The sequence below is a fragment of the Bradyrhizobium sp. AUGA SZCCT0160 genome, assembly GCF_018130105.1.
Classification (GTDB): domain Bacteria; phylum Pseudomonadota; class Alphaproteobacteria; order Rhizobiales; family Xanthobacteraceae; genus Bradyrhizobium.
The window spans coordinates 1-55,962 of the sequence record NZ_JAFCMD010000017.1 but is presented as its reverse complement, the minus strand read 5'-3'; the positions used below and the strand labels follow the sequence as shown (position 1 = coordinate 55,962).

The 55,962-nt window shown below is 59.5% G+C and carries 57 protein-coding genes and 1 pseudogene (1 of these 58 only partly in view); 22 read left to right on the top strand and 36 right to left on the bottom strand.

Features of this window, described 5'->3' with window-relative positions:
* On the bottom strand, positions 1–344 hold the 5' portion of the coding sequence (locus JQ558_RS24865) for an Hsp20 family protein (protein WP_212208408.1). Its footprint begins 109 nt before the window's first position; the window shows 344 of its 453 coding nt (coding positions 1–344); its start codon is at positions 342–344; its stop codon lies off the left edge, out of view.
* Between the two features lie 1,846 nt (positions 345–2,190).
* Between JQ558_RS24865 and JQ558_RS24860 the strand changes: the two genes are divergently transcribed.
* The 4 genes from JQ558_RS24860 to gntH all read left to right on the top strand — a co-directional run bounded on the left by JQ558_RS24860 (position 2,191) and on the right by gntH (position 5,773).
* Positions 2,191–2,448, top strand: coding sequence for a hypothetical protein (locus tag JQ558_RS24860; protein ID WP_212208410.1), 258 nt, complete (start codon positions 2,191–2,193; stop codon positions 2,446–2,448).
* Between the two features lie 242 nt (positions 2,449–2,690).
* The gene (gene hspD / locus JQ558_RS24855; RefSeq protein WP_212208411.1) at positions 2,691–3,146 is read left to right on the top strand and encodes a small heat shock protein HspD; all 456 of its coding nucleotides are present in this window, start codon (positions 2,691–2,693) and stop codon (positions 3,144–3,146) included.
* Positions 3,147–3,218: 72 nt separating this feature from the next.
* The gene (locus JQ558_RS24850; RefSeq protein ID WP_212208412.1) at positions 3,219–3,539 is read left to right on the top strand and encodes a hypothetical protein; all 321 of its coding nucleotides are present in this window, start codon (positions 3,219–3,221) and stop codon (positions 3,537–3,539) included.
* A 947-nt stretch (positions 3,540–4,486) separates the two neighbouring features.
* Positions 4,487–5,773: a guanitoxin biosynthesis MBL fold metallo-hydrolase GntH gene (gene gntH, locus JQ558_RS24845; RefSeq protein ID WP_212295482.1), complete on the top strand. Its 1,287-nt coding sequence runs from the start codon at positions 4,487–4,489 to the stop codon at positions 5,771–5,773.
* A 296-nt stretch (positions 5,774–6,069) separates the two neighbouring features.
* Here gntH and JQ558_RS24840 read toward each other — a convergent pair whose 3' ends face one another.
* Genes JQ558_RS24840 through JQ558_RS24810 form a run of 7 tightly spaced genes read right to left on the bottom strand, consistent with a single transcriptional unit; the run spans position 6,070 to position 13,776 of the window.
* Entirely contained in the window at positions 6,070–7,047 is a 978-nt protein-coding gene (locus JQ558_RS24840; RefSeq protein WP_409363553.1) for a formylglycine-generating enzyme family protein, read from the bottom strand.
* A 54-nt stretch (positions 7,048–7,101) separates the two neighbouring features.
* Entirely contained in the window at positions 7,102–8,742 is a 1,641-nt protein-coding gene (locus JQ558_RS24835) for an arylsulfatase (RefSeq protein WP_212214849.1), read from the bottom strand.
* 39 nt (positions 8,743–8,781) lie between these two features.
* Positions 8,782–9,561, bottom strand: a complete 780-nt coding sequence (locus JQ558_RS24830; protein WP_212214851.1) for a GntR family transcriptional regulator — start codon at positions 9,559–9,561, stop codon at positions 8,782–8,784.
* 1 nt (position 9,562) lies between these two features.
* Complete coding sequence (locus JQ558_RS24825) at positions 9,563–10,615, bottom strand: ABC transporter ATP-binding protein (RefSeq protein ID WP_212214853.1); 1,053 nt, start codon at positions 10,613–10,615, stop codon at positions 9,563–9,565.
* Positions 10,612–11,451: a carbohydrate ABC transporter permease gene (locus JQ558_RS24820; protein WP_212214854.1), complete on the bottom strand. Its 840-nt coding sequence runs from the start codon at positions 11,449–11,451 to the stop codon at positions 10,612–10,614. The genes JQ558_RS24825 and JQ558_RS24820 overlap by 4 nt, the downstream gene beginning before the upstream one ends.
* Positions 11,448–12,380, bottom strand: a complete 933-nt coding sequence (locus tag JQ558_RS37420) for a carbohydrate ABC transporter permease (protein WP_212039158.1) — start codon at positions 12,378–12,380, stop codon at positions 11,448–11,450. Before JQ558_RS37420 ends, JQ558_RS24820 begins: the two co-directional genes overlap by 4 nt.
* 4 nt (positions 12,381–12,384) lie before the next feature.
* Entirely contained in the window at positions 12,385–13,776 is a 1,392-nt protein-coding gene (locus JQ558_RS24810) for a sugar ABC transporter substrate-binding protein (RefSeq protein WP_212214855.1), read from the bottom strand.
* Between the two features lie 128 nt (positions 13,777–13,904).
* Here JQ558_RS24810 and JQ558_RS24805 point away from each other — a divergent pair, with 128 nt between their 5' ends.
* Positions 13,905–14,042 carry a hypothetical protein gene (locus JQ558_RS24805; protein WP_212214856.1) on the top strand — a complete coding sequence of 46 codons (138 nt, stop codon included), beginning with the start codon at positions 13,905–13,907 and terminating at the stop codon, positions 14,040–14,042.
* 1,363 nt (positions 14,043–15,405) lie between these two features.
* Here JQ558_RS24805 and JQ558_RS24800 read toward each other — a convergent pair.
* The 4 genes from JQ558_RS24800 to JQ558_RS24785 form a co-directional block, all read right to left on the bottom strand.
* Positions 15,406–17,148, bottom strand: coding sequence for a methyl-accepting chemotaxis protein (locus tag JQ558_RS24800; protein ID WP_212214866.1), 1,743 nt, complete (start codon positions 17,146–17,148; stop codon positions 15,406–15,408).
* Between the two features lie 477 nt (positions 17,149–17,625).
* The gene (locus tag JQ558_RS24795) at positions 17,626–18,624 is read right to left on the bottom strand and encodes an SIS domain-containing protein (protein ID WP_212214912.1); all 999 of its coding nucleotides are present in this window, start codon (positions 18,622–18,624) and stop codon (positions 17,626–17,628) included.
* An 11-nt stretch (positions 18,625–18,635) separates the two neighbouring features.
* Complete coding sequence (locus JQ558_RS24790) at positions 18,636–19,580, bottom strand: N-acetylmuramic acid 6-phosphate etherase (protein WP_212214914.1); 945 nt, start codon at positions 19,578–19,580, stop codon at positions 18,636–18,638.
* Positions 19,581–19,599: 19 nt separating this feature from the next.
* Positions 19,600–20,523, bottom strand: coding sequence for a BadF/BadG/BcrA/BcrD ATPase family protein (locus JQ558_RS24785; RefSeq protein ID WP_212214868.1), 924 nt, complete (start codon positions 20,521–20,523; stop codon positions 19,600–19,602).
* 112 nt (positions 20,524–20,635) lie between these two features.
* Between JQ558_RS24785 and nagA the strand changes: the two genes are divergently transcribed.
* Positions 20,636–21,817 (top strand): N-acetylglucosamine-6-phosphate deacetylase, encoded by a 1,182-nt coding sequence (gene nagA / locus JQ558_RS24780; protein ID WP_212214873.1) that lies wholly within the window; start codon positions 20,636–20,638, stop codon positions 21,815–21,817.
* Complete coding sequence (locus JQ558_RS24775) at positions 21,818–23,020, top strand: aspartate kinase (protein ID WP_212214876.1); 1,203 nt, start codon at positions 21,818–21,820, stop codon at positions 23,018–23,020.
* A 1,971-nt stretch (positions 23,021–24,991) separates the two neighbouring features.
* Here JQ558_RS24775 and JQ558_RS24770 read toward each other — a convergent pair.
* From JQ558_RS24770 to JQ558_RS24760, 3 genes are all read right to left on the bottom strand, one after another.
* Positions 24,992–25,162: a hypothetical protein gene (locus tag JQ558_RS24770; protein WP_212214879.1), complete on the bottom strand. Its 171-nt coding sequence runs from the start codon at positions 25,160–25,162 to the stop codon at positions 24,992–24,994.
* Between the two features lie 1,637 nt (positions 25,163–26,799).
* The gene (locus tag JQ558_RS24765; RefSeq protein ID WP_212214882.1) at positions 26,800–27,309 is read right to left on the bottom strand and encodes a hypothetical protein; all 510 of its coding nucleotides are present in this window, start codon (positions 27,307–27,309) and stop codon (positions 26,800–26,802) included.
* Between the two features lie 317 nt (positions 27,310–27,626).
* Positions 27,627–27,779 carry a hypothetical protein gene (locus tag JQ558_RS24760; RefSeq protein ID WP_212214885.1) on the bottom strand — a complete coding sequence of 51 codons (153 nt, stop codon included), beginning with the start codon at positions 27,777–27,779 and terminating at the stop codon, positions 27,627–27,629.
* Between the two features lie 223 nt (positions 27,780–28,002).
* On the opposite strand from JQ558_RS24760, the gene JQ558_RS24755 reads away from it, so the two are divergent.
* The 4 genes from JQ558_RS24755 (at position 28,003) to JQ558_RS24740 (ending at position 32,202) form a co-directional block, all read left to right on the top strand.
* The gene (locus JQ558_RS24755) at positions 28,003–28,338 is read left to right on the top strand and encodes a DUF1236 domain-containing protein (protein WP_212214916.1); all 336 of its coding nucleotides are present in this window, start codon (positions 28,003–28,005) and stop codon (positions 28,336–28,338) included.
* Between the two features lie 320 nt (positions 28,339–28,658).
* Positions 28,659–29,003: a hypothetical protein gene (locus tag JQ558_RS24750; protein ID WP_312014599.1), complete on the top strand. Its 345-nt coding sequence runs from the start codon at positions 28,659–28,661 to the stop codon at positions 29,001–29,003.
* A gap of 277 nt (positions 29,004–29,280) precedes the next feature.
* Complete coding sequence (locus JQ558_RS24745) at positions 29,281–30,918, top strand: peptidoglycan-binding protein (RefSeq protein WP_212214888.1); 1,638 nt, start codon at positions 29,281–29,283, stop codon at positions 30,916–30,918.
* Between the two features lie 363 nt (positions 30,919–31,281).
* Positions 31,282–32,202: an NAD(P)/FAD-dependent oxidoreductase gene (locus JQ558_RS24740; protein ID WP_212214890.1), complete on the top strand. Its 921-nt coding sequence runs from the start codon at positions 31,282–31,284 to the stop codon at positions 32,200–32,202.
* Positions 32,203–32,208: 6 nt separating this feature from the next.
* Here the strand turns inward: JQ558_RS24740 and JQ558_RS24735 are convergent, their stop codons facing one another.
* From JQ558_RS24735 to JQ558_RS24725, 3 genes and pseudogenes are all read right to left on the bottom strand, one after another.
* Positions 32,209–32,466 (bottom strand): hypothetical protein, encoded by a 258-nt coding sequence (locus tag JQ558_RS24735; RefSeq protein WP_212214893.1) that lies wholly within the window; start codon positions 32,464–32,466, stop codon positions 32,209–32,211.
* Positions 32,466–32,786, bottom strand: coding sequence for a hypothetical protein (locus tag JQ558_RS24730; protein WP_212214896.1), 321 nt, complete (start codon positions 32,784–32,786; stop codon positions 32,466–32,468). The genes JQ558_RS24735 and JQ558_RS24730 overlap by 1 nt, the downstream gene beginning before the upstream one ends.
* Positions 32,783–33,420 (bottom strand): annotated as a pseudogene (locus JQ558_RS24725) (cysteine hydrolase family protein). Before JQ558_RS24725 ends, JQ558_RS24730 begins: the two are co-directional and overlap by 4 nt.
* Between JQ558_RS24725 and JQ558_RS24720 the strand changes: the two are divergent.
* From JQ558_RS24720 to JQ558_RS24700, 6 genes are all read left to right on the top strand, one after another.
* Positions 33,419–33,745: a hypothetical protein gene (locus JQ558_RS24720; RefSeq protein WP_212214899.1), complete on the top strand. Its 327-nt coding sequence runs from the start codon at positions 33,419–33,421 to the stop codon at positions 33,743–33,745. The pseudogene JQ558_RS24725 and the gene JQ558_RS24720 sit on opposite strands and share 2 nt — an antisense overlap.
* Positions 33,675–33,878, top strand: coding sequence for a hypothetical protein (locus JQ558_RS37415; RefSeq protein ID WP_249142626.1), 204 nt, complete (start codon positions 33,675–33,677; stop codon positions 33,876–33,878). The genes JQ558_RS24720 and JQ558_RS37415 overlap by 71 nt, the downstream gene beginning before the upstream one ends.
* A complete protein-coding gene (locus tag JQ558_RS24715; protein ID WP_312014598.1) occupies positions 33,865–34,467 on the top strand; it encodes an alpha-ketoglutarate-dependent dioxygenase AlkB in 603 nt (200 codons plus the stop codon). Before JQ558_RS37415 ends, JQ558_RS24715 begins: the two co-directional genes overlap by 14 nt.
* Complete coding sequence (gene ligD, locus JQ558_RS24710) at positions 34,464–35,468, top strand: non-homologous end-joining DNA ligase (RefSeq protein ID WP_212295480.1); 1,005 nt, start codon at positions 34,464–34,466, stop codon at positions 35,466–35,468. The genes JQ558_RS24715 and ligD overlap by 4 nt, the downstream gene beginning before the upstream one ends.
* Entirely contained in the window at positions 35,458–35,829 is a 372-nt protein-coding gene (locus JQ558_RS24705; protein WP_212214909.1) for a hypothetical protein, read from the top strand. The genes ligD and JQ558_RS24705 overlap by 11 nt, the downstream gene beginning before the upstream one ends.
* A 173-nt stretch (positions 35,830–36,002) precedes the next feature.
* The gene (locus JQ558_RS24700) at positions 36,003–36,392 is read left to right on the top strand and encodes a hypothetical protein (RefSeq protein ID WP_212214910.1); all 390 of its coding nucleotides are present in this window, start codon (positions 36,003–36,005) and stop codon (positions 36,390–36,392) included.
* A 1,672-nt stretch (positions 36,393–38,064) separates the two neighbouring features.
* On the opposite strand, the gene JQ558_RS24695 is transcribed toward JQ558_RS24700, so the two are convergent.
* From JQ558_RS24695 to JQ558_RS24665, 7 genes are all read right to left on the bottom strand, one after another.
* A complete protein-coding gene (locus tag JQ558_RS24695) occupies positions 38,065–38,328 on the bottom strand; it encodes a hypothetical protein (protein WP_212295479.1) in 264 nt (87 codons plus the stop codon).
* The gene (locus JQ558_RS24690; protein WP_212215180.1) at positions 38,325–38,555 is read right to left on the bottom strand and encodes a hypothetical protein; all 231 of its coding nucleotides are present in this window, start codon (positions 38,553–38,555) and stop codon (positions 38,325–38,327) included. Before JQ558_RS24690 ends, JQ558_RS24695 begins: the two co-directional genes overlap by 4 nt.
* A gap of 33 nt (positions 38,556–38,588) precedes the next feature.
* The gene (locus JQ558_RS24685) at positions 38,589–38,825 is read right to left on the bottom strand and encodes a hypothetical protein (protein ID WP_212215179.1); all 237 of its coding nucleotides are present in this window, start codon (positions 38,823–38,825) and stop codon (positions 38,589–38,591) included.
* Between the two features lie 330 nt (positions 38,826–39,155).
* Positions 39,156–39,476 carry a VanZ family protein gene (locus JQ558_RS24680; RefSeq protein ID WP_212215177.1) on the bottom strand — a complete coding sequence of 107 codons (321 nt, stop codon included), beginning with the start codon at positions 39,474–39,476 and terminating at the stop codon, positions 39,156–39,158.
* A 726-nt stretch (positions 39,477–40,202) separates the two neighbouring features.
* Positions 40,203–40,754, bottom strand: a complete 552-nt coding sequence (locus JQ558_RS24675) for a hypothetical protein (RefSeq protein ID WP_312014597.1) — start codon at positions 40,752–40,754, stop codon at positions 40,203–40,205.
* 156 nt (positions 40,755–40,910) lie between these two features.
* Entirely contained in the window at positions 40,911–41,759 is an 849-nt protein-coding gene (locus JQ558_RS24670) for a Ku protein (RefSeq protein ID WP_212215175.1), read from the bottom strand.
* Positions 41,760–41,831: 72 nt separating this feature from the next.
* On the bottom strand, positions 41,832–42,104 hold the full coding sequence (locus JQ558_RS24665) for a hypothetical protein (RefSeq protein ID WP_212215170.1): 273 nt from the start codon (positions 42,102–42,104) through the stop codon (positions 41,832–41,834).
* A 460-nt stretch (positions 42,105–42,564) separates the two neighbouring features.
* On the opposite strand from JQ558_RS24665, the gene JQ558_RS24660 reads away from it, so the two are divergent.
* Entirely contained in the window at positions 42,565–42,843 is a 279-nt protein-coding gene (locus JQ558_RS24660) for a hypothetical protein (protein WP_212215169.1), read from the top strand.
* Between the two features lie 306 nt (positions 42,844–43,149).
* On the opposite strand, the gene JQ558_RS24655 is transcribed toward JQ558_RS24660, so the two are convergent.
* Complete coding sequence (locus JQ558_RS24655) at positions 43,150–44,142, bottom strand: GlxA family transcriptional regulator (protein WP_212215168.1); 993 nt, start codon at positions 44,140–44,142, stop codon at positions 43,150–43,152.
* Between the two features lie 199 nt (positions 44,143–44,341).
* On the opposite strand from JQ558_RS24655, the gene JQ558_RS24650 reads away from it, so the two are divergent.
* Positions 44,342–45,091: a DUF899 family protein gene (locus JQ558_RS24650; RefSeq protein ID WP_312014596.1), complete on the top strand. Its 750-nt coding sequence runs from the start codon at positions 44,342–44,344 to the stop codon at positions 45,089–45,091.
* Between the two features lie 73 nt (positions 45,092–45,164).
* Complete coding sequence (locus JQ558_RS24645) at positions 45,165–45,896, top strand: DUF899 domain-containing protein (RefSeq protein ID WP_212215167.1); 732 nt, start codon at positions 45,165–45,167, stop codon at positions 45,894–45,896.
* A gap of 144 nt (positions 45,897–46,040) precedes the next feature.
* Here the strand turns inward: JQ558_RS24645 and JQ558_RS24635 are convergent, their stop codons facing one another.
* The 7 genes from JQ558_RS24635 to JQ558_RS37395 all read right to left on the bottom strand — a co-directional run bounded on the left by JQ558_RS24635 (position 46,041) and on the right by JQ558_RS37395 (position 51,828).
* Positions 46,041–46,220: a hypothetical protein gene (locus JQ558_RS24635; protein WP_212215165.1), complete on the bottom strand. Its 180-nt coding sequence runs from the start codon at positions 46,218–46,220 to the stop codon at positions 46,041–46,043.
* 7 nt (positions 46,221–46,227) lie between these two features.
* Positions 46,228–46,572 (bottom strand): hypothetical protein, encoded by a 345-nt coding sequence (locus JQ558_RS24630; RefSeq protein WP_212215163.1) that lies wholly within the window; start codon positions 46,570–46,572, stop codon positions 46,228–46,230.
* 2,415 nt (positions 46,573–48,987) lie between these two features.
* Complete coding sequence (locus JQ558_RS24625) at positions 48,988–49,194, bottom strand: hypothetical protein (RefSeq protein WP_212215161.1); 207 nt, start codon at positions 49,192–49,194, stop codon at positions 48,988–48,990.
* 255 nt (positions 49,195–49,449) lie between these two features.
* Positions 49,450–49,686, bottom strand: a complete 237-nt coding sequence (locus tag JQ558_RS24620) for a hypothetical protein (RefSeq protein WP_212215159.1) — start codon at positions 49,684–49,686, stop codon at positions 49,450–49,452.
* 905 nt (positions 49,687–50,591) lie between these two features.
* Positions 50,592–50,717: a hypothetical protein gene (locus JQ558_RS38385; RefSeq protein ID WP_409363452.1), complete on the bottom strand. Its 126-nt coding sequence runs from the start codon at positions 50,715–50,717 to the stop codon at positions 50,592–50,594.
* A 620-nt stretch (positions 50,718–51,337) separates the two neighbouring features.
* A complete protein-coding gene (locus JQ558_RS37400) occupies positions 51,338–51,598 on the bottom strand; it encodes a hypothetical protein (protein ID WP_249118995.1) in 261 nt (86 codons plus the stop codon).
* A gap of 56 nt (positions 51,599–51,654) precedes the next feature.
* Complete coding sequence (locus tag JQ558_RS37395; protein ID WP_249118994.1) at positions 51,655–51,828, bottom strand: hypothetical protein; 174 nt, start codon at positions 51,826–51,828, stop codon at positions 51,655–51,657.
* A gap of 138 nt (positions 51,829–51,966) precedes the next feature.
* On the opposite strand from JQ558_RS37395, the gene JQ558_RS24605 reads away from it, so the two are divergent.
* Positions 51,967–52,182 carry a hypothetical protein gene (locus JQ558_RS24605; protein WP_212215157.1) on the top strand — a complete coding sequence of 72 codons (216 nt, stop codon included), beginning with the start codon at positions 51,967–51,969 and terminating at the stop codon, positions 52,180–52,182.
* A gap of 339 nt (positions 52,183–52,521) precedes the next feature.
* On the opposite strand, the gene JQ558_RS24600 is transcribed toward JQ558_RS24605, so the two are convergent.
* On the bottom strand, positions 52,522–52,836 hold the full coding sequence (locus JQ558_RS24600) for a hypothetical protein (protein ID WP_212215156.1): 315 nt from the start codon (positions 52,834–52,836) through the stop codon (positions 52,522–52,524).
* Positions 52,837–53,163: 327 nt separating this feature from the next.
* The gene (locus JQ558_RS24595; RefSeq protein ID WP_212215155.1) at positions 53,164–53,712 is read right to left on the bottom strand and encodes a hypothetical protein; all 549 of its coding nucleotides are present in this window, start codon (positions 53,710–53,712) and stop codon (positions 53,164–53,166) included.
* Between the two features lie 739 nt (positions 53,713–54,451).
* On the opposite strand from JQ558_RS24595, the gene JQ558_RS24590 reads away from it, so the two are divergent.
* Positions 54,452–54,736 carry a hypothetical protein gene (locus JQ558_RS24590; protein WP_212215154.1) on the top strand — a complete coding sequence of 95 codons (285 nt, stop codon included), beginning with the start codon at positions 54,452–54,454 and terminating at the stop codon, positions 54,734–54,736.
* 631 nt (positions 54,737–55,367) lie between these two features.
* On the opposite strand, the gene JQ558_RS24585 is transcribed toward JQ558_RS24590, so the two are convergent.
* A complete protein-coding gene (locus JQ558_RS24585; protein WP_212215153.1) occupies positions 55,368–55,631 on the bottom strand; it encodes a hypothetical protein in 264 nt (87 codons plus the stop codon).
* Between the last annotated feature and the right edge of the window lie 331 nt (positions 55,632–55,962).

Sequence of the window (55,962 nt, the reverse complement as noted above, 5' to 3'; positions counted from 1 at the left end):
AGCAGGCCATTGTCGAACGTCGCGTCCTTCACCTTCATGTGCTCGGACAGATTGAAGACGCGGCAAAACGGCCGCATGCTGATTCCCTGGTGCAGGTAGTCGCCGTCTTCTTTCTCGGCCTTGCCGCCTTCGACCGTGAGCGCGGATTGCTCCGCGGTAATGGCGATCTCTTGCGGCGTGAAGCCGGGCAGTGCCAGCGAGATCCGGTACTGGTTTTCCCCGGTGCGCAGGACATCGAACGGCGGGTAGTTGTCGTCGCCGACGGTCGCGTCATTCACCAGGTTCAAGAGGTGCTCAAACCCGACAGTCGAGCGCCTAAGTGTTGGCAGATCATACGTTCTCATCACCACATCCTCCTTTGAGCAACATGGGTAGGAGCATCACCGGGATGCCCCGATGGCCTTTGCCGGACCCTGCTTTGGCATCCGGCGCCACCTTGGGTGGCTACTAAAAAACTAGGAAGCTGTGAATTGGTTTCAAGAGGGAGAATATCCGCTCGCCGATCGGTGCGGCGGAACGACGCCGTTGGCCGGTCTTGATGCTGGACTAGCTGCGGACTTGGAGTGGCTTCTTGCGCCAGCTGCCGCGCGGCTATCGTCATTCTGATCGTACTGCTGCCGTCATGCTCAGACGGCCCTACCCACCATGATGTTCGCCGCGATGAGCGCAAACGGACAACCTGCCAGCGACTGTCCGATCGGCTTGAGACCGTCGGCGCTGGAAGGGAGATCGAGCCTTCAGTTCACCGTTCGTCGGGGCGCTCCAACTGGAAGCATGCCCAATTGCTAAAAAAGCCGAACGAAGGAACTGGTGAGGCCGATTGCGGTTTCTGAGCCAATCCCAACAAACCAGGTGTGAGATGAACTTCAGCTCGTCCATGCTCTCCCGGCTTGGCCTAGCGCTCGTCGGCTCGCTGGGGATCGGCATAAGCAGCGCATCCGCGCAGAGCTATCTCGAAACTTATGCGGAGCCCCTTCCTATCGTCGAGCCCTACCAGGTCGTGATGGCGCCCAGATACGTCGTACGACCGGCCGTCGTCGCGCCACCCGTCGTGCGTGAACGCACCATCGTGGTGAGCCGCCCAGGCTATGTGTCGACGCGCCTGGTGGGACCGCCAATGCCGCCGTCTTATGTAGTGGCCGACTGGTAACCCGGCCCGGAGCCCAACGCCCGACGCGCATTGGGTTTTGAATAGCGTTTTTGACAAGCGTTATCGTGTCGATCACGATCGCGCGGAGAAGAAGTCGGCTCGCCGGCTTTCCAAAGAAAGGAAGAAACGAACAACGGAGCCGTGAAATGCGACAACTAGTTGCAATTCTCATCTTCGTTGTGGCGGCGACTGTGGCGCAGGCCAAGCAGGACGGGGACGCTCGATCGACAGTCCGGGCCAAAGATCCGCCCAAGGCGTCCGTAACAACTCCCGACCGATTGCTTCGGCCTCAAGACGCTCGCGGCAAGACCGTCGAGTCATACCCGACATTTGCACCCGCTGGTGAGGTGGCGCTTCAAGCAGGATCGAAGGGGTGCTCAAATCCGCTCCGCAGAGAAGCGTGAAGTAACGAGGGTACAAGATTGCCGCCCACTGCAAAGCAACAACATCAGCCCCGCAAGGGGGACGGAGCACGACCCGATCGAATCGCGCTGCGTTTCTACGAGTGCTGTTCAGCCGAGGAGGTGACGACGGGGCGAGGCTCTGAGTTTATTTCCGAAGGATACGGCCGCGTTACCAGATAGATCTCGCCCGCTACCAGCATCACGACGGCGACCGCACAGCACCAGATCGTGTAGGTCGTCCATCGCCTTCGAATTTGGCTCGCTCAGGATGGAGCCATCGCCTTTGGCTATCCGCGCGAGCGCTAGTTGAGAATAACAGCGGGTCGAAAGACCTTTGGCTATCCGCGACAGGCGCCGTTGTGAACGGCGGGCGATGGCTCCGCCTCATCAAACGTCGCTCGTAAAAATTCGTTCCCTATTGTTGCTGTCGTCACCAAGGCCGTCCGTAATGCAGTGCATTCTCTGGAGACTGGTCGCTTGAATACGTTCGTTATGGCTTGAGCGTGGTTGCGATAGTCAAAGCGGAGGAGCTACAAGGGCGCAGCTTTAACAATTGTTCATCAAAATTAAATGTTAGATATTTCGCAACTCCCACCGCCGATTTCGGTTTTTTGGGTCCCAAAAAAGGAGGGACACATGAAACCAAAATCTGCTCTTGTTGGCTTACTCTCGCTCGCCGCTATTGGATTGGCGCCGCAATCGGCATCGGCCATGCCGAACGGGTTGCCGCATGCCAACCACATCTCGAAAGTCGAGCAAGTGCGCTGGGTCTGCAACCCGTGGGGCCGCTGCTGGTGGCGGCCGAACTACTATCGCTCCTACGGCTTCTACCCCGTGCCACGCTTCGGTCATCGACATTGGGGTTGGCACCATCGCGGCTGGCGCCGGTGGTAACCTTCTGGGGGCTTCGCCCCCTTTATCTTTGGCAGTGCAGCGAAGAGAGGTGGTCCCTCCGAATCAGTTTCCCTCCTAGCGCCAATTTTTTTTACCGACCCTTGAAACCAAATCCGGTTTTCATAATTCTCCAATCGCCACCGCAGGGTGGTCCGGGCGCCTTAGGGCCCGGAAAAGCAGATACGGCCACCGGTCGTGTCCGGTGCCGCTTGTAACCATTTTGCTCTTTGGAGGATCTGGCCATGCGCACTTACGACTTCTCTCCCCTTTGGCGTTCGACCATCGGCTTTGACCGCCTGTTCGACCTCGCGGAATCCGCCCAGCGGGCGACCGAGGACAATTATCCGCCCTACAACATCGAACGGCTCAGCGAGGACAGCTATCAGATATCGCTCGCGGTGGCCGGCTTCTCGCCCGACGAAATCTCGATCACCGCCGAGCAGAACGTCGTGACGATCGAAGGCAACAAACCCGAAAAGGCCGAACGTCAATTCTTGTACAGGGGTATTTCGACCCGCCACTTCAAACGCCAGTTCAACCTGGCCGATTACGTCCAGGTCAAGAACGCGTCGTTCGATAACGGTCTCCTCAAGATCGAACTGGTCCGCGAGATACCCGAGGCCATGAAGCCGCGGCGGATCGCCATCAACGGTTCCGCGCAGGCCAACGTTCACCAGCTCGACTCAAAGGCGGCCTGAGCGAGCGTCCTGCGGCGGCCCGGCTTCGTTGTCTCGGGCCGCCGCCAACTCGTCTTTTCAATGGAGGACAACATGCGGCCGACGACCGCTACCGACAACGTCTTCGACTTCCAAGCGCTCTTGCATCCTGGCACGGTCTTCGAGCATCCCAAGGACGTGGTGACTCACCCGTCGCTTACGCTGGCCGAGAAGCGGGCGATCCTAGCTGCCTGGGCTTCCGACGCTTCGGCAATCGCTTCCTGTCCCGCGCTACGTGCGCCCGAGGGACTGAAAGGGCCTGTCAGCATCGATGCTATCTTGGAGGCGCTATGCGAACTGGATGGCGGCCCTCGCAATCCGCCCGGCGGCAAGCCGAACCGCCGCTTCTCCACGTCGCGGGTGCTGGCGGCCTGAGGAGAACCCATGGAAGATATTCGCCTACCCAGGCACGTGATTGATTGTATAGAGCATCGCTGGACGAGCCGACTGCAACAGGCCGCGAAGGCCCGGAACATCGACCGAAGGAGATCCATGCAGGCGCGCCACGTGCAGAGATCGACGGATCGCCGGTGAGCGAGCCTAGAAATCCGGCGGGGCGGGGCGGCTCCCCCAATTTGCGTCAGTTGCGCGGACCGCCAGGTTGTCCGCCCCCGGCAATTGTGCTCCGCTGATTTTGGCCCGGCATCCTTTGCGATCTCGTTCCACGAAAGCTCAGCGCGCAGATCATTCGGCATGTCGCCGAACTTGCAGATCACGGTGGCGTCCCCGAAGTCGCTCATCGTGGGATCTCTGCTGAGGCTGAAGGCGATGGCCCACGACGCCGTGTCACAGCGGTGTTCGGATTGAAGCCCTCCACCGCTTCGCCGGCGACGATGCCGTCGTCGGCGGCCACGAAGGTAAGGCGACGTAAGTAGGTGACGCCGGATATCTCTCAGTCGTACCAGTCCTTTCGATCGCGCTGGACGTCGAACCGGCCGCGTGCGTCGCCGGCAGAAGCCGAATCCCGAACCCTCGATCAGCGACTTGAAAGCAGTTCGCCACGATCAGCGCCTTGACGGCTTCCCATGCATCGCTGCCGCAGGCCGAGATGGCTTGTGCAAGGCGTCGCCTGGCCAGAAGGAAATGCTGATGTCGCTCGAGGACAAGAAGCCCAAGGATACAGCCGCCAAGAAGCCGGCGCCCAGACCACAGCGGAAGGATGGAGCTGATCAGTTATTGAAATAAGGCCCTACACTAAGTCACCCAGCGTACGTAACCGCCATCAAATCGGTGTTAAAAGATACCCATTGTCGACCACAATTGACGGGCGTCGGCAACTTAAAGTTCGAGAGCTCCCGCCTGCAGCCAAGGGAGCATGCTCGATGCTTCAGTCCAATGCCATTCTGGCTTCGCTTTCAGCAGGCGACGCGTCTGCACTTGCTCCTCACCTCGACGGCATCGCACCGATGCCGTGGCTGAAGAGCGCTGCCAACTGGACCCCCGGCACGGAAGAGGTGCAGCCGGAAGAAATCCGCGTGACCTTCATGGGGAGTTCGCCCTTGCCACGACCGGGCCAAATGGGCACGTCGATCTATGTCGAGCTAGGCAATGGCGACCGCTTCATCTTCGATTTTGGCCCCGGCTCCATCGCCAACTATTTGGCCTCCCGCGTACCTCTGAACCAGATCAACGACATCTTCATCACCCACCTGCATTGGGATCATTTCGCTTCAGTGCCGTATGCCTTCGTGTTTGGCGCCTGGGGTGGCCGCTGGCACGAAACCTTCCGGATCAATGGCCCCTCCGGACGGACTCCGAAACACGGCATCAATCATATGGTGTATCATATGAAGGAGATGTTGTTTTGGCACATGGAGAACTTCAGTGCCGGTAGCCCGATCGGCAAAGGCTATGACATCGAAGTCAACGAATTTGACTACAAGAATGACGGCGGCGTGGCCTACGAAAAGAACGGTGTAAGGATCACCCACTGGCAACAATCCCATGGCAGCGATGGCGCCTCGGCCTATCGTCTTGATTGGAACGGCATGTGTGTCGCGTTCACCGGAGACGGTCGTCCCAATTCGCTGACAATAACGTACGCCAAGGGTTGCGACCTGCTGATCACCGAGATTCAGCCGGAGACGGTGGCCATCAGCTCTTCGGTGTCAGGCACCATGCCCCTGACTTCGCGCACTACCATTGATGGCTGGCATAATCCCGCCTACGCCGCTGGGTACCTCTACAATGAAGTGAAGCCGCGCCTCGCGATGGCAACTCACGTATCTTACGACGAGTACGTGATGCCGGAACTCGTGGCAGAAGTGCGCCACCATTGGAAGGGTCCGTTCCAGTTTGGTGCGCCGGATATGGTAGTTGTGAACATGACCAAGGACAAAATCTGGGTACGGGATGGCGTAGTGCCCAAGTATCCAAACATGGCGCCGCCCCAGTTCGGCGTCTCGACATCAGGCGGGCTGATCATGCCGCTGCCGCCAACAACGCGCCGAGACGTACAGTCACAGTTCATTCGTGACGCGGAAATCTCCCCTCAGAAATACTATCCGGAAGGCTATCATCCCCAGCTGATGCCCTGGTGGCCATCCGACAAGCCGATCTTTCTTCCCGAGGCGCTTGTGCCGGAGCAGATGAAGAAAAGGCCGAAGTAAGCATGCATGCTTTCGCTGATGAGCTAATCGAATAGGTCGGTAGCTTGTAACGGCACTTCTCGAACATGGCTAATCAGGGCGGGCGATGGCCGCTTCTGAGTGAAAAGCAGACTCGTTATTATTCGATTTGCGACTGGCCGCTCATGACGGATTGCGAGCGCCTGGCCGCCGACAGTGCTTACGGCTCAGCCGAGATGCTGGGGTGGCTGGTCAACGAGCGCGCGATCGAGCCGCACATTCCGGTGTTCGACAAGTCGGCCCGCGTTGGGTTCAACCGATCGCGGCGACACGCGTCATCATTTCCGCTGCTCGCTCCGAAGCTTAACGACCCGAAAACCGACATTGCTGGACGAACTTTCTGACGTGTTGGAACTGCGCGCCGCGACGCGATAGCGATTGCAATATGATTCGTGGCAAAGAAATGAGCCACCACGCAGTGAGCGATTGAGCGATGGATCACTCTGTAACGGATCGCGCGCCGCAGTGATGCGGTGATATCGGGGCGAGAAGTAATCCGCGCACCATTCCCAGACGTTTCCAGCCGCGTTGTGCAGGCCGTAGCCATTGGCAGCAAAAGCGTGGACGGGTGCGGTTCCGGCGTAACCATCGCCGGCAGTGTTGTGATTGGGAAAGTCGCCTTGCCAGATGTTGCAGCGGTGTTCGCCTGCAGGTGTCACCTCGTCGCCCCAGGGATAAGTCGACTGCTTCAGGCCGCCGCGCGCGGCCATTTCCCATTCGGCTTCGGTCGGCAGGCGCGTCCCCGACCATTGACAGTAGGCGATGGCGTCGTTCCAAGAGGCGTGCACCACCGGATGATCGAGACGATCTAGGACCGTGCTCGGCGGTCCCTCGGGCTGCGCCCAATAAGCGTGCGGCACCGGGATCCACCATGGCGTATCGGCGACCCGGCTACCGATCTGTCGCTTGAAATTCTCAGGCAGAAAGCCAGCGAAGACAAAGCTCCAGCCATACCGTTCCGCGTCCGTTGTGTATCCGGTGGCGCGGACGAAATCACCGAACTGCAGATTGCTGACCGCAAAGCACGCAATCTCAAATTCGCTGACGGTGACCTGCCGGACCGGACCTTCGCCGTCATCAGGAAACCGACTGTCTTCCGATCCCATCAGGAAGGTGCCACCGATTGGAGGGCTCCAGCGGCGAGGGACGACGGTTCGGCTCGGCTCAATCCGAGATGTTGGCGCAACAGAGCCTGTCGCTGCCGACGGATCGTCGGCAGGGCCCTGCGTGCAGCAACCAGGATTATGCTTATCCATTTCGGAATTCAGCGATGGGTATCGCGCTCCGCAGCTCGGGTTGCCAGTTACACGTTACTTCTGCTTCTCTTCTTCCCAGAAGGCGGTCCCGCCTTCCGCCTTCATCAATTCCAGAATCTTTTCGCGCGGGATGACGCCGCAACGTTTGGCCCAGGCATGATACTGCTCAGTCATGTCGCGGACACGATCCGGATGTTGCGCGGCGAGGTCGCGCATCTCGGTGCGGTCGGTCTCCATATCATAGAGTTCCCACGGCCCCGGATATTTTCGTACCAGCTTCCATTTTCCAATACGGACCGCGGCGTTGCCCTCGTGCTCCCAGAACAGCGGACCGCGACCGCCATAGGCGGAAGCAAACGATGGCACCAGGCTTTCGCCTTCGCAGGGCAGGATGGTGTTGCCGTTGTATTCCCTGGGGTAGGTCGAGCCGGTCACGTCGACGATGGTCGCCATGATATCGGGCAGTTGGCTCGGATTGTGGCGCAAGCCGCCTTTCTCCTTGATGCCGCGTGGCCAGTGCACGATGAAGGGCGTCGCAATGCCGCCTTCATGGATCCAGTGCTTGTAGAGCCGGAATGGCGTATTCGACAAATTGGCCCAAGCGGTTCCGTAACTCTGATAGGTATCCTCGGCGCCCGGCATCAGCGAAGGGTCGTTGCCGAGGCGAACCGGCTCGCCCTTGCGGGTTTTGGCCTTGGCGATCATCAACTGATCGACCAGTTCACGCGCGGTGACGCCCTGCGGAATATCTTCGGCGCAGGCGCCGTTGTCCGACAGGAAGATCAGCAGGGTGTTGTCGAGCTGACTGGTCTCTTCCAGGGCAGCAATGATGCGGCCGATGCCCTGGTCCATGCGGTCGATTTGTGCGGCATATACCTCCATGCAGCGCAAAGTCCATTCGCGGTGCTCGGCCTTGGTCCACGGTGGCTGGGTTGGATCGCGATCGGTCAATTGCCAGTTCGGATGAATGATGCCGTCATCGACCAGGCGCTTCAGCCGTTGCTCGCGCAGTTCGTCCCAGCCCGCATCGAACCTGCCTTTGTATTTGGCGATGTCCTCGTCATGGGCATGCAGCGGCCAGTGCGGCGCCGTGTAGGCGACATATTGGAAGAAAGGCGTGCCTGGGCTCGTCTGCCTATGTTGCCTGATATAGGCGACAGCCTGATCGCTAATGGCATCGGTATAGAAGAACGAAGGATCGTTCTCGGCCTCGTGCTCGATATTGTCGTTGCCGCGGGTCAGCGTATTCGGATGGTAAAAGCTACCGGCGCCGATAATGGTGCCGAAGAAATAGTCAAAGCCGCGCTGCAACGGCCATGCATCGGTCGGCTCGGTCAGGCTGGACGAAATGTGCCACTTGCCGCTGAGATAGGTCATGTAGTTGTTCTGCTTCAGAACCTCGGCAACGGTGACGCAACTCTTGTTCAGATTGCCGGCATAGCCCTCCGGTCCGTTGCTGTAGGTCAGGATGCCGATCCCGGTCTGATGCGGATGAAGCCCGGTCAGCAGCGAGGCACGCGACGGGCTGCAGCGGGCGGTGTTGTAAAACTGCGAATAGCGCAGGCCATTGGCCGCCAGCCGGTCCAGGTTGGGAGTCTGGATTTCGCCGCCGTAACAGCCGATATCGGAAAATCCCATGTCATCATTGAGAATGATCAGGATGTTGGGGCTGTCTGATGTTTTACCATTTGCCATGGTTATTGGTCCTTCGTGCAAAGTGGCGGGAGAGGGTGGTTAGGCATGACGCCTCGTCAGGTTGATGCTGAGGCGGAAATAGTCGGGCAGATAGACCGAGCGCAGCAGTTCGAGCGGACGCTCGTCCTTGCTCAGGGTCAGGCGTTCCATCGACAGCAGCGGGCTGCCGACCTTGACGCCCAGCAGCTTGGCGCTGGTCGTGTCGGCAAGCGACGCGCCGATCGTCTGGTTGGCTTCCTTGATGGCGTGTCCGAGTTCGTCCTCGAAAACGCTGTACATGATGATCGAAGTCAGGTCGCGCTTCTCGAGTTCCAGGCCGATATCCGGCGGATAGAAGGCGTGCTCGATGGCAATCGGGATATCGTCGGCGAGACGCAGGCGCTTGAGTTGCCAGACCGCGCGTTCCTTCAATTGGTCGCGGACGCCGGCATCGTGGCGATTGGTCATACCCTGTTGCAGGACCTTCGCGCCGGCCTGATAGCCGGCGTCGCGGATGGTCTCCGAAAAGCCCATCAACTTTCCGACCCAGTTTTCCGGCTGGTTGGAGCGCAGGAAGGTGCCGCGGCCCCGGGCGCGGGCGAACATGCCTTCGTTCACCAGCGGCGAGATGGCGTTGCGAATAGTGATGCGGCTGACGCCAAAATGCCGGCCGAGCTCGGCTTCGGTCATCAGGCGGCCGGTCTTGTCGATCAGTTCGCCATCCCTGACCTGGCGGCGAATGGTCTCGCGAACCTGAATGTGCAGCGGCAGGGAAGTGGCCGCAGCCGAGGACGCGGCATCGTGGATGGTCTCGGCCTTTTTGCGGATGCGCGCGGGCATTTTACAGTCGCCTTCTCGTGGCCGGGTCGAACAGATGAATGTCTTGCGGGCGGGCGGCGATCGAAATCACCGCGCCTTCGGGCGGGACGCTTTCGTCGCCGACGCGAATCCGCATCGCGGTTCCCGCGCAATCGAGGTCGAGCACCTTGGTATCGCCGAGATCTTCGATCAGCTCGACCCGGGCTTTGAGTCCGTCCGGCGCGATCCGCAGCGCGCCGGGACGAATGCCGACGACGACGTCGCGCTCGCCGGCGGCCTGCATCGCGGTCTTCAGGCGGTGACCGGCGATGATGACGTCGCCATCGGCAAGGCGGGCCGGCAACAGGTTCATCGGCGGGCTGCCGATGAAGGCGGCGACATCGATCGAATTGGGTTTTGCGAAGATTTCGGCCGGGCGGCCGACCTGTTGGATTTCGCCGGCCATGAACACCGCCATGCGGTCGGCCAGCGTCATGGCCTCTTCCTGATCATGGGTCACGTACACAGCCGTGACGCCGAGCGAGCGTTGCAATTTCTTCAGCTCGGCGCGGGTTTCCATGCGCAATTTGGCGTCGAGGTTGGAGAGGGGTTCATCGAGCAGGAACAGGCGTGCCTTGCGAACGATGGCACGCGCCAGCGCACAGCGCTGCTGCTGGCCGCCCGACAACTGGCCGGGTTTGCGATCGAGCAGATGCTCGATCTTGACCTTACGCGCGGCATCCTTCACCGCAACGTCGATCTCGGCCACCGGAAGCTTGGCCATTTCCAGCGGAAAGGCGATGTTTTCGTACACGCTCATGTGCGGGTACAGCGCGTAGCTCTGAAACACCATGGCAATGTCGCGGTCGCGCGCATCCGTGGCCGTGATGTCCCGCCCGTCGATGAAGACGCGGCCCGAGGTCGGCGCATCCAGGCCGGCCAGAATCCGCAGCGTCGTGCTCTTGCCCGAGCCGGATGGGCCGAGCAGCGCAAAGAATTCGCCGGGCTCGATGTCGAACGACACGCCCTTCAATGCGCTGAACTCGCCGTGCATCTTGACGATGTCTTCGAAACGTACCTGACCTCGACCGGTCATCGGCGGCCTCCGCCCTTGACGGCGCCAACCGTGAGGCCCTTGACGATATTCTTCTGGGCGATGATGCCGAGGATGACCACGGGCAGCATCGCCAGCACCGAGACCGCCGCGAGCTTGGCCCACAGGGTCTGTTCGACCGACACGAAATTGAACATCGCGACGGTGACTGGCCGCACGGTGTTGCCGCTCAGGACGACCGCGAACAGAAATTCGTTCCAGGCATTGAGGAATACGAATACGATGGTGACCGCGATGCCGCCGCGCACCTGCGGAATGATGATCCGCCACAGCGTCCGCATCCGGCTGGCGCCGTCGAGATAGGCGGCTTCCTCCATCTCGAAGGGAATGTCCTCGAAATAGGACACGAGCAGCCATATCGCGAACGGCAGCGAGAATGACAAATAGATCAGGATGATGCCCTGGTAGGTGTCGATCCAACCGATATTCCGCAGGATCAGGAAGTAAGGAATAATGATGCCGACCGGCGGCAGCATCTGGGTGGCGAGCACATAGAAGCCGGCGAATTTCTTGCCGCGAAAGCGCAGGCGCGCCAGCGCATAGGCGGCCGGCACCGCCATCAGCATGGTGATGACGGTAGTTCCGATCGAGATGACGAAGCTGGAGATCAGGTTCGGCAGGATCGATCCCGAGCCGAACAACACGTCGCGATAGGCTTCAAGCGTCGGCTGGAAGATCAGCTTCGGCGGATAGGCCAATACATCCTGATCGGTCTTGAGCGAGTTCAGCACGCTCCAGACGATGGGGAACACCCACGCCAGCAGGAAGATCAGCGTGATGATCATGGTCGCGACGAAGCGGAAGCGTTTCGCCGTCATTTTGCTCTCCGCAGTGCGAACAGAACGCCGGAGATCAGCAGGGTCACGATTAGCAGCGCGACGGCAAGCGCGGAGCCGTAACCGATCGACAATTCGGTAAAGGACTTCCGGTAGGCGTAGAGGTTCAGAATTTCCGTTGCGGTGCCCGGACCACCGCCTGTCACGGTGAAGATCGCGGCGAACGCTGTCAGGGCGACCATGGTCCGCATGATCACGACCATGACGATAGCAGGGCGGAGCAGGGGTAGCGTAATGCGCCGGAAGCGCTGCCATGCGCTGGCGCGGTCGAGCCGTGCGGCTTCGTAGATGTCTTCCGGGAGCGAAGCGAGGCTGGCCAGCAGCACCATGAACGCAAAGGGCGTCCACTGCCAGGTGTGGATCACGATCACCGAGATCATCGCGAGCAGGGGATCGCCGAGCCAGTTCTTGCTGCCAAGACCGGCATTGATGGCGAGGTAGTCGACGATGCCGAATTCAGGCGCCAGCATGAAGGTACGCCAGATCATGCCGACCACCGCCGGGGAAAGAACGACCGGCAGAATGGCGACGACGCGAAACCAGCCCTGGCCGCGCTTCATGTCCATCACCAGCAGCGCCAGCGCCAATCCCAGCGCGACCTGCAGCACGACGGTGGCGCCGGTATAGACCAGACTGACCAGCAGCGACGACCAGAACCGATCGTCGGTCAGCAGCGTGCGATAGTTTTCCAGTCCGACAAAGCCATCGGCGAATGGCATAGCTAGGTCCATCCGGAACGCGCTGGTTCCGATCAGGAACAGAAGCGGAAATGTCGTGGTTGCCAGCAACGCCATGAAGGCCGGCGCCAGCAATGCGGCCGCGAACCGGCGCTCACGCTGCGCCAGCACGCGGCCGAGATCGCTTGCGGCGGTCCCGGTCGCGATGCCTGCCGTCGCGGTTGCCGGCTTCACCCGGTCAGCCCCGCATCATTGGTTCGACGCGGCGCTGGGCGTCGTCGAGCGCCGCCTTGACGGTGGCCTGTCCCGACAGCGCCGACTGGATGGCGGTCGCCATGGTGTCGCCGATCGCCGGCCATTGCGGCACCCGCGGACGCCAGTCGACGTCGGTGTCGCCCTGCAGCGTGGCCATTGTTGCCTCGACGAAATTTTCGCCAAAGCCGCTCATCAGCTTGACGTATTCAGCGTCCTTCCAGATCGAGGTCCGGTTGACGCCCGAGCGCTTGGTGGGTCCGGCGAAACGGTGCGCCGTGCGTGCCTGGGTTTCCGCGCTCGCAGCCCACTGGATGAACAGCCAGGTTGCTTTCTTCTTCTTTTCGGTCTGCGCGGCATTGATCGGGAAACCCCAGTTCCAGATCGAGCTCACGCGCTTGCCGGAGGGTCCCTTCGGCCAACGGGCATAACCGACCTTGCCGATCACCTTCGACTTCTCGGGGTTGTTGATCACGGAAGCCGAGGAGTGGGCGTCGATGTAGCTTGCGAGCGTGCCTTGTGAGAAGGCATCCGCAATATCGGGCCAGTTCCAGTTGGCCGCGGCCGTTGGTGCGGACTTGCGCATCAGATCGACATACCAGGACAGCGCCTGTTCGGCTTCAGGTCCGTTTACCGTCAGCTTGCCGCCCTTGAACCATTCGCCGCCGAACTCGCGGAAGATCGAGGGATAGATGTACATATTCTGCCCCGCGCCGGCGACGCCGCGAAGCGCCGTTCCCCAGACGCGATCGTTGGGCGTGTTCAGCGCCGCGGCGTTCGAGACGAACGCCGCCAAGTCGTCGGCGGGTTTCAGGCCCTTCGCGTCGTAGAGATCCTTGCGGTAGACTTGGATGGTGACTTCGCCGTCGTAGGGCACGCCATAGAGCTTGCCATCGACGCTGTCGGCGGCGCGCCAGGCCGGAATGATGTCGTCGAATTTGAACCAGTCGGCATCGGTCAGTGATTTGTCGTTGAGGTAACTGTCGAGCGGCTCGACCCATTTGTTCGCGGCATAGAGCGAATAGTACATGGGGTCGGCGGCATGGGTGGCATAGGTGCCGGTCTTCGAGGTGAGGTCGATGACGGCCTTCTGCCGGATCTGCGCCGGCGGAATTTTCTCGAAGCGAACGTCGATTCCGGTCAGCGTCTTGAACTGCGGCGCGACCGTGATCAGGTTTTCAAAATAGCTCGCTGGGATAACTGCAACCGTGATGGTTTCGCCGGATGCCTGCTGCCAGTCGATCTTGGCCGCTTTGTAGGGCGCGAGGTCGGCCTCCTGCGCCGTGGCCTGCCGTAGTAATACCGCGGGCCCGAGGCCGATCAGCGCTGCCGTGCCCGTCTTGAGGAAAGTCCGCCGTGTTGGCCTGAATGACTCCATTTCCGTCCTCCCTGGCTCCGGCTTTTGCCGGTTAAGTTAGGACATTTGCTCAAATGTTATAACATGTCAAACTAGGCGTTTTGCGGCGCTCATGACCAGTCGCGGGGAACGAACAGGAGGAGGAAACAATGATCAAATATCTGGCGTCGCTGTCGCTCGCGGGCGCGTATCTTTCGACCGCCCCGGCACTGGCCGCAGACCCCGACATCACACATCCCGATCGCACTAATCGACCCATCGCGCTCCGACATGACCGCCGAACTTAACCGGCTTTCGGCGACGATTATCGGATTTTCGGGGACGGGCTCGATTACGGCCGAGTAGAACGCGCGCGTGGGTTTCGGGCGCAACGCCTACATCGACTCGACAAGGTAGAGGGCCGCAATCTCAACCCGATACTGAATTCGACCCTGCAGGACGTCGAGCTGAAAAAGCCAAAGGCCGAGATTGCCGAGGAGCTCCGGCGCGGCGTTCCCCCTGAACAAGTCGATCATGACTCGCAAGGCGGTCCGGGTCGCAAGCCAGGCGGACGCGCTCTTTTGCAACGTCGACACGCTCGAAGCGAGACATATAGCTGACCTAATCGGCAGCGCTTTCCTGATCCCGCTGTTCGAGGTCGGCGTGTCGATCCCCACCAAAAAGACGCCGGATGGCGGGCAGCCATCGCGGATGTCTGCGGCCGTATCGATTGTGCTCAGTCGGGCCGATCGACGTTGGGCGATCGCGGCGTCTAACGCCGGATTTGCTCCGGGCCGAGTATTTGCCGAATGCGTTCCCGGAGGCGTTTCGCGCGGAAGTTGAGGCAGGCTGAATCAATGGCATCGTCGAGGAAGCGCCGTCGGTAATCACAATCAATATGCGCGCCTCGGCAGCTTGCGCGAGTTCATCGCGCGCGCATATCCGTTCCGCTTGGATCCGAACGAGAACGGGAAAACGTCGGATGTTTCCGGTTCTCGATCTTGACCCAGGGCCGCGGACGATAGCACCACTCGCGTCTTAGACCTAGCCTCGATCGAGACCACAGGAGGACAGGAATCTCGTTGAAGTATCCAGAGTTCGGGCTGGGCGAAGAGACCCCGCCCGGCCTCAAACTTCGCAAGGGTTCGCTTTAGGGACAATTCACTAGGGTGACGCTCCGGATATGCTTGGCCTGCCTTGAGGTAGTTCCACCTCGGTACGGCGGAATGTGGGAGCGTAATTCAGATCGTATCGGCAACCGATTTTTCATGGCGCGGTAAGTCTCGTTGCGCTCGATGAGATAGTTTCCTGGCGCTCGGTCTTGAGAGGGACCTGATTGTCCACCGGGACTTGGCCGTCTCCGGTCCGATGTATATCACGCGGTCCGTTCTTCCGACGAACCAATAGACAAGGATCGCACTGACCATCAGGATGCCAACGATCGCAAGATTACGGACATCGGTGCCAGAGCACGGCTCCAAGTCAGCCGACCACGACGGGCAGGTCACCCCACAGATGGATCAGCCGACGGTGAACCCCAGAACCCGCCGTCTCAACATGCAAAGGACCGGTTCGGACTTCGATGTCATTCAGAGCCGTTTACCTTGGGGCGAGTGCGTCGCAGTCGCACTCGACAGCTCTCTCACAACAGAGTTCCGTGCCCCGCCTACTTCATACTGCGCGAACCGAACTAAGGAATTTGGAGACTTCGACTTTCAGACGATTGCTGTCGCCTGACAGCATTTGAGCGGCCGACAACACTTGAGAGGAGGCAGAGCCAGTCTCACCTGCACCCCGCTGAACATCGGTGATGTTTGCCGAAACCTGTTGGGTTCCCTGTGCGGCCTGTTGGACGTTTCTAGAAATTTCCTGCGTAGCTGCCCCCTGTTCCTCAACTGCAGCCGCGATGGTCGAGGATATTTCCGACAGTCTCTCAATGGTGCAGCTAATCTCTTTGATGGCGGTAACGGACTCTTCCGTTGCACCCTGGATGCCGGCGATCTGTTGGCTGATCTCGCCCGTAGCCTTGGCTGTCTGCTCAGCCAACGCCTTGACCTCGGAAGCCACCACCGCAAAACCGCGGCCAGCGTCACCGGCGCGCGCGGCTTCGATAGTGGCGTTGAGCGCGAGCAGGTTGGTTTGACCTGCGATGGTGTTGATGAGATCAACAACGTCACCGATCCGGCCCGCCGCCTTTGACAGCTCGCCCACGCGGTCATTAGTAACGCGGGCCTGGTCCACAGCTTCATTGGCAATCCGTGCGGATTCCTGCACCTGCCGGCTGATTTCGGTAACGGAGGAAGATAACTCCTCCGTTGCTGAGGCGACCGACTGGACATTAGCCGAGGCTTGGCCGGAGGCGGCAGCGACCGTGGTTGTTAGTTCCTGCGAACGTTCGGCGGTGGCGGTAAGCGTCACCGCTGATGCTTCAAGCTCTGTGGAGGCCGAGGAAACCGCTTCGACGATTTCGCCAACCGCGCTTTCGAACTGATCTGCAAGCTTGACCATGTCCGTCTTGCGCTGCTGCACCGCGATCTCGTCCTGCCTTCGCTTGGTCTCCGCTTCGTCGCGCGCCTTCTGCTCCGCGACGACCTTGAATTTCTCGACTGCACCGGCAATGCCGCCGACCTCGTCCTTGCGGCCGAGGCCAGGAAGTACCACGGCGAAGTTGCCCCCGGCGAGTTCATCCATCGCAGCCGTCAAGGCACGCATGGGCCTTACAATGGTCATAAAGGAGAACAGCCACGTGCCAAGCAGCATGAGCATTGCGCAGATGCCGACAGCTAGGCAAACGCGCTCGGCAGCTACCATCTCGCGAGCCGCTTCCGCATTTTCTTCTTGAACCCTGTGTTTGGCGAAATCAGCCACTTGGTTGGCAACCTGTTCCAATTCGGCGGCGATCGGCAGGGTTACTTCTCGGGCTATGCGCACCGCCTCATCGTTCAGTTTGGCGATCTTCTGGACCCCATCAGGCGATCCCGCTGTACCTGCTCCAATCGCTTCCTTCCGCAGCGCTGCAATTTGCTGCGCCCCCTTGAAATAATCGCCAGCTTTCGCCTTGAGGTGCTCTATGCGTGCCCGATTATCCGCGGAGTGCGATAGTTTAAGCATCTCATCGGCGTACGTCAGCATCGACTTCAGCCGCGCGCTCAAATACTCGTTAGCTTTCTGAAGATCCATCGGCGTGGTGGCGAGCCTAAGATCCCGAGTCCCCGTTTGCATACCGCGGATCGAAGCTTTTGCATCGATGGCATCGCGCGCGATGATCTGTTGCTCAAGGGCACTCTTGTACGTGCTCTTGATAGCACTATTGCCAATCAGCTGGCTGGCGATCATTGATCCTACCAGCAGTGCGGCGGCTACGGACGCGAGGGCGAGCTTTGTCCCGATCCGAAGATTCAGAATCCATTTCATAGTGTCCCCCATTGATGTTCAGTGGAAATGGCGCCGGAAATACCCCAACCGGGAGAACGGTGCGTTCGCTGTTTTGTGGAAGCCTACCGTCAATCTTCGAGGTTAGTCTTAACGACCGGTGGGTATAATTACGGTATGGCTCATCTAACCGCCTGAAAACATGCACGTTTCGCGTGCCATCGAAAAGCGACGCACGCCAAGATCACGCCTCTTTCTTTAAACGAGCTACTTCAGACCGCCGGGGCGACCGATCGAGTCTTGATCCAGCGGACGCATCGTGTTTGCGAAGCTGCTTTTGGGAGCTATGAAATCCTCCTGCACGAGAGTTGTTCGTCAAACTTAACTTCGCTTTTGATCAACACCATCGCTTTGATTTTTTGGACGCCAAGTCGCTGCCGCGTTGCGTTTTGGTGAGATGGCTCGCGGTTGCGAAACGTGCTCCAGCTTTCGGCCCGGCAACCAGCGATTAGTCAGCTGTCAAAACGTCTGGGTAATCTTGCTCAGGCGAGGGGGGCGATCCGGGTTAAATCCGGAAGCGCGGGCTGTGTGTTCGATCATTCGATAAGCCGGAATGAGCATGGTGATCGGGTCGGTGGCGGGATCATCCTCGGCCAACCAGGACAGCGAGCCATGCGGTCCGCCGCATAGATGTAGCGCGACCTTTTGCTTTCGCAGTTCCTCTGTCAGGGCGTCGACCGAGGCCGCCGTTTCGTCCATGAGGCGCATCATGACAACCGGCGTGCGCCATGATAGCGCGGCGCGCGGTCCATGCTGCAGCTCGGCAGCGCTCAGACCAATGGAAGGTAGGCGCAGGACTTCCGAAAGTTTGAGGGCGATCTCCCGCGCCGAGCCTAGGCCTAGGCCTCGCGCTGCCACAAACACAGCTGATGCCTTGGCGAGATCATCGGCAATCTTGAGCCAGTCGAGCGCAAGTGCGCGGTGCAGGCGCTCCGGCAGCCTGTCGAGAGCTGACCGAAGCGCAAGATCTTCCGCCAGTTCGGCAACAAGTCCGGCGCCAGCTGCCATCGAGCCTAACACGGTCTTGGTCGCGGCGACGGAGTGCTCCTGGCCGGCGTCGATCGGAATGACGAATTCCGCTTCGTCAGCCACTGGCGACGACGTCGCATTGACGATGGCGATGGTGCGGGCGCCCGCGGCGCGCGCCGACTTGGTCGCCGCGACAAGATCCGGGCTGCGCCCGGATTGCGAAATGACGATGAACAGAGCATCGCGCAGCATCAACCGTGTCCGAAATGCCGTGATCACCGAAGGGGCGCTGGGCGAAACGGGGAGACGAAGCCGCGTCTCAATAAGATATCTTAAGTAAACTCCGGCATGCCCAGAGCTTCCCCGGCCGCATACGACGCACAGGGGGACTGAGCCAATCCCAACTCGCTGTGCGATGTCGCGCGTGGCGGAGCGGGTACGAACAATTTTGGCGACGACATCTGCGCTTTCACCGATTTCGCTCGCCATCGCGGAAGTGGTCACGGCGCAACGGCTCCGCCTTGCTTGTGCGCAGCCCCTCCTTTGGGATGCCGGTCATGATCCCTGGCGAGTTCAGCAAACACTCGCCGCAGGTTGCCGTCACAGCTTTTTAAAATGGTCTCGGCATCAACCCTGTCGACGCCCAGCGCCAGAAGGCCTGCCGTCTTGATGTCTCCCTCGGCCTGCTCAAGCCAGCGTGCCGCATGCGACGGATCACATTGCGCGATTTGCGCCACCATGGCCTCGGCGCGCCGCTTCAGCTTGGCATTGGTCGGCTGCATGTTCACCATCATGCCACGGTACACCCGGCCAAGGCGCAGCATGATACCTGAGGAGATCAGGTTGAGCACAACCTTCTGCGCGGTGCCCGCCTTCATCCGCGTGGAGCCCGCGATTAGTTCGCGGCCGGTCTCGATCAGGATCGGAAACTTTGCCGACGTCAGCAGTGCGGTGCCGGGATTGTTGGCAACACCGATCGTCACTGCACCGAAAGAGCTTGCCTGCTGTAGGGCGGCGACCGTGAATGGCGTTGTCCCGCTGGCGGCCACGGCGATCACCGCGTCGTGCGGTGTGAGCCGCGTGGCATTGATCTGCGTGACCGCATCGTCGACGTCATCCTCGGCACCCTCGATGCTGGTGACGAACGCGCTGTCTCCGCCGGCGACGATGAAGCGGACGCGCTCGCTGGGCCAGGCGAAGGTCGGCATCAGCTCGGCGCCGTCCTGAACGGCCACCCGGCCCGAGGTGCCGGCTCCGATATACACAATGCGTCCATGATCACCCAGCGCCGCCTTGGCCGCTTCGGTCGCCGCAGCGATCGCGGGAAGGGCATGGCCGATCGCTGCGACTGCCGCAAGCTGGCCCTCCCACATAGCTTCCATGGCTGACGTTAGCGACCATGCATCAAGATCGGCAAAACGGGGATCGACTTCTTCGGTGGCCATTTCGTTGATCCATTCGCCATCAAACGCGGAACTGCGAAGCCTGTTCATGGTCAGTTTCTCTCTTAGGTAGGTCAAGTCGCCGTCGTGCCACCAGTAACGCGCCGGCCGCCGCATCCGCGTCAGGACACTTCAGGCGGGCGCGCAGGTCAGGCGTCAGCCAAGGCGTAATGGCATCCGCGAGCCCGCCTACCAACGAGAGCCGGTCAATTCCTCTCGCCAGGAACAGATCAAGCAGATCGCCAATGGCATCCGCCGCGCGTTCGACAACGCGACGGCCGACCGGATCGCCCTGATTGGCGTGCCGCATCACGATCGGCGCGAATGCAGCGTAGTCTGTGGCCCTGGCTTCTTCAGACCAAGCCACCGCCTGATAAGGATCATGGTCGAATGCGCCCAACACCTCTGAAAGCAACGGGGTCAGCTCGCCGCGGCGATCCGCTGCCCGCAGCGCCAGTCGAACTACCTGCAGGCCGATGTCGGCCCCGCTGCCTTCGTCCGACACGGGAAAGCCGTAACCGGCGAGACGGATTTCGCGGCCGTGGATCAGGCCGACACCGACCGAGCCGGTGCCGGCTACCACGATGGCCCCGTCCGCGCCGCTATGGGCGCCGAGACAGGCCGCCAGGCCGTCGCTGATGAAGATGACGGACGCAAAGGGATGCGCGATCTTGTTGAGCGCCGCTTCGGCGCCCCGGCGGCCAAGACCGGCAAGGCCAATTCCGGCGTGCATCCGCGCGAAATCCTCGCCCGTCAGTCCGGCCTGTGCGGCTGCCGCTTCAGTGGCCTCCATGATGGAACGCCAGGCCTTCTCGAAGCCAATTCGCGTCGTGGCAGGCCCCGAGGTGGCTAACCCGAGTACGTTGCCGTTTTCGTCCTCGATCCGGGCGCGGCAGCGGGTTCCACCGCCGTCAATGCCGAGATACATGGTACCTTTTGTTTCCATGGAAGGTTAACACCAAGGTTTCGCTCCGGGTCCCTCCCAAAGACCCCTAGTGAACATATGAGTCTTGTACTCGCCCCACGAGTTCGTGACTGCCACTCTCGGATCAACACTAATGGGCCAGGTTAGTTCTTCCTCTCTCACGATTGCCGCGCAGCACATCTTTGATGGTGCCGACATGCGCGGGCCGGGGTCGGTCAGGATCTCGCAGGGGCGGATTGAAAGCATCGCCTTCGGCCAGGTGGAGGCGCACGCCACCATCCACGCTCCCGCAGACGCGATCCTCGCACCCGGCTTCATCGACATTCAGGTCAACGGAGGCGGGGGCGTTCTTCTCAACGATCAACCAACGGAGGCTGGCGTTCGACGCATCGTTGACGCGCACCGCAAGGAGGGCACCACGGGCTGCTTGCCGACCCTCATCACCGATCGCAGCGAGGTCATCGAGCGATTGGCTGCAGTCGCCCAGGCTTGTCTGAAGGTTCCCGGCGTTCTCGGCTTTCATCTGGAAGGACCGGCCCTCAACAGGACTCGCAAGGGCATTCATCCGGAAGCCGAGATACGGGTGCCCGATCGGCGCGATCTCGCCGCGATCAAAAGTTTTGGAGGCCGCGGCCGCTCCGTCGTGACCTTGGCCCCGGAATGCGTGCCTGCATCCATGATCGATGAACTGATCGGCGCCGGATTGCGTATCGCGGCCGGCCACAGCGACGCCACCGCAGCCGAAATCGGGCAGGCGGTCGATCACGGTCTCTCGGGGGTGACCCATCTGTTCAATGCCATGTCGCAGTTGAACGCCCGGGAGCCGGGCTTGGTGGGCGCTGCGCTTGACGATGACCGGCTGTTTGCAGGGATCATCTGCGACGGTATCCACGTTGACCGCGCCGGTTTGCGTGTTGCCTTCCGCTGCAAGGGACGCGATCGATTGATGCTGGTCACCGATGCCATGTCACTGGCGGGCACGAACGACCGGCAATTCATGCTGCAAGGAACGCCGATCACGTTGCACGAAAATCGCGTGACTGGCCCCGATGGTACACTCGCGGGCGCTCACCTCACCATGATCGAGGCGGTGCGCAACGCTGTTGCGCTGCTCGGAATCTCCCTTGTCGATGCCCTCATCATGGCCTCTCGGACGCCCGCGACATTTCTAGGTCTTGAGTCTGAGCTTGGACGAATCGCGCCCGGATACCGTGCGGACCTTGTCGCCTTCAGTCCGAACTTTGAAGTCGTCGGTACATGGATAGGTGGCGTCGGTTCGATGTCCGAGCCGAGCGAGACTTCTCACCGAGGTTAGATGCGCAATCATCCCATCATCGTGCAAAAATATGGCGGTGTCTGCCTTGAAACACCGGCGAAAATTCGCGCGGTTGCGCGCAGTCTCGCCGACCTCCATGGCCGTGGTCATCGTGTCGTGGCGATCGTCTCGGCCATGGGCAAGACCACCGACCAATTGATTGATATGGCTTATCAGGTAAGCCCGACTCCCAATCGACGCGAACTCGACATGCTGCTAACGACCGGTGAGCGCATCAGCATGTCTCTGATGAGCATGGCGCTTTCCGACCTCGGCGTGCCCGCGATCAGCTTCACCGGCAGCCAGGCCGGTGTGATGACCGACGGCTCCCATTCCTCCGCACGCATTGTGGATGTACGGCCCATTCGCGTGCGTGAGGAACTTGATCGTGGACGCGTCGTGGTGCTGGCAGGATTTCAGGGCGTGAACCCGGCGACCAGGGAAATCACCACCCTCGGCCGGGGCGGCAGTGACACGACGGCCGTTGCGATGGCCGCTGCGCTGAAGGCCGAACGCTGTGAAATCATCAAAGATGTCGACGGAATTTGTTCGGCCGATCCGCGCATCGTGCCGGAAGCAAAGCCCCTGCGGCAAGTGGACTTCGCATGCCTGTCCGAAATGTGTTTCTGGGGTGCAAAGATCCTGCATTTTCGCAGCCTGGAGCTGGCGCAAAGTCAGGATGTGCCTCTGGTTCTGAAGCAGTGGGGCGGCACTGAAAATAGCACTCAAGTAATGAAAGAGGTTACAGGCATGGAAGACGGAAAGATTCTGGCCGTTAACTCGATGGCTCGCATTGAGCACGTGGAGATCGATTCCCAAGATCTCCATCACGGTTTCGATAAATTCGCGCAGCATCTCAAGCGGAATGGCCTGTCCTGGCCGCAGCTCCTGGCCGCGAACTTCGCGGTTGGAAAAACCATCATGACCATGGCCTGTGATACAGAGTGGCTCGACGCCCTGTTGCTCACGCTGGAGGGAAATAAGGATCTGCGCCAGCAGCGCGAAGCCTCAAGTTCGGTGAGTCTCACGTGCTCCGGCGGCGTTTCGTCGGAATTGCCTTTCAAGGCGTTGCAGGTCCTCGGACTTCACGGGATTGTGCCCGACAAGTACGTGTTGTCGCCGCACTCTGTCAGTCTGCTTGTGCCTGTGGAGAACCGGGAGGCCGCGGTGAAGGCGTTGCATTCCCTTGTCCAGCAAACATAGGTTTGAGAAGCAGGGTCTGTTTATTGTTAGCTTCTAAGTCGGTAACGAGAATCACCGTGGCACAACGCAGACGCAACGCTGAGATTTGCGATGTTAGTGGTGAGAGCAGACGTGGTTCTGAGTGCTGTGATATAAGTTCTTCGCTCTCCCAACTTCATATCGAAGCGAACAATCGTTTTGATCCACTGAGCCTCTCGCGGCCCTCACAGGCTTGAGGTCTGTTAAGGGCTGGGGCGGACATCGACAGTAGCCGACTACGTCCGCTACGACGATTCGATTGGTTCTCACACCGACCGATTACACAAAGACGATCGAGTTGGTAACCGTGACTGATGCCTGCGCCACGGCTATTGCTTACCAACGTGCGGCCGGAGTCTGTCGAGAATGAGGAGATGCAAGAACTAGGGCCTGCAGCCGTCGATCTTCTCACCATGGCAACGTCAAGTACGACTGCGCCCAAGGAATGAGATAGCAGAAAGGGTCGGTCGACTAGGGCGGCGACCTGCACTCTTTTTGTGGACCCGGCGAGCGCAATGCTAATGAGAGAATACGCGTTCAACGAGTCCCGATACGCATCTAGATGCGGCCACGCTCACTTGCTTCGGGAGTTCCACCCGGTGACTTAAAGTCTCCGGATCTGCCGATTGTTGATGCCGGCCCATTCTTGGCCTCTATCCGAAAATTTTCGTTCAAGGCAAAGAATCCAGACAATACCGCAATGACCAAGCCGGCCAGCATTAGCAGTACTCTTCGCCGGGTCATCGACGGCCCCTGCACTGTTCCCGGTAACGGCGGCAGTTTCCTTCGCCCCGTTCACCCAGCTTGTCCTTATTGAGACAAGCCGCTTTCAATTCGCCGCACACGTCCCGGGCGACTGGTCTTTGGCAGGTTTCACGATAGGTGCGACAATTACCTTCCCCACGCTCGCCTAGCCTATCTTTGTTTTCACAAGCTTGGCGTAATTGCTCACATTGCCCGCCGCCTCGTCGGGCTCGACCATCGTCCACTCGTACCCCGCCTGGTTCAATTTCAATGGACCGCGAAAAGCCGGCGATTGGGAAAAAGAGAGCAGCCGCAGCTGTTATGCTCAATACGTTGCGCATAAGAAGGCCCTCGCTCTGAGAAAGCTTCCCAGGTTCAGGTGCCAATCCTTTCTGTCAGCTCATGCGATGCCGAGCGAGCAGTGCCGAGCTTTCGAATAATTCTATTTAGAATGTCCTGGATGGCCGATTGTTCCCGACTGGGCAAAATCTATGTGACGGCCGTGAATGCAGAACGACCGTGTAAACGGCATTGTGGAGGCTACTGGAGGCACAGATTGCCGTCTCTTCCCACTCAACAGTCGTCTTAAGTTCCGAACACGAAACTCGCGGAGCCCAGTTCAGATATTCTAATCACTTCCTCGCCGCAGTTTACCCCCTAAATCTCCACATCTAGCCTCTATCCGAGCGCCATTTCCCAAACGGATGGATTTAATGCGATCTCGCCACCGCTTTGCTTGCCGCCTTTATTTTTACCGTCGATTTTAATCAGGAACGTTTCGACGCCCAGAAGTGGGCTGGATCGCTTGTTGAAATTTCCACCGTTCCAAACATAGACCCAAACAAGATTGAAACCGACAACAAGGGTGTAGCAGTTTCGACCAGGTCGACGTCTTCTGACTCTGCTTCGCCGCTTTATGCCGTGCCTGTTCTAGACGAGACATGGGATCGCACCAACAAATGAAAGAGGCCACCATCTGAGGCGGCCCCTCAATCCCGGTTTGCGGAACCGGCATTATCGCATGTGCAGGCTTATCGATGGCTTCGACATTACCGGCTGGTGCACGGCGTCCACAGACGGCCGCCCAAGCCTTGCAAGTACTTTTCGGCGGCATCGATTGCCATACTAAGCATACTACCACCGCTGACGACATCGAGTTCGTTGATGCTCAACTCAGAGGCTTGGTCATGTCTCTCTCCTGCCGTTCCATTATTTATGAACGGGGTCAGTCGGGCGGTCGGTCGAACGGCGAAGGTCGCCGGGCCCTCCAAAGAGGCCACGAAGCCAGCTGATAATGCCCCCGGCGCTGATCGTCTCCAGTTCGGCATCCGTCAACGCGTCGATTTCCGAGTACGAAATTTCGTCTTTTGAATTGATCATTGCAGTTCTCCTGTTTGCTGGGGAGGGCATCCCTCAATCCGTGGTCGGAGAGTACCCGGGCTCCGTTGCACCGACTGTGCTGAACGTCACACAGACATCACACTTCAAATGAGGCCACTGCATTTCAAACTGGGCGCTTGGGCGGAGTTACCGTGATGCCGGCCTCGTGACATGCGAGGATCTGGCTGCTGAAGTAGCCGATCGGCAACCGCCTCGAGCGTCTCGGTCTCGAGAACGGCCTTAGCTTTGCATGGCCGTATTAGCCAGTTGAGCCCGATCTGAGCCGCTGTTCGTTCCTCATGCGTCACAATCCACGGCGACATGCATACTGTAGCCGACGACGCCGGAACCAAGGCCACTCGTCGCCATCGATCGACTGTCGGGATCGGCAGAGAGATTTGCTAGTCGGGCGCCGCGAGCATCTGCTTCTCATAGACGGCAATGATCAGGAGCGAGCCGGCCCAATAGCCACATGACCTCGACCTTGCGGCCGCCTCGCGCTCGAGCCGCCTGCTCTACTGCACCCGGTAAACAGTTGATGGCGGTCTAGGCATACGCTCTCTCACCTTCTTTCGCGACCAAACTATTGAGAGGAGAGGAACTGAGCCGCGCCAAATTGTTTTTTTTCTTATCGCCGTTCTGTTTGTTATCTTGCCGCCGGCTGACGCGGCATGACGGCGCGGCCCTCGGTCGTGCACTCGCTCATCAGCTTCCTTGTCCCCGAAGGAAATTCTAACCGAACGGGTGGCCGTCGCGTCCGCGCGTGCGCAGAAGCGACATTCCAACGGGCTGCGGCCTGCATTGGAGAAACCACCGAGACGAAGCCCAAGCCTCACTCCCCCAACAAGCAGCACGCTCTCATCGCAAGTACGGATCCTTCCGGGCGCGTCTCCGGTCAGTTGGTGGAACAAACCTTGACCGTCTTCAGCCGGTCTCGGCTTCCGTGCGCGACTTGTAGACGGTGCCGGAAGGGCTGACGATGGTCGTCTGACTTTTTTGTCGACGATCGTGCACTTGTTTGTCTTCACGTCTTGAGCGATGTAGAATTCGTCTGCCGCCAAGGCGGGAGTAGCGAATGCGCAATGATACCCGCCGCCGCAATCAATCTTTCATGAGTTTCCCTAAACGAAAGCCGGCGTTTTCGCCGGCGCGAGGCAACGGGAAATTCGGCATTCGTTTCTCGTCGGGGAACCTTGCCGGTCGCGTAGATCCGGTTCACGCCGCGGCATCGAAGGCCGCCGATTTCTTGCTCGCCTTCTGCCGCCCGCGCTCGATTCCGTCTTTGAGGCAACGACGAGGCCGCGCTATGCCGCACGCCGGTGGGGCCCTACAGCTCCATTCACGATTGCCTGAAACCTCCAGGAGTTTGGGTTTGAAAAGCTGGCGAGACGCCGGCTTCAATTTTCGGAGTTCCGGGTCTTCCTTGACGCTGCCGGGGTTAGAATTTACGGCAATCTTGAGTATGAGCGTCGACCTTAGGTCCTGAACAACTGAGCGTTGCAGCAACGTCCTCGGCCCAGAGCTCCCTCATTATCCGCTCCGCGTAGCGGAGCTCTCCAACAGAGGGCCCAGCGCGTCGCCAAGGCTCCGGCCCTATCGTTAACCGAGAACCTTGACCGACCAGCGAAACGCGGCGTCTAGTTGCCGAAGGACCCTCCACTTTGTCGGTGTTCATCACCACCAAATGCCAGTATGGGCGCGTCCTGGCGTACAGCCTGTTCTATCTGTTGCTGGCGTTTAGCTCTTTCTGCCTGCCACCTTGCTTTGCGTTCGGCATATCGCTTGCGACGTTCCCGCTGTTCCGCTTCAGCCATTCTGATTTCCATCTTCTGGACCTGCTTTTCGGCGGGCGGCTGGGCTTCCTTCACCGGCTGTATCTGTGGCAGTGTTGACGGTTGCGGCCCAACAGCAATCTGTCGCGGTGGCTGCGGCGCAGCAGCAATCTCTTGCGGCGGCTGCGCTGCCTCAGCAGTGGAGGGCAAGACTACTCGAGCTGGTGATGGAGGTTCCGCTGAAACTCGGTTCTGATACCCACTCGATTCCGTTAGCGCTGATTTGGCCATCATAAGCCCGCCGCCAAAGCCTGCGCTGAGGATGATGAAAGTGGTTCCCATCCCTGCGAAGAAAATACCCGCGTTAGATGCCATGGCGGCGTCTCCAGTGATAAATAATGAACTCAGGAATATCCGGATATGTTCCAGTCGGGAAAAACTGGTAACGGCCTCTATTTGAATAAGGGCGTGTGAGGTCGCATTCCTGGTTCATGAGGGGAGGCTGCGACGCGAGCGTCGGTGGGAAGCGCTGCGATCGCTACAGGGCGAGAAGGCGATCGGGCACTGAACCTTTAGACAAGGTGGGCCCGAGGCCGGCATGAGCTGCGTTGGGTTCCGTTGGACCAGGGGCCTCGTATTGGCGGAGATACTGCTGCGCCATCCGCCTTGCGGTGAACCTCTTCTCGAAATGCCTACGCACCTGACACCGATCGAGCTCGGAAAGCCTTCCAATCGCCTGGATGGCTCTGCTTCCCCGATACGACAAAGCCGGTGATGCCGTCGTCGACGGCCTCCGGCACGAGCCGGGCATCGACCAGCCACGCTACCTCGCGCGCTTTTTCCATTTTTTCCGTTGTCAATAATCCCGAAAGCGGCCGGAAGTTGCCTCGCCTGATGGCGTCCTAGAGAATGAATTCGATGAACGCCTGTTCATCCCGGCGCGATTTCGGTGGCGCTCAACCACACGGGCAGGCGAGCTTGCCCGTGAGCCCAAAGCGCTCCGACCGGGAACAAGTGGCAACGGCCGCAGTTTTGCAACTTGTCGCATTCAGCGGCTGGAGAAAATCGATGAGAAAATTGATCTTGGCGGCTGCGGCCGTCGCTTTGCTGTCGACCGGCGCAACGGCGCAGACCACGGTTACCACTGGCGCCTCGCGCGCCGCAGTTCAGATCGAGCCGGAGGCTCGTACCAGGATCAAGAGCTATGTGACTGAACACAAGCTTCGTCCGGTTGCGGTTAAGGAGCGCATCGCCGTCGGCGCAACCGTGCCGAACGATGTCGAGCTGGTGGCGGTGCCGTCCGACTGGGGGCCGTCGCTCACGAAGTATCGATATGTCTATTCGAGCAACCGCGTTCTGCTGGTGGATCCTGGCAGCCGCGCGGTAGTGCAGGAAATCGACTGACGTAAGCTTGCTGCCTGCGTTAGCAGGCAGCCATTTCCCAAGATCGCAAGCGATTCGCGATTAGAGGGCAGCAGTGGCCGTCGTCATGACACGCGTTGTGCGGGCGGTCGCAAGGACGAAGTGTGTTAGGCTCGTATCTTTGTCGTCGGTATGGAAAGGCGAGCTGCACGGCCGTTCATCAATTAAAATTCGGATGCCGCTCGGCTTCGCGCGGAACCCAAGCCGTCCTACCGGTTGAATGTTCCAAGAAAACAGGAAGGATTCGACCATGAAGAAAGCTGCATTGGCGCTAGCTGCGGCTTGTCACCATTGGCGTCACTGTGGCGTCGCCGTCACCAGCTGAAGCACGGTGGCGTGGTGGCTGGGGGCCGGGTATCGCTGGCGGCCTCATTGGTGCAGCCATCATCGGTGGCTTAGCTTCTAGTTCCTACGCCTATGGGCCAGGCGATGGATACTACGGCTATCCATACGCCAGGGGCTACGCGCCGGCCTATTACGACGGCTATGGCTACGGTCCTTATCCGTGGGGCGGCTACACAACCGCCTATTACGGCGGGTACGCGCCGGCCTATTACGGCTATCGCTACCGCCGCGTTGTTCGACCGGCATTCGCCTTCTACGGCGGCGCCTATCCCCGGCGTATGTACCATCGCCACCACTGGTGAACAGGCTCGTGCCGCCAGGCTGGCGCGCGATAGCTGGCGCCGAGCCTTTGGTTCTGGCCCGCTAAAAGCGATGATTTAACCTGGAACCGTGGTGTCATGGTCATGAGGCATCACATAGGTGCGTCGCGGCATGAAGTTTCAAAGCCTGTCACCGACGGAACGATCGCATCACCACCCGGTTTCTTCGGACACTCTCGCTTCTGGAAGCACGTCGGTCTGTCCGACACTTCATTCTCTTCGGTTGAAGAGCAAGCGAGCAACTCACGAGGAGGAGCAGATGACGAACAGAATGAAGAGCAGGTTTCTGATTACAACGGCGGCGTTGCTCGCCGGCGCAAGCCTTGCGTCCGCGCAAGGTCCGATTGGCGGGGCGGGCGGCGGCGCTGGCAGCGAAAAGGGAATATCGCAGAGCGCACCCGGCGCTTCGCGCAGTGAAGGCATGACGCAGGGCCGTGCGACGGAATCCCGGGAAGATGGCCGGGCCGAAGGTCCCGCTGCACGCGAGGCCGAATCCGGCCGCGCGCAACGCGATGAGCCTGGTATGCGTGACCGCGGTCGAGCCGAGGGCCCGCGCGACAGCAGCAACAAGGGTCAAGCCGTGGGTCAGGGACGATCTGATCGCGATGATGCGCGGCACTCGCAGGAGTCCAGCAAGGAACAGCGCGACACCAGCAAGGATCGGGCACAGCAGCAAGGTCAGAAGGACCAAACGGTGGGTCAAGGACGATCCGACCGCGACGATGCGCGGCGATCGGAGGATCGGACCCGCGACACGGGCAATGCCGATAGCAAGCAGGCCCAGCAGCCGTCTCGTCAAAACCAGAGCGGATCGGGTCAGAACGCCCAGGATCAGAATTCCAGCTCGGGCACTGGCCAGAATGTGACGCAAGGTCAAACGAACCCGCCTGCGCCGGGCCAGGCCGCTGCGCCCCAGCAGGGCCAGACAGCGCCTGCGCAAGGCCAAGCCGCAGCGCCTGGGCAGGGCCAGACCACGGCCGCCGGCCAGACGCAAACCCGCACCAACTTGACCGCGCAGCAGCAAACAACGCTACAGCAGTCGGTGCTTCAGGCGAGCAACGCCCCGCGCGTTAACGCGAACTCCATCAACTTCCAGGTCCACACCGGCGTGGCGCTGCCTTCCAGCATCTCGGTCGTATCGGTCTCGACCTATCCGGCGCTGATCGATGTGTTCCCTGCGTACCGCGACTACAGCTTCTTCGTCGTGGAAGATGAAGTCGTGTTCGTCGACCGTGACCGGCGCATTGTTGACGTGGTCCCCGCCGGCCCGCGGACGCGTTTTAGCCGCGGCGGAGGCGGTCAAGGCAGCAGTGCTAGTGTCGCCGCGGTCGACCTTCCGCCCGACGACATCCGGGTCGTGCAACGGGTGTTGATCGAGCGTGGCCTTCTGCGCGGCGAAGCGGACGGCATCCTGGGTACGCAGACCCGCGATGCCATCAGCGTGTTCCAGCGGCAGCAGGGCATTCAGGTGACTGGCAGCGTCGACGCCACCACAGTGTCATCGCTTGGCGTGTCCGGCCGGCTGAGCCAGCAGGCGAACCAGAGCATTGGCCAGTCTCAGTCGTCGACGACAGGCGCTCAGACGTCAACGAGCGGTCAGGGACAGGCCGGCACTAGCGAGGCTCAGAGCGGCCAGCAGCAGCCGAGCCAGCAGAACGCGGCAGGCCCCAACCAGAACCCTGGCCAGGCGGCGACTACACCTCAGCAGAACCAGCCGCCAACGACGACGGGCCAGAGCACCGTTCCAAATCAGCCGAACACGACGGGACAGGCTGCTGCTCCGCAGACGCAGAGCGGAAATCAGCCGACGGTGAACCAGAACTCGCCGTCGCAGTCAATGCAGGGGCCCGGTTCGTCACCGAGTCAGCCGGCACAGAGCGGCACGCCCAGCAGATAAATCGCAGATGAGTTAACGCCTTCGGGAGCTCCGCAATCGGCGGGGCTCCTTCTCTATCGGAAGGAAACTCTGTCAGCAGGTGCCGCGGCTCGCTGTCCGTGCTGTTGTTAATGACGCCTGCAGCGTTGCATCGTCTTGCCTATCACGGAGAAGATGATACCCGTTTTTCGAGATCGGGTCGAGGCTTGTAGTCGTTGCGGCGCTGCCGCTGGCTCTTGGTATTTCCGCCGACATCGCCGTCGTGCTTTACAAAATCACTGAGAGAAGCGACCTTTCCCTCCTGGGTGCGGGCGTGGCAGCAGTAGTCTTCGTAGTAGCTTGGTACCTGTACCTCTGTTGGCGCGAAAATGAGCAAACCCGGCAATGAAAAGGCTGTTGATGCAATTTGATGTTCTCATCGTCGGCGGTGGACCCGCGGGATTAAGTGCCGCGCTCATCCTGGGAAGGTGCCACCGGAAAGCGCTGCTCTGCGATGAGGGCCGCCAGCGGAATCTGAGCTCGCACGCCATCCACGGCCTAGTTGGACGGGAAGGGCGGTCGCCGTCAGATTTCCTTGACGAGGCGCTGGACGAGCTCTCACGCTATAAATCCGTCGAGGTACGCGGGACACGGGTCACCGATATCGTTCCTGCCGACGAGGCCTTTAAATTCGTATGCGCGGACGGGACGCATGGCACGGCCTCGAAAGTCCTTCTTGCGAGCGGGCTCGTTGACGAACTCCCGGAAGTTGCCGGGCTCGAACCCCTCTACGGGGTTTCGGTACATCACTGTCTCTACTGCGACGGTTTCGAATATGCTGGGAAGCAGGTAGCTGCCTACGGCAGGGGCGATAAGGGCGCCGAGCTTGCCATCATGATGAAGCACTGGATGCCCGATGTGGTGGCCTGCAGCGATGGTACCGAGGTCAGTGCGAAAGTGGTCCGGAAGCTCGAAGAATACAAGATTCCGCTGCGATCGGAGCCAATCCGCTACCTTGAAGGCGCGGACGGGGAGCTTGCCAAGATAGTATTTGAGAGCGGGCCTGAGCTCCGCCGCGCCGGTTTATTTTTTTCGACTGGCTGCCGTCAAGCGTCTGACCTGTCCGAAAGTCTCGGGTGCGCGCGTAATGAAAAAGGAGGCGTCGTCATCGATCCGGACACCGAAGAAAGCAGCGTCCCCGGTGTCTATGTTGCAGGTGATGTGTCCCGCGACGTCCTCCTCGTCGCGGTCGCCATAGCGGAAGGCGCTCAGGCCGCCGTTGCGATCAACAAGGCGTTCCTGAGGCGTGACGGATTTAGCGAATAGCATGCCCTAGCTGTTCGCTTCTTTCTCCGCCTTGGGAAACCAGCGCCAGACCCCTATGATGTTGATCACAAGGAGGATCACGTTCTGGACTACGAGTGATGCTTTGGTCTCCAGCCAGCCGTCGACCATCCAGGCGATGGATGCAACGATGAAAATCAGGAAACCGGCGACGGTGACGCGTGCGTTCAGATTTGCCGCCACGAGGGATGCGGCCAAAACCGTTGTCACTGCCGCGAAGGTTCTCAGGATCATAAGCTCATCCATCACAGCCGCCTGATTTCTTGGGCGCGGATGATAATCTCTTCCTGCGAGAGCTCGCGCTGCAGCCTTTCGCGCAGGGTCTGCCAGTAGCTACTATCGATTTCTTCCACCATGACTTCGACAACAGCAATGCTGTCCTTCTCTGTCCCGCCGCCGCTCTGCCACAGGCCCTGTCCCGGCGCCCGCAGAAAGCTGGTCGCGCCGCCGAACCTGTCCGTCAGCTCTTTGAGGAAGCAGTCGAACCAGTGCTGACCGACCGGCTGCCCCTTGCCGGTCTCTTTTGGGAGCAGGATCTCCACGAGGTGAGAGTTGCCGGCGCTCACGACGCCCTGCGCTGCCGCACGCCTCCGGGCCAGTTATCCAGCAGCGTTTGCGTCGTCACGGTTTCGACCTGTTCGCCGAAACGGTTCATGTAGACATTCATCATCGCATCGTGGGTTTCGTCCGCCGAGCTGCAAAGCGCGTCGGTGACGAGGATGACGCGGAACCCCCAGTCGATCGCGCCCAGCATGGTCGCCAGCACGCACACGTCGGTTTCGCCGCCGGTGATGATGACGGTATCGATCCCCGCGCCCCCAGCTGCTGGTGCAGGTCGGTGCCGGTCCAGGGAGAATACACATGTTTGTCGAAGGTGCGGGCCGGGGGCACGTAGTTGGCGAGATCGGGGACCAAGCCGATCATCTCCGGACCCAGCTGGTCTATGGTCATAGAGTGCCACCTTTCATAGTAATGACGCCACATGCCGACGCCCTGACCGGAACTACGCGCCGGGATGAAGCGGGTGAAGATCGTTTTCTCAGGATGGGTGGAAGTGATCGACAGGATGTTGGGCAGGACCCGCTCCAGCCACGGCATTCTCCACTCGGTGCTTTCGGCAAACATCCTCTGCATGTCCACGCAGAGATGAACCGCCGTCTCCCCGGGCGCGCCGTAGCGCAACTCATCATTCTTCGGCATGGCTATCTTCCTGAAAGCCAGCTCCAACGACGGACGGTCGACATGGTTCCTGTTGGGCGAAGGGCTGCAAGGGTACGCAACCCGGCAAGCCCTGCGGCCAATGAGCGGTCGCGACGCATGCGGGGGCGCGCTGGCTGGAACTCCTGTTATGCGGCTGGTGTTGAGTATCGACCAGACAGTCCAGGGAGACGAAAATGGCGAAACGGGCAACGACCAAGAAGGCAGCGAAGAAGAAATCGTCAGCGAAACGCGAATTGATTTCGCCGCGCGGGGACAAGCGCTACATCCGGCGCGACGCCGTGGGCCGGATCAAAGAAAGCGATGATGTGAGCCGCTCGCTGTCACAGGACGGCCGCCGGAAGGCGAAGAAGGCCGCCAAGCCCGGACGGGGCGACCGCGGGGACCGGAAGCCCGTCTCGAGAGCTCCGGCTCGAAAGAAGACACGTGCCAAACGCTAGTCCCAGTCTAGATCTTTTCGGAGACGACGCTCTTCCTGAGGGTTTCAGATATCAGCCTGATTTCATGAACCGCGAGGAAGAGCAGTCTCTTTTAAGGCATATTGTGCCTCTTCCCTTTCGCGAGTTCGAGTTTCAAGGTTTCACCGGGAAGCGCCGGGTCTTTTCGTTCGGCTGGCGATACGACTTCAACGGTGGCGGCCTGTCACCAGTTGTGGCCATGCCGGAGTTTCTGTCCGGTATCCGCGCGCGGGCGGAAAACTTCGCGGAAATCCCGCCCGGCACGCTCCATCAGGTCCTTATTACCGAATATACGCCCGGCGCTGCCCTCGGCTGGCACACGGACCGCTCGGTGTTCGGGGATGTCGTCGGCATATCGCTTCAGTCCGCCTGCACCTTCCGGCTGCGCCTGAAGACAGGCCATCGCTGGCTGGGCCGCAACCTCACGGTAGAGCCGCGGTCTATTTATCTCCTGCGGGGGCCTGCACGATCCGTGTGGGAGCACAGCATTCCCGGCGTTGAGAGGCTGCGCTATTCAATTACCTTCCGAAATGTTCTCGAAGTAGGCCCGCCCGAAGGGGCGCAGGCATGACCAGGACTTCCTCGTTACCCAAGCGGCTCCAGCCCATGCTCGCCACCCTCACCGATAGTCCGTTCGACGATGCCGGGTGGGTATTCGAGGACAAGTATGATGGTTTCCGCATGGTCGCGAAGATAGAAGGCGGCAAGGTTACTCTCTACAGCCGCAACGGCAAGATCATCAACCACAGCTACATAGAAGTAGCCAAAGCGCTCGAAGGCGTAAAAGGCGATGCGGTGATTGACGGTGAACTCGTCGCCTTGGACGAAAACGGCGTGTCGCACTTTCAACTGCTGCAGAATACGCTCCGTCACGATGCGAAGCTGCAGTATTGCGCATTCGACCTTATGTTTCACGATGAAGAAGATTTGCGCGGGCTTATGCTGATCGAACGCAAGAAGCGCCTTAAGGAAATCCTGCCGCGTCACAAACTCATCGCGTTCAGTCGTCACCGCAAAAAAGATGGCACGAAGTTCTTTGACGAAGCGGAACGCAAGGGCCTTGAAGGCATCATGGCTAAGCGCTCAGACAGCAAATATCTGTCGGGCGCCCGCACCGACAATTGGCTGAAGGTCAAGACTTCGAAGCGGCAGGAAGTGGTCATCGTAGGATTCACAGCACCCAAGCGGACGCGTCCGTACTTTGGAGCGCTTGCCCTAGCGGTGCGCGAGCAGAACGGCTGGCGCTATATCGGTCATGTCGGCACGGGCTTTTCTCACACTACCCTGGAGCAGCTGTACAGCAAGCTCATCAAGCTCAAAGCCTCGAAATCCCCCTTTTCTGCGAAAGTGAAGGATGAAGCCGTCACGACGTGGGTCAAACCGTCGCTGGTGGCTGAGGTAAAATTCACTGAGTGGACGACAAAAGGAGAAATGCGCCATCCCGTATATCTAGGGCTCAGGGCCGACAAACGCGCGGAAGACGTTACCCGCGAGCGCGAGATATCGCGCGCCACGCGCCAGGCGCGTTCGGCGAGCAATGGGGCTCGCGGCGGGTTTTCAGATGGCGGATGATCCACACTTTCCGCGTGGCGGCCCGACCATCGCTTTGACCTGTCACCGCCCTGTGCAGCGAACACCCGAAGTTGTTCTACACAGCCAGGGCTGGAAGGTCTCTCAATCCATTCGGCAAAAGGGTGCGTCAGTTCGCCATCTTGGAACCGTCGACATCGCCGCTAGCCTGAATGAGCTGGTGGGGACGGAAACGGCCTTGGCGCTTCACGCCCGTCTGGGGCCGTTTCTCTTTGCGCCGCAATCGCACATGCTGGAAAGCAGCATTCAAATGCTGCCCTATTGCCCGCCAATCAACGTGATCATTGCGAATACGCTCGCGGCGAACAGCGCCACCGAGCCTAATACGAGTATGGTGTCGTAGGTTTTGTCCTCGTCCACCAATGCAGGTCTCTCAAGCTTCTCGATCCTGTTCCACGTATGGCCCAACCATGAGGCAAAGAGCGGACATAGCGGTTACTATTCCGGATTACGTAATTCTACGAGCGTTCGAAAATCGGCACTGCGGGGCATCTTTGAATCAATCGAGAACCGACGATGTTCATTGTGCGGGGCAAGAGCGACCTGGTGGGCGACACCGAGTTGGTCCGGGACACGCCCGCGGACGCCATCGAGACGGCAAACGATTTGCTTGCTCAAGGATGCGTTCAGGTAACCATCGAGGCCGATGGCCGCGTCTATACGATGGCAGAGTTCGCGATCGACCCAGGGATTAGATGTCCAGCCGGTGGTCATAAAAATAGCCCGGCTCAAGGCCGGGCTATTGGACGCAAAAGTATCAACTCGGGATCTGCAATGCCCGAAGAATATTTTTTTGGCCGAGATCCTGTCAATTCGTTAGCCCACACTGCGCTTTCACAAAATCGGGAACTAGTGGCAATGATCTGCATTGGTGGCTCGTGTGATAGGAACGGACAAACCACTTGAGCCGGCCTCGGCGCGTTTGCCCCTAGACCGCCGGGGCCGTTCTTTTGGACCTGACGTTTTTAAAGCCAAGCGCATCAACCCTGCCCATTGCGGCAAGGCACCCTCGCTTCAATTCGATGGGACGAGGAGATACCGGAAATGACAGTCAACGAACGAAAGGCGACACTGCCGGAACGAGCGTGCTGAAGAAGGCGGACCCAACTGAAGACGAAGCCTCGGCGGCCCACCGCATGGATCGAACTCGACAAAAAGAGCGGCGAGTTCATGGTCGTCATGAAGCAAGCGAGGAAGACGAAGGCGGGGGTGTGGCAGAGACGAAGACATTACCCTTCCAAATTGAGGACATAGGATGGACCAAATCGGATGGCGAAGTTTCTGACGTCATGCTCCGACTTGTCGGTGCAGGATATGGAATGGGCCCCAGTCACGCCCCGGCTGGGGCCTCTTCGTTTGGCAACGGCTTCGCTACGATGCCATGGACAGACACTCAACGTGCCTCTCACGGTAATCCCGTCGATCGTTTGCTGGTCAGTTATGCGCCTGGCCACGTCGATCTGTTGTCACTGACTGCGAATGAACACAGTCTACCAACGTTGGTTCGTGCACCTAGCGCTGAAACGGGGGGTAATCCCTTAGGCTGGAACGTCGCGACCTTGCGCGCCTCTTGCCATAGCTCTATCGCGTGCCCGTCCACCAGTTGTTGGGCGCGGCGCTTGGCTTCCTCGTCATTGTCGCAATGGACCACGACGCGTTTCCGGATATGACCGTCCTCGCCAATAATATAGGCGTAATATCCCCCAAGGCTTAGCGATTACTTCGGGGGCTTGAGACGGGTCGACCTCCGCTGGTCCTGACAGCTGATCTGGAAAGGTGATACGGCGTCGCTGCATGGTGTGCTCCTCCATTTTTTGAGAAGGGCCGGAGCGCACGCCGGGCGATCTCATCACCGATGGTAGTCACGGGCGTTCGGTGACCGTTCCATTGTCCGGCAGCGGACTTCTGGATTCCAGCGGTATATTTCGTTCCTCCACGGGAACTACTTCAGAAACGCCAAATAAGTCAAATGAGTAAGTGACCCTGTGGGGCTTGCGCCCAGGTGACATGCACCTGGGTCGTAAGGAGTCTTCTCCCGCCGCCATGTTGTAGCTTTTCAGAATCGTCTTTCCGGAACCGGACAGAAGGTTGGACAGTTATGTCGGCACCGCACGGTCAGTGGCTTATATCGGTGATGAGAACGCCGGTCGCGCTCCCGCCTTCCATCAGGAATGGAGCAGCGCCCATGCAACGATGCCGTATCCTACATGATACCCCACTGAACCAGCGCTTAATCCAAGAGGCGCAACGCTTGCGGCAGCAGGCTGAAGGCACCCGTCAAAGTTTCGAACGGGAGCTGCTGCTCCGCAAAGCCCGGCAGGCTGAGGCAGCCGCTCACATGCAGGAATGGCTATCATCACCGGGCTTACAGCCGCCTAGATAAGCGGCCAGTTGCTTCGACCATGATCAACATGACCGACCTTCAGGTAGGGCACCGCGTCGCGCGGGAGGATTCCGGCGAGATCGGTACCATTGTCGAAGCAAATGGTGAAATGGGATAGTGGCCGGACCAGCTAGTACCGCCGCAAAAAATCGGCCAAAATTGAGGTGGTGGAAGAGTGAAGTCGCCCCAGACGCATCAGGCGAATAGCTCGGCGCCGGCTGGCGTAAACTTCACGTAGGTGCAGCTCTCATGCAGCAATAGCCAGCCGCGCTTGACAGCTAGATCAAGGCCGGCCTTGTACTCGGTCGGGCTGGCGCCTTCCTTGAACAGCATCGGTCCGTTGATCTTCTCGATGTGGATGCGGCCGTCCTGGATCGCCTCGACCGTGTTGGCGATCTCCAGAAGCTTGCGCGCGGCGGCTTCCGGATCGGCATAGGATCGATCAGTGCTAAACTTCATGCGTGCTGCGAATCCATATGTGCATCCTGAACGTGATGGTCGGTTACCGCTATCTCGACCGCGGCGCCACAGAAATACCGCGCCTGTCCACTGGTTGATTGCGTCGGCAGCTGGAGGCCGGCTTGCTGCATAGCGTATTCCTGCTGATACGACGAGCCGGAACCCTTCGGCTTGTCAGACTTCGGTTTCTTTGTTTGCTTGGATGGCTTGTCTTTACCCTTGGCCATTAGTTCGCTCCTTGTTCGACCGTGAATTTGTGATTACCGCTTTGACTTCTTCCCTGCCTTCTTGCGCGTTTTTTTAGAACGTCTCTTCGTTGATTTTTTGATAGTTTTCTTAGCCTTCTTGTTCGAAGCTGTTGCACGCTTAACGGCGGAGCTTTTAGCTTTTTTCTTAGCCTTAGTCTTTGCTATCTCGCGCTCGGTCATGGGTACGTTAGATTCGGTAGATGCTTCGACGAACTCTTTGAATTTATCCATAAGAGATTTCTTGGCCACGATTATTCTCTCCCTTGCTGAACCGGATGTTTAATTTAGAATTACGATGGCTGGGCGGCAGCCAGCAGTTGTGAAGGGCCAGCGACGAGCAAACTGACCTATGGCCCGTTGGCATTTTTACTGTGTGTGGGCTTTTTGGTTTGAGTGAAAAGGTGCGAAAGAATGAGCCGGTTTCAACAATCGGCAATCCGGAGACTTTAAGTCACCGGGTGGAACTCCAGAGGCAAGCGAGCGTAGCCGTATTTACAATGCGAGATACAGTTCGTCTCGCTCTGGTGACAACTGTTTGATTCCGTCCTCGGCTGAGTGTGTCATCGACAAAAACGAGCGCTACGCTTTCGGCTTGAACGCCAGCTTCCCCAGAGCGAAACAGGCGACGCCCGCGCTGGCCCCGATGACCTTCATCATTCCATCAATTATGCGGGGGTCACGCCCAGGACGCAGAAATTGAAGCGTTTCAGAACCAATCGCTAATACGATCGATACGAGCAAAACGATCGGAAGATGCTTGGGGAATGCGAAGGCTAAGAGGAAGCTCAGCATCGCGAAAGCAATCAATCGATCGAAACCAGGGTAGGGGGAAAAATGTGGTCTGTGAGCGGCAAGCGTGAACCATAGGATAAACAGGCCACAGATTGCTCCGAGAAGCATCGCTAATCGTCCCAAAGTCACCCCAACCGTCGTCGTTTGGCCAGCGTTAGGGTATCCGTTAGCAAGTTCGTCACTCCCTTCCAGGGCGTACAAGAAAACACTTGCGGCAGAAAACCGGACTTACGCATCGAACAAACTACGCAATATAACGGGGTTCAAGCGGACCGCGCTCATTGTTTCCAGACAAACGAAAAGACGAGTAAATCTCCGGCCCAAAGGCCGGGCTATTAGACGCAATAGTATCAACCTGGATTGGCAATGCAAAAGCTATTTTCTCGACTGAGATCCTGTCAGTCCGTTAGTCGACATTGCGCGAAAAAATCGGGAACAAGTGGCAACGACCGGCGTTTGAGTATCGTGCCTTTTAGGATTACCAAGAGGCAACACAAGGCACCTTCCCCGACCTCGGTGGTGAATGAGCCCGGCGAGGTGACGGCGTCCGCTAACGCCCGAAAGCGGTTCGACCAAACGCTTGGTCTGCCAAATGTTCAGGTTAGCCAGGCGTTGCCGTCGGCTTCTTCGGCGCCGGACGTTGGCCGGCAATTCGGGCTTTAGCGCAGGCGAGCAGCTGGTCGAGGACCATCTCGTCGACGTCATCGTACCAGATGTGCCACGTCTCGCTGGGGGCCTCAGGATCGCTCGACGCGCAGCCTGGGAGAATGCTCGTCCATCAGGAAAACGCATCCTTCGCCCGCAGCATGGCGGGAGAGGCGGGCTTCTTGACCCTCACCCAGTTGGGCGACCGGCCGGGCGGGTAAGGTCGATCGACGAGCTTCGACACCGGGCCCTCAAGCCCCATAATGCAGGCGTGCCGGAAAAGCTCTGGCCCGATCTCGCCACGTTCGAAGTCGGAGATGAAGATACCGTCGACACGCCGCGCAAGCAGCCGGGCGAGGTCGTCTTCCTCATCGTAAGGGGCAGCTTCCGTATGTTGTCGCCGTCGGTCACCAGCAAATCGAAGGCGTAGAACTGCACCTCGTCATTACTGTGCAGGCCGTCGAAGTCTGAGATCCCATCGACGCCGAGCAACACGGCTTCGTCGTCCAGGACGAAGGACATGATGCGCAGCGCGGCCTCGGTGACCAGCGGATACTTGTCGCTCCAGTCGTAGTCGTTGCGAGTGAACAGCCGAACCCGCGTGCCCTCGCGCTGGACGATCATCCGATAGCCGTCATGCTTGATTTCGTGGATCCAGTCCGGGCCGGCCGGGACCTTTATGCCGCGCGTTGGAATGCATGGAAAGAATGTCGATTTAACCATCGGAGGTGGCTTCAGCATTCACCCTTTCTCGGGACCGCAATAGCCAAAGGCGATTGTCGACAGCGCTCGCCGTGCGTTTCAATGCGTTGGAGATCGAAACGGTAGTCCGGCCGGCATCCCGCAATTCCAGCAGCCGCCGGTCCTCTTCTTCGCTCCATGGTCCTGTCTTGACCATCAGCCGGCCTTGCGCTTCGCGGCTGGTTTGGTGCGGGTCTTCCTCGACGGCTTGTCGGCTGCGGCCGGACCTTTGCCACCCTTGATGCTCGCCTTCAGCGCATCCATCAGGTTGAAGACGTTGCTGGGCGCGGCTCGCTTCGCTGTGACGATCGGCTGGCCCTTCTGTTTCTTGTCGAGCAGTTCCTGCAGTGCTGCTTCGTAGCGGTCCTCGAACTTCGCCGGCTCGAAATGCCCGGACTTCGATTCCACGATATGTTTGGCGAGATCGAGCATGTCCTTGGTGATCTTGACGTCCTGGATGTCGTCGAAATATTCGTCTGCGTCACGCACCTCATACGGGTAGCGCAGCAGCATGCCCATCAGGCCCTTGTCGCGGGCCTCCAGCGCGATGACGTGTTCGCGGCTGGTGAGCACGACCCGGGCGATCGCGACCTTGTCCAGCGATCGGATCGTCTCCCGAATGACGGCGTAGGCATCGTGGCCGACCTTGCCGTCCGGGACAATGTAATAGGGACGAACGAGGTAGAGATCATCAATCTCGCTGCGCGGCACGAACTCGTCGATCTCGATGGTGCGGGTGGACTCGAGCGCGATGTTTTCGAGCTCGTCCTTGGTCACTTCAAGATAGCGATCCTTGTCGACCTGGTAGCCCTTGATGATGTCGCCGCTCTCGACTTCCTCGCCGGTGTCGGCATCGACCTTGAGATAGCGGATGCGGTTGCCGGTTTTCTTGTTGATCTGGTTGAAGCTGATCTTTTCGGATTCCGAGGTAGCGGGAAACAATGCGATCGGGCATGTCACGAGGGACAGCCGCAAAAAGCCCTTCCAATTGGCGCGCGGGGCCATAACTCAAAACTCCAACTGATACCCATTATTCGAATCAATATAGGTGGGTAACCGTCGAAGTGGAGTCTGGTTTCAGCAGTCCGGGCAGGTATCGCCGTTCGACTGCATGACTGCCTCTAATGCTGCAATGCATGCTTCCGGCGTAGAGCCGGGAAACGGGTTCCGCCAGGCTTCCTCGCGTGCCCTGTTCCAGGCATCGGGGTCCGAGCGGTCTCGCCGATGGCCGTGATGGTCGCACTCGGTCACGGCTTGCTGTTCGATCAGTACGCCGAGCGCCCAGCCTTCCAGCGTGCGGTATGCGGGCCGTCCGGCCGGCCGGGAAGTCTTACGCTGCGGGCTGCTCATGTTGTCCTCGAATCAAATGATGAGCAGCAATATAACACCTGGCCCCCTTGGTCTGAATCGATAGCGGTTTATGCCCACTGTCCACTGATGGACGTACGCAGGTTCAGTCGCGGCCACCTCAAGCGCAATGTTCAAAAGTGAACCCAGCAACATGACAACAATTTAATTCGGGCAACTGAAATCTTTTGGCGACCAGCTAGCGTATTTCGAGTGTCGGCAGAGGTGCGCCGCTTTCGCATCGACGCCGGCCGGCGGTCCCATCGCTGTCCCAAGGTGGGGCCGCTGTCCACACGAGTGCAGGGATAGGAACGATCAATATTCCTCTGACTTGGTTCGTCTCTAACAACGGAGGAAGCGATGCGGAAGAAGCTACCAATCATTGCGTTAGGTCTGTTTTTTGCGCTCGGTAGTTCACTAGCGCTTGCGCAGGGCGCCGGCGGTTCTGGGGCAGGTGGCTCTGGTGCGGGTGGAGCAGGCGCTGGCGGTGCTGGAGCCGGCGGTGCGGGAGCCGGGGCAGGCGGTGCTGGTGCTGGTGGTGCTGGTGCTGGCGGCGCCGGTGGCGCAGGCGGGAGCGGAGCCGGTAGCGGTGCCGCTGCTGGTGGCGGTGGGGATCCAGCGCTGGATAGAGCCACCCCCGGCGCGCCGCGTGCACCCGGAACAGGTCCGTTGCCGAAGGATCGATAGGTTAAGCGACGAACGGTCTCAGCTATTAATCTGCGGCCGTTCGTATCGCCATTAAGCGGGGAACGGCCAATGAAGGATGACCCTTGAAAACCCGAGCACTTTCCGCTTCGCACCGAAAAGGATAAAATCGTCACAAGCGATGGCAAGCCTGTTGCTCAAACCAACGACGAGACAACTGCCGAAGTCATTGCCGACCGTCTGAACATTGAGGAGGCCCAAAGAGAAGAAGACCGCTGGTCTGCTTGATTACCCAAGGTCGATCATCTCGATCGGGTATTCGAACGCCACGCCTTTCGATCATTTTCCCGGAACGGCCGCCAGAATCGTGGCCGCTCCCGAGGCGACCCAGGCAGCCTGAACTCTACCGGTCTCGGCTCGGGGCCGCCGACTGCGCGTGCATCTCTCGATAAAGCCTTGGCGACATGCCAAACCGGCGCTCGAAGGCCTTCGCGAACCTGGAACTGGGAAGTCCGACGCGTGATGCCGTCAACTTGGTCGCCAAACCCTGCGAGAGCAGCACACGTGCGGCGTCCAGCCGAATGGACTCGATCAGCCGCGCCGGTGTTTCGTCCATCGCCTCGGTGAATTTTCTGAAGAAGCTGCGTTCGCTGAGACCGGCTCTCGCCGCCAGGGTCGGTACATCCAGATTATGCTCCAAATTCAATTGCACCCAGTCCATCAGGTCGCCAAAAGGATGTTCGGCGGTTCGCTGAGCGCGCAGCAGCGGACTGAATTGTGACTGATTGCCCGGCCGGCGGACGTAGAGCACTAGCCGTTTAGCCACGTCATTGGCGACGGCCATACCTGTGTCGTTGGCAACCATTGCGAGCGCCATGTCGATCCCTGTCGTTACGCCGGCAGAGGTCCATACGTTGCCGTCCTTGACGTAGATGGCGTTTTCGTCGACCTCGACTTTTGGGAATGCCGCGGCCAGTGATCGACAGGCACTCCAATGCGATGCGACGCAGCGACCGTCGATCAACTTGAGCTTGGCGAGCACGAAGGTTCCTGCGCAAACGGAGCCGTATCGGTTCGATTTCCTGGCCCAGCGCGGCGCTCGTTCGCAGATGACAGGATCCTTGAGGACTTTTCGCAGAGGACCGGCTTCAGCACCCGCGACAAGGAAGGTATGCAGTTTTCGGGGAGGCACCTTTGAAAGCGGCTTCGTATTCACGCTGACGCCGCTGCTGCTGCGCACCGCGCCTCCGATCGAAGACACCATCGAAATTTCGTAAGCGGGATCCTTTTCCTGTTGATCGAGCACGAAATTGGCCGTGCTGAACACAGACACCGGTCCGCTGGCGTCCAGTAGCTCGAATCCTGGATAGATCAGTATGGCGACTTCGATCGGCATTGGCGGAAAATCGCATGATTTTGACATTTACGCCATGCCGCTTGCTTCTTACCCTATGGATGAGCCGGAGCGACCTCATGAGTTCAGTGCAGCAGGCGACGAGTAGAGTTTGCCTTTCACACGCCTTCATTTGCGCTGACGGTAACGTCGGGAGCGGCATTTGGATCACAGGCGCATCGGAATGACGGGAGAGAGCCAAGTGAGTAAGTTCCTAGCCGACAAAACCGAATTGCCGCGGACCGTCGATCGCGCAGAATTTCATGCAGAGCTCGATACGCTACGGCTCCGGGAAAAAGCTCACACACGGGAAAGCGACGCGATTGCGGCCGCCCGCCGGCGGCTGCCGATGGTCGCTGTGGATGGCGCCACGCCGCTTGTCGGCGAGGGCGGGGCGGTGACGCTGATCGACGCGTTCGAGGAACGCAGGCTACTCATCGCCTATTACTTCATGTGGCACGACGGTCGCCCGGCTCCGGAGCAGTGCGAGGGCTGCACTTTCTTTACGACGCAGGTCCGCGAGCTGTCTCATATCCATTCTCGCGACGTCACCTACGCCACGTTCTGCCAGGGTCCATACGACGAGAGCGTCCGCTACCGCGACTTCATGGGCTGGAACATGCCGTGGTATTCGGCCCAGGATTCGCTTGACACCCTCCTGGTCGGGCGGCGGGTCGGAATGATGCACCTAATCTGCTACCTGCGACGGGGATCCGAGGTCTTCGAAACGTACTGGACGACGATGCGCGGCGTCGAGGCGATGGATAACAGCTACCGACTGCTCGACCTGACCGTCTACGGACGGCAGGAGCCGTGGGAGGACTCGCCCGCGGACTGGCCGCAAGGGTGGGGAGAAGGCAAGCATCGTATGCGCGACGATGGACGTCCCATCTCACAATGGCCTCGCCTGAACGCCGGGAGTTCCGACGACTTGGGCACCGGCGGCGGCTGACTTTGTCTCTGCAGCGAAAGGCCCACCCCGGCACGCACATGGAATGCATCTGAGTTTTGGAGGCTTGAGAAGCATGACCACATCGTCTGATAACCACCAAAAGAGCGAGCTGCTCGGAATGCAGACACCGCCGATTGTGTCGGCTGAGGAGTGGATGGCTGCGTCGAAGCAGCTGCTCGTGAAGGAGAAGGCCCACAGCCGAGCCCGCGATGCGCTGGCCGCGGAGCGTCGGCGGATGCCCTGGCTGGCCGTGGAGAAGGAATATGCGTTCATCGGACCGGAGGGCAAGATGAGCCTGCTCGACTTGTTCCAGAGCCAGCGGCAATTGATCGTCTACCGCGCCTTCTTTGAACCCGGCGTATCCGGCTGGCCGGAACATGCCTGCATCGGCTGCTCGATGGTGGCGGATCAGGTCGCCCACCCCGTCCATCTGAACGCCCGCGACACGAGTCTCGCGTTTGTCTCCCGCGCACCGCAACCGGACATCAATCGCGTGAAGGCGCGGATGGGCTGGGAGCATATCCCGTGGTACACGCTGACCGACGACTTCGAGACCGACTTCGGCGTGGAAGAATGGCACGGCACGAACGCATTCATTCGAGACGGCAAACGCCTGTTCCGTACCTACTTCAACCACGGCGGCCGTGGCGACGAGCAAATGGGCAACACGTGGAATTACCTCGATATCACTGCACTCGGTCGCCAGGAGTCGTGGGAAGACTCACCCCGGGGCTATCCTCAGACTCCGCCATACGATTGGTGGGTCTGGCATGATACCGGGGTGACGGATCCTGATCGATCCTAAGTGGGGCGAGTCGTGTAGCCGTCGTATTTGACCTCGTGAATCCAGTCCGGGCCGATCGGGACCGTCGTCTTGGCGACCGGCTTGCAAAACTCGAACTGCTTCATGATTGGCAGCTATGCACGGCGGCGAAAGCTATTAGTCGCCTCATCGCTGGCGAAACGGAATGACTTGGCCGTCGGCTGCCTCGATCACCGCTCTGGCAAGCGCGCCGGTGTCGAACCCAAGCTCGGCTAATTCTGCGCCGAAACCTTGCCGTTCGAATTCGGCGACAATCGCTTCAACTACCTTAATGAAGCGGGCGGTGTTGGCGACGGGGTCGGACATGGATCCCTCAGATTTGCAGTGGTAACGGCAGTTGCACGCCGATCTTTCGGCCGAGCTGGCCCTCGATGAAATCCTGCAGGCTATCGGACGCCTCGCGGCCCTCGGCGCTGACGCGGCGCTCCAGCTCGCGGGCGACGTCTTCGGACGTGTCCCGTGACCAGCCCTCTGCCGGATTGAAGGCCACAACCCGCAGCACCCGGGCATACTCGCCGCGCAGCAAGCCGGAAATGAGAGTAGGATAATCGATGCCTTCGTCGGTCTCGCGGAAGGCCGCACCGCTGCTGAAATCTTCGAGAACGATGTAAAAATCCCGGTCCAAATGGTCGTTTGGAATGATCGACGGCGAACTCATACGCAACTCCACGCGCCCCTGATCCAAGATAGGAGAGGGCAGGTGGATTTGCGAATCACCAAGGCACGAAAACGGCCCCAGCCGGGGGAGCAGCTGAGGCCGTTGCCTTCGGGGACGTGCCGGGGGCGGCCCGGCACGATCACAAATCGCGCTTGGCCGCGAAGGTTCCTATGCGAACAGCGGGGGCTCGCCTGTTTTTCCCCCAAAATAGGTAACGCCAAGGTGGCTGATCCGCCGCTGACTTGAAATCTGCAATGGCTTGAACGAGACCTCAACGCCGCTTATTGCCCGGTGGTCTTCTTCGTTTGCGGGAACAAGTGGCAATGCTCGGCATTGAGGCCACGTGTCTGAAGCAGACGATAGACGCGTATAAAACGGCCTCAGCGCGCGTCCCCCGAAGGCGCTGGGGCCGTTTTCTTATGGGTGCTGGCCGAATTCGGCCACTTGCGAACCAAAAACAGGCCACTCAATGAAAACCCCCATCCGGGGGCTAGCGCGGACGGGCGTCATTCCAAAGCGCTCACGGAGGCGATCTGGTGAGCGCCGCCGACAACCTAGCAGCGGACTTCATTTCCAAAAAGTGGAATCGGAAGACCTGGTATTTGTGCCGGGACCAAGTGGCAATGAACGGCGTTGAAATGGCTTGTCTGGAGGAGAGACCGGACATATCAAAACGGCCTCAGCGCGTCCCCCGATAGCCGCTGAGGCCGTTGCTTTTTGGAGCTACTGGCTGCCGAGTCGTCTTGGATAAAAGCGCTTCTTGCGCCTGTGAGCCGACGGCCGCGTGCAAAGAACAGCCCGCACTATTGCGGGCTGTTAGGAGTGTCACCAGCCGTGATGGTGGTGACGATGGCCGCCGAAACCAAAGCCTAGGCTTATGGACGGGCCGCCGTAACCATACCCCCCGTACGGCCGAGCGTAGTATGCTGGCGGAGCGTAGTAAGCCCGCCGAGGATAATACGCATAGCTCCTGTAGTAGCGACGATGGCCATAATGGCGATGGCGACGGTGCGCACTTAAGTCGGTTGACTGGCTTGTTCCGACTGTTGCGCCTTCCGTCTTCTTCGCCGAGTTGTCAGCGTTTGCTACGCTGCCCCCGAGCAGCGCGGCAGCACCGACGGCAAGTACGATAGCTAGCTTTTTCATGTCTCACTCCTTTGCATTCAACTACGTTTCGATAACCGGCACGAGGCTTCTATGTTCCGACGCAAACCCGCGCTAAGTCCCTGAATAAGCGTTCATATTGCGGAGCTGCCAAGTAGGCTGAGCAGGCGTAGGGGTCTTTCGTCGTTAGGAACAAGTGGCAACGACCGCCGTTGGCGGCGGTGTCCGTTTTCAGACGCCGGACACATCGAAGCGGCCTCAGTGCGCTTCCGTCTAGAGCGCCGGGGTCGTTTCTTTTTGGGGAGACTGATTTGTCAGCTGACTGGGTATTGCCGGGAACAAGTGGTAACTGCTCCATGTTGAACCCGTCTAGTGGAATTCAGACACATGCCTTTACGGCCTCAGCGCGCGCCATCCATCTTAGGCTGCTGGCCGACCATCGGTTAAAGGGATGGCACATTGAGATAGCGGCCTCAGTTGGCGGCCTTTGGCCTTAGGCGGCCCCAGCGGACTGGCGGTGCACTGGGGCACAGCCGACCGGCAACGGCGGTTGCCAACGGCCTCCTCAACTACCCGCAACTCAGCCGACCTTTCCGAACTAGTCCGGAGTACCTCAGTTGGCGGCCTCTTTCATTTGGATGTGCCGGCGTCGCGGCCATGGCGGGCCTTCGGTACCGGTAGGAGCATCTTGGTAGATGATTTAACTTCCGACCATGCGTCCCGGCTTTCGCAAGCGGCGCAATCCGGCGGCTCATTGCCGTCGCTGCTTGTTAGAGTTCACCCTTCCGACTGCTCTACATCAGGCGCTCGGGGGCTGGCATCAAGCGCTTGTTTACTCTTGGATGAAAGATCGGCGGCCTTTGATAGAAGGCCTGCGGCAACGTCTGGATCGGTGGTGGCCTTCGCAAACTTTAGAAGTGTTGCGGCTTGGTCCGCCAAGTACTTTTTCCCAATCACGATTAGTTCCCGTCACGTTGCACCCCATGCAAAGACTCGCTGTGGGCGATTCCGTTCCGAGGAACTGTACAAAAATGTACATAGCCAATTGGTTCCCGAAAATTTAAAGCCAGTGCCGCTTCTGTCCTGGGCGGAGCGGCCACGCGGCGTCACCTCAAGCCCCAATACACAATTAAGACGAGCCCAGCGAGGGCCGCAACAAACAGGCCGGCTTCAAAGTATCGGTTGGCTTCACGGTCGTTCCGGCTCACTGGCTGCACTCGGCCATTTCCTCAATAGGACCGGGTGCAGCGCCGTTCGGATAACTACGGGTAGTTCGCTTAAAAATCGCTGGAAAGACGCTCGAACAAATGTTCAAGCGAACAGATCAGAGCCGGCGGGCGTGAATTTTACGAATGTCCCGCTCTCGTGCAGCACCAGCCAACCCTGCTCGATCGCGTATTTGAGACCGGCGCTGTATTCCGCCGGTGTTGCCTTGTCGCCAAACAGGAAAGGCCCGTTGATCTTCTCGATGTAGATTCGGCCATCTTGGATGGAATCGAATGCCTGGGCGTGTTCCATCAGGCGTCGGGCAGCCTTTTCCGGATCGGAGTAGGGGCGGGCGTCGGCGTAAATACTCGCCCTCAAAGATAGCCGAGGTGACTGATCGCTCCATGGGCGCGATAGTAACTAAGGCCCACAAGTTGAAGCTGCCGCTTCAATCGCGCCGCCTGCTAGAAAAACCCAAGCTACCGCGGAAGACGCGCCTCGCGGCGCGAAAGCCGCCCCTAAAGGGGTGTCTAGCTCCCAGTCCTCTCTGATTCCCGCCTCACAGTTTCATCCGGGCGATGAAGAGCCGTCGTGGGTGTGTGCTCGGTAATACAAATGCATTTCGCCGCCGCTCGGAATTGGGCGGGTTATTCGCTTGATACGTCCCTCGGCGGTCAACCGGTTCAACTTGTGATGCGTTGTTGCGCGCGCCCCTAGATCGTAGCGCATCCAAATCTCAGTGGCGCCCTCTGCGCTGTCTTCACTGACTGGAATGGTTGTCCACAACCGTTCGAGGTCGGCCATGCTGAATCTCTTCAGTGAGAGTCCTAGCGCATAAGAACCCCTAACCCGACAAACCGTCATTCGCTATAATTGAAGAGAACTCGGCAATCGAATAGCTCTCGATGCCGTCGCTAATAAGAAACGTCGGTGAGCTTGCCTGCGACATGCCATTCGACCGCTTTTGCGAATGCCTCTTTCGCGGTTTCGGTAGTCACGGAAACAAGATGATCGTCAACATAGGCAGTCACTGAAAATGGCATAGGGCATCGCTTATCCGAATAGGAAAGATCAAAAAAACTCGAAGGCGCACTGCAGAGTCCAGCTCCTTCATTGAAATGAAACCCCCGTCCGGGGGGCTAGCGCGGACGGGGGCATTCCAAAGCGCTCCCGGCGGCGTTTTGGTGAGCGCCAACCGAAAACCTAACAGCGGAGTTCATTGCCGGAAAGGAGATTCGGGAGAACTTGGTATTTGTACCGGGGCACGCCCGGCAGGCCGCCTCACTTGCGGAAAATGCGACGGGTCATGAGATGATTGCGCGCGTTGCTAATCCATATGTGCTTCGTGAACGTGACGGTCGGTTACCGCTATGTCGATCTCGGCGCCACAGAAATTGATTGCGTAGGCAGCGGCGGGTGAGCTCGGGCATGACCCATTGAAGCGCGCTCGCGGCGTCTAGGCAAACGACTCCAGCGCTATGGTTCGTATCTGCCGCGGCATACTCGGGATTGCGCTGCTTCAGCCGGAGTTGGACAAGCCGAACTGCTTTGCCCGTTTTCTGTACCGCCGTTGCAATCGAGCATAAACAGCTGGCGTGTTCGATTCAGTTCAACAGCTATCTCGGCGGCTTCCTTTCCGGCATTGAGAAGCTCATCAAGCTTTTGCTCCTCTTCGGAGGTCCAACGCCGTCTCGCCGGACTCGGAGCTGTCATTTCTTCGCCTTGGGTTGAGCTTTTGTGGGCGGTGGCGCTGCAGCCTCGCGCTCCAGCCGCTCGGCCTTGAGACGCTCGCGGTTTTTTGAGAACGCCTTTTGCGCGATCTCGTGCTCGGTCATTGCCTTTTCGGCGTCGACTTGGCGGAATGCCTTACGCGCTTCGCGCTCGGCTTTGCTGACCGGCTTCTGTGGCTCAACTTTGCCGGTACCTTTGTCATTTTCTTAGCCTTCAGCCAAGATCTCGACCAGCCGGAGTGTTCCGCAACCAGAGTGGGCGCGCAAGCGATAAGGCGCCTTACGTGCATGGTTCAAAAGTGAACAGACGGCCCAGCAACGGCGCGCTTAACTAGATCCATTGCTTTTAGCTGCGTAATACTTGCGTTCCGCCCGGCATGTTGCCGGGCTTTTCGCATGCCAAGGAGCGGCCCAGCCATGAGGAAATTCGTTGCCTACGCGCTCGACCTTAGCGGGATGGCGCTGGCCTATGACCTCCCGCTACCGACTCGCAGGCCGGGACGGGGGGACCCGCCCAATATCTTGAATACCACCCGACCATCGAGATTTGGTCTCACGACCACCGGCGGGTCGCGCGGCTGGTGCGGAAATAGACGTTAAATGAAACTTGGCCGGGCACGCCATGGATCGCAGCACCCTGTATTTCCGACTCGGGATGATCTGCCTGGCGGTCTTGGTGGCGTTCCTTGGCTTTATGATCTTCGCGTAAGGCCACGCAGGATGCGTTACCGCTCGAGTCCCATAAGGCAGGCGTGCCGGAAGAGTTCGGGCCTGATCTCGCCGCGTTCGAAGTCGGAGATGAAGATGCCGTCGACACGCCGCGCCAGCAACCGCGCGAGGTTGGTCTTCCTCATTGTAAGGGGCAGCTTCCGTATATCGTCACCGTCGCTCACCAGCATGTCGAAGGCGTAGAACTGTACCTCGTCATTGTGCTTACGGGAATGCAGGTCGTCGAAGTCGGAGATCCCGTCGACGCCGAGCAGCACCGCTTCACCATTCAGTACGAACGACGTCGACCGGATGCGCAGCGCCGCCTCGGTGATCAGTATCGATCGCTCCAGTCGAAACCGTTCCTGGTGAACAGCCGCACCCGCTTGCCCTCGCGGTGCACGACCAGCCGATAGCCATCGTGCTTGACCTCGTGGATCCAGCTTTTGCTGGTCGGGACCTTGGTGGCGCGGGTTGGGATGCAGGGTTCAAAAGCACTGGTACGCATCCGGCTTAGATAGGCGATGGCGCCTAGAATGCGAATCCTGCCGCCCGCTCAAAGAGCGACCGCCCTTGGCTGCGACCGTTCCATGGGAACTTTCCTATTTTTCCCGCTTTGTTTTTTGGATTGGAGAGGAGGATTTCCATGAAGCGCAAACGTTGGTCCGACGATGATATCGCCAAGCTTCGCGGCATGGCCCAGAAGATGCCCCCGACGCAAATCGCAGCTGCCTTGGGTAGGGGTGTTGCTGCCGTGACGGTGAAGGCGCACGAACTGAAGCTATCGCTTCGGATGCATCCGAATCCTGCCGGCCAGAGGCCGACTGCTGATGCGTCCGAGGTTGACGTGCGCCTAGAATAAGCGAGGTTTGTGCGTTGGATTGTCCGCCACCCCGCGAGAGTTGTGTAGGAAACCCGCCGGGGGACATGACCGGCGGGTTTTTCTTTGCATGCGCAAACGTACCCCTATACGAGGCTGACAACGGCGAGGACTAATTCGGGGCCGAATTCGCTCGATGCCAGCGCGATCACTGTTCCAGCTACGGCTAAAATGGTGGTGACTGTGAGAGCTATCATTTTGAAAATCCCCTGATGCCTGTGATGGTGAGGCTGCGCCGGCTTCGTTTCCGGACGATTGCGTGGGGACAGGCAATCGGTTTCGTTCACCGAGACGTTATCTCCCGTAGGAGTGTCGAAATCGTCATCGCCGGGCGATTCCGGTCTGCAAGAACGCTTGCATGGAAGCAGGCATTTCATCGAGCTCGGCAAAGCGTCGGCGCAGCTCGATGGCGACATCCACGGTGACGTCGCGGGACCAGCCCTCGGCGGTATTGAAGGCGACGATTCTCGCCGGGCAGCTATACTGACCGTCCATCAGGTCGCGGATAAGCGTTTCGTGATTAGCAGCATCTTCGGCGGTCTCGCGCCATGCGCGGCCAAGGCGTCCGCCAAAGTCGTCCAACACTAGGTAAATATCCTGGCCGGCTTCTGGCACCATCGAGGGCGACCGACGCATACACAACTCCGCACGGGCGGGCTCCAGCCCCGGGAGTCAAGATGACGGCGCAAAGAGCTGGAGCCGCGGTGACAGTCCATAGACGCCACCCGATTCCTACGCTGTCAGGACCTAGATCGTTCCTAGGAAATTTTGTCGCGGTGACTAGCGAGTCCCCCATGCGAGCGTGCTCGATGTACGCGTCGGGCTTAGATAGGCGAGGGCGCGGAGGGGCCGCTTTTTTGCGCCGGCGGCCATCAGGTCGGCCAGGGTCATCAACCCCATCATTGCGGCGAGGGTCACCAGGCCGCACAGTGTTGCGATTACCGCGAGCACGGCGGCCCTCATTTAGTTCGGCGAATGCAGCTCCTCAGACGCGAGCCATTCGTCAACATGGGGCGGGGTTTCCAGATCTTCGGCCCGCTTCAATTCAGCGAGCCTGAACAGGCCAAGCACGACGATTGCCGGGATCGATACGGCGGCGGTTGCCAACGCCATTAGTTCCAACATGGTGGCCACCCGATCTGGGTTGCAACCCTGTAACGTCCGCAGGCCCCCTTCCTCCATTGGAACCTTTTGCCCGATCGCGTGCTTTTCCCGCGGCGAAGGCGACATTAAAATGGCAGTCAACAAGCCGAAAGGCGACAATGCCCGCAAGGGTGCAGTGAAGAAGCGATCGCAGGTGAAAACCCCACTCGGCGGCGCGAGCGCATGGACCAAGCGCAACAAAAAGGGCGGCGAGTTCGTGGCGGTGAAGAAGCCGGCAAAAAAGGCTAAGGCGGCGAAAAAGTTCAAGGGCGTGCGGGTCGAGAAGAAGCGGGCGCGAGCTGCCCGATAGCCTCCGCGATGTTGCGAGGTGTGTGATGAGACCCAATCGGATAAGGCCATCGACTTCATTGGAAATTGCGCCTTCTCAAGTTTGCACAAGACGCGCGAGCTACGGCCGGCCGCATCAAACCTGGTCGAGAACAGGACATTTTGATTCAGAAGGCGCGGAAGGCCGAGGCGATGGCCGATGCCGAGAACCGGCGCGAGACGCTGGCATGTGAAACGGCCCCAGCGCGAGGGGCAAGCTGAGGCCGTCGGCTTCCGAGAGGTCGTGCCGAAGGAGCTGTCCGGCACAGGTCTATAATTTCGAAGGCCTACGCTCGTTCCAAATCTTGGTGCGGGTCCTTTTGCCTGGTCCGTCCCAATCAGAACACCCACGCTTCCGAATTAGGACATAGGATGGGCCACATCGAATGGTGACCTTGGGGCATCGTGCCCAGCCTCGGCGGGGGGACGATATGGAATGGGCCCCGGCCAAGCCCCGGTCGGGGCCTTTCGTTTCGGTGTCGGAGCTACGCGTAACCAGATTGATGAAGCATGATCGACCCCGATTGCCCAATCTGCCACGGCCTCGGTTGGGTGTGCGAGAACCACCCGGACAAGGTTTGGGACCGGGACAGGGGCTGCGAGTGCGGCGCGGGGATGCCGTGCGAATGCCAACGTGCCAATGGTCTTGCGCAGCCCGACATCAGCAAGGTTATGGATGAGCGGTAGATGATCTGGCCGCGCGAGTGAGCGCAACCAGCTTCCCGCTATGGAACCAACGATCTTTCGCGCGCTTGGTGCATTTTTAACGAGGAGGACTCACATGAAGAAGCTAGCGACGGTGGCGACATTCGCGTTTTTCGTCCTGGGATCGTCTTTGGCCTCGGCCCAGACCGGCGGGCCGATGATGTTGGGAAAAGACACCAGCAAAACTGGCGCCACGCCTCCCAACGCAGGCGCCAGTGCGCCCATCACGGTTGATCCAAAAGCCAAGAAACCGGTTCCTATGTCAGGCCCTGATTACCAGCACAAAGCAGGCGCCGCTCCGCCCAACGCGGGCGCCAGCGCACCCATCGCAGCTGCGCCCGCGGCCAAAGGCAAGAAGTAAGACGAGGATCAGTTTTTGTGCGTCTGGGAAGGCCCGTTACGGTGCGAGCCCAGCGCCGCGTGTCGCCTTTGACTCGGTGCCCATAACCCGAGGGCCGCCTCAGCGCGCGCGCACGAGTTGGCAGCTATTCTGGGATTTCGTCAGCGGAGGTACTCCGAACTAGTCGGGAAAAACCAGCAAGATTGCCGGTAGGCTGGCCCCGCCGGCAACCGCCGTTGCCCGCAGTTGCGAGAAGCGGCCCCGGTGCATCGTGAGAGCCGGGGCCGCCTATCCACGGCTAAAAAGGCGACCACAACTCGAACCAAGCCCCAAAGCAAACGGCCCCAACCGGGGGCCGCCAACCCGAACGATACGGATTTTCCAGCGGTCGGGGGGCACCATCATGGCTGGAAGCTTTAACCAGACGCTCCGCCCAGCTGATTGTTCCAGAGCGAACCGGGAATAAGTGGCAATTGGTCTAGGATCCCACAGAGGACTGGGCGCTCCGATTTTGCGGTGTAGATTCACATTTGATAGAGCCAGAGCCTCCTCAAGGTGACATGCTTTGCCGACCGGGGAGGAGGGTGAACCTTTTCATTTCCGATACTTTGAAACCCGGCAGGCCGCTGCTCGAAAGATCAGCGGCCTTCGTTTATGCAAAGACGTCCGCGCCGGCAGGCGTGAATTTCACGAATGTCCCGCTCTCGTGCAGTACCAGCCAGCCCTTGTCGATCGCGTATTTGAGGCCAGCGCTGTATTGCGCTGGCGTGGCCTTGTCGCCGAACAGGAAGGGACCGTTGATCTTCTCGATATAGATTCGGTTGTCCTGGATGGGCTCGAAGGCCTGCGCGTGCTCCATCAGGCGGCGGGCTGCTTTCTCCGGGTCGGAGTAGGGGCTTTCGCCGGTGAATTTCATGTGAGGGTCTGTTCTTCTTCGGTCATGTGAGCCGCGTAGATGTGACGGTCCATGGTGGTGATGCCGATCGGCGCGCCGCAATAGCATGTCGACCGGCCATCGGTTGACTGTGTCGGTAGCTTGCAGCCGGTTTTCCAATTTTCTGTTTCCAGCGGTTCCAGGCGCGCTGCCGGCGATGGCCGCTATGGCCGACCATGTCCGTCCGTTCACGGGGGTAGAGCGGAAGTCGCTTTTTGAGGGTGACACTTCCGTTTTTGACCCTGGCTGTGTGAAAACGCCGCTGCTTTGCTATTATTCTCTCGTGATTCTGCGGGGGAAGCTGATGCGGCGC

Coding starts and splice junctions, on each gene's coding strand:
- JQ558_RS24760 (WP_212214885.1), bottom strand. CDS start 27,779: ATGGAAAAAGCGCGCGAGGTAGCGTGGCTGGTCGATGCCCGGCTCGTG.
- JQ558_RS24705 (WP_212214909.1), top strand. CDS start 35,458: ATGGCGGATGATCCACACTTTCCGCGTGGCGGCCCGACCATCGCTTTG.
- JQ558_RS24820 (WP_212214854.1), bottom strand. CDS start 11,451: ATGACGGCGAAACGCTTCCGCTTCGTCGCGACCATGATCATCACGCTG.
- JQ558_RS24655 (WP_212215168.1), bottom strand. CDS start 44,142: ATGCCGATCGAAGTCGCCATACTGATCTATCCAGGATTCGAGCTACTG.
- JQ558_RS24790 (WP_212214914.1), bottom strand. CDS start 19,580: ATGGCCACCGAAGAAGTCGATCCCCGTTTTGCCGATCTTGATGCATGG.
- JQ558_RS24620 (WP_212215159.1), bottom strand. CDS start 49,686: ATGGCCGACCTCGAACGGTTGTGGACAACCATTCCAGTCAGTGAAGAC.
- JQ558_RS24835 (WP_212214849.1), bottom strand. CDS start 8,742: ATGGCAAATGGTAAAACATCAGACAGCCCCAACATCCTGATCATTCTC.
- nagA (WP_212214873.1), top strand. CDS start 20,636: ATGGGCCAGGTTAGTTCTTCCTCTCTCACGATTGCCGCGCAGCACATC.
- JQ558_RS24740 (WP_212214890.1), top strand. CDS start 31,282: ATGAAAAGGCTGTTGATGCAATTTGATGTTCTCATCGTCGGCGGTGGA.
- JQ558_RS24605 (WP_212215157.1), top strand. CDS start 51,967: ATGAAGCGCAAACGTTGGTCCGACGATGATATCGCCAAGCTTCGCGGC.
- JQ558_RS24595 (WP_212215155.1), bottom strand. CDS start 53,712: ATGAAGTCGATGGCCTTATCCGATTGGGTCTCATCACACACCTCGCAA.
- JQ558_RS37395 (WP_249118994.1), bottom strand. CDS start 51,828: ATGCGTACCAGTGCTTTTGAACCCTGCATCCCAACCCGCGCCACCAAG.
- JQ558_RS24850 (WP_212208412.1), top strand. CDS start 3,219: ATGCGGCCGACGACCGCTACCGACAACGTCTTCGACTTCCAAGCGCTC.
- JQ558_RS24735 (WP_212214893.1), bottom strand. CDS start 32,466: ATGGATGAGCTTATGATCCTGAGAACCTTCGCGGCAGTGACAACGGTT.
- JQ558_RS24805 (WP_212214856.1), top strand. CDS start 13,905: ATGATCAAATATCTGGCGTCGCTGTCGCTCGCGGGCGCGTATCTTTCG.
- JQ558_RS24755 (WP_212214916.1), top strand. CDS start 28,003: ATGAGAAAATTGATCTTGGCGGCTGCGGCCGTCGCTTTGCTGTCGACC.
- JQ558_RS24630 (WP_212215163.1), bottom strand. CDS start 46,572: ATGAGTTCGCCGTCGATCATTCCAAACGACCATTTGGACCGGGATTTT.
- JQ558_RS24775 (WP_212214876.1), top strand. CDS start 21,818: ATGCGCAATCATCCCATCATCGTGCAAAAATATGGCGGTGTCTGCCTT.
- gntH (WP_212295482.1), top strand. CDS start 4,487: ATGCTTCAGTCCAATGCCATTCTGGCTTCGCTTTCAGCAGGCGACGCG.
- JQ558_RS24770 (WP_212214879.1), bottom strand. CDS start 25,162: ATGATCAATTCAAAAGACGAAATTTCGTACTCGGAAATCGACGCGTTG.
- JQ558_RS24585 (WP_212215153.1), bottom strand. CDS start 55,631: ATGAAATTCACCGGCGAAAGCCCCTACTCCGACCCGGAGAAAGCAGCC.
- JQ558_RS24665 (WP_212215170.1), bottom strand. CDS start 42,104: ATGAGCAGCCCGCAGCGTAAGACTTCCCGGCCGGCCGGACGGCCCGCA.
- JQ558_RS24590 (WP_212215154.1), top strand. CDS start 54,452: ATGAAGAAGCTAGCGACGGTGGCGACATTCGCGTTTTTCGTCCTGGGA.
- JQ558_RS24695 (WP_212295479.1), bottom strand. CDS start 38,328: ATGAAGTTTAGCACTGATCGATCCTATGCCGATCCGGAAGCCGCCGCG.
- JQ558_RS24680 (WP_212215177.1), bottom strand. CDS start 39,476: ATGCTTCTCGGAGCAATCTGTGGCCTGTTTATCCTATGGTTCACGCTT.
- JQ558_RS24600 (WP_212215156.1), bottom strand. CDS start 52,836: ATGCGTCGGTCGCCCTCGATGGTGCCAGAAGCCGGCCAGGATATTTAC.
- JQ558_RS24720 (WP_212214899.1), top strand. CDS start 33,419: ATGGCTATCTTCCTGAAAGCCAGCTCCAACGACGGACGGTCGACATGG.
- JQ558_RS24860 (WP_212208410.1), top strand. CDS start 2,191: ATGAAACCAAAATCTGCTCTTGTTGGCTTACTCTCGCTCGCCGCTATT.
- JQ558_RS38385 (WP_409363452.1), bottom strand. CDS start 50,717: ATGACCGAGCACGAGATCGCGCAAAAGGCGTTCTCAAAAAACCGCGAG.
- hspD (WP_212208411.1), top strand. CDS start 2,691: ATGCGCACTTACGACTTCTCTCCCCTTTGGCGTTCGACCATCGGCTTT.
- JQ558_RS24840 (WP_409363553.1), bottom strand. CDS start 7,047: ATGGATAAGCATAATCCTGGTTGCTGCACGCAGGGCCCTGCCGACGAT.
- JQ558_RS24645 (WP_212215167.1), top strand. CDS start 45,165: ATGACCACATCGTCTGATAACCACCAAAAGAGCGAGCTGCTCGGAATG.
- JQ558_RS24675 (WP_312014597.1), bottom strand. CDS start 40,754: ATGCTGAAGCCACCTCCGATGGTTAAATCGACATTCTTTCCATGCATT.
- JQ558_RS24785 (WP_212214868.1), bottom strand. CDS start 20,523: ATGGAAACAAAAGGTACCATGTATCTCGGCATTGACGGCGGTGGAACC.
- JQ558_RS24670 (WP_212215175.1), bottom strand. CDS start 41,759: ATGGCCCCGCGCGCCAATTGGAAGGGCTTTTTGCGGCTGTCCCTCGTG.
- JQ558_RS24825 (WP_212214853.1), bottom strand. CDS start 10,615: ATGACCGGTCGAGGTCAGGTACGTTTCGAAGACATCGTCAAGATGCAC.
- JQ558_RS24765 (WP_212214882.1), bottom strand. CDS start 27,309: ATGGCATCTAACGCGGGTATTTTCTTCGCAGGGATGGGAACCACTTTC.
- JQ558_RS24795 (WP_212214912.1), bottom strand. CDS start 18,624: ATGGCGAGCGAAATCGGTGAAAGCGCAGATGTCGTCGCCAAAATTGTT.
- JQ558_RS24810 (WP_212214855.1), bottom strand. CDS start 13,776: ATGGAGTCATTCAGGCCAACACGGCGGACTTTCCTCAAGACGGGCACG.
- JQ558_RS24625 (WP_212215161.1), bottom strand. CDS start 49,194: ATGGAACACGCCCAGGCATTCGATTCCATCCAAGATGGCCGAATCTAC.
- JQ558_RS24745 (WP_212214888.1), top strand. CDS start 29,281: ATGACGAACAGAATGAAGAGCAGGTTTCTGATTACAACGGCGGCGTTG.
- JQ558_RS24830 (WP_212214851.1), bottom strand. CDS start 9,561: ATGCCCGCGCGCATCCGCAAAAAGGCCGAGACCATCCACGATGCCGCG.
- ligD (WP_212295480.1), top strand. CDS start 34,464: ATGACCAGGACTTCCTCGTTACCCAAGCGGCTCCAGCCCATGCTCGCC.
- JQ558_RS24635 (WP_212215165.1), bottom strand. CDS start 46,220: ATGTCCGACCCCGTCGCCAACACCGCCCGCTTCATTAAGGTAGTTGAA.
- JQ558_RS24700 (WP_212214910.1), top strand. CDS start 36,003: ATGTTCATTGTGCGGGGCAAGAGCGACCTGGTGGGCGACACCGAGTTG.
- JQ558_RS24800 (WP_212214866.1), bottom strand. CDS start 17,148: ATGAAATGGATTCTGAATCTTCGGATCGGGACAAAGCTCGCCCTCGCG.
- JQ558_RS24690 (WP_212215180.1), bottom strand. CDS start 38,555: ATGGCCAAGGGTAAAGACAAGCCATCCAAGCAAACAAAGAAACCGAAG.